The sequence below is a fragment of the Nesterenkonia alkaliphila genome (assembly GCF_009758175.1).
Lineage (GTDB): Bacteria > Actinomycetota > Actinomycetes > Actinomycetales > Micrococcaceae > Nesterenkonia > Nesterenkonia alkaliphila.
In genome coordinates, this window is sequence record NZ_WRPM01000072.1 from 1 (window position 1) to 55097 (window position 55097).

The 55097-nt window shown below is 65.5% G+C and carries 57 protein-coding genes and 2 tRNA genes (1 of these 59 running past the window's edge); 15 read left to right on the forward strand and 44 right to left on the reverse strand.

Annotated elements, in window-relative coordinates; translation table 11 throughout:
- The 4 genes from GNZ21_RS10535 to GNZ21_RS10550 form a co-directional block, all read right to left on the reverse strand.
- The coding region (locus tag GNZ21_RS10535) for a translation initiation factor IF-2 N-terminal domain-containing protein (protein ID WP_331250824.1) at positions 1–479 on the reverse strand (479 nt) is incomplete at its 3' end.
- A gap of 129 nt (positions 480–608) precedes the next feature.
- On the reverse strand, positions 609–902 hold the full coding sequence (locus tag GNZ21_RS10540; RefSeq protein WP_157324111.1) for a YlxR family protein: 294 nt from the start codon (positions 900–902) through the stop codon (positions 609–611).
- A gap of 18 nt (positions 903–920) precedes the next feature.
- The gene (gene nusA, locus GNZ21_RS10545) at positions 921–1898 is read right to left on the reverse strand and encodes a transcription termination factor NusA (protein ID WP_188503475.1); all 978 of its coding nucleotides are present in this window, start codon (positions 1896–1898) and stop codon (positions 921–923) included.
- A 22-nt stretch (positions 1899–1920) separates the two neighbouring features.
- Entirely contained in the window at positions 1921–2568 is a 648-nt protein-coding gene (locus GNZ21_RS10550) for a ribosome maturation factor RimP (RefSeq protein WP_157324115.1), read from the reverse strand.
- An 89-nt stretch (positions 2569–2657) separates the two neighbouring features.
- On the opposite strand from GNZ21_RS10550, the gene GNZ21_RS10555 reads away from it, so the two are divergent.
- On the forward strand, positions 2658–4514 hold the full coding sequence (locus tag GNZ21_RS10555) for a proline--tRNA ligase (protein ID WP_157324117.1): 1857 nt from the start codon (positions 2658–2660) through the stop codon (positions 4512–4514).
- Positions 4515–4519: 5 nt separating this feature from the next.
- Here GNZ21_RS10555 and GNZ21_RS10560 read toward each other — a convergent pair whose 3' ends face one another.
- From GNZ21_RS10560 to GNZ21_RS10585, 6 genes are all read right to left on the reverse strand, one after another.
- Positions 4520–5392, reverse strand: coding sequence for a hypothetical protein (locus GNZ21_RS10560; protein ID WP_157324119.1), 873 nt, complete (start codon positions 5390–5392; stop codon positions 4520–4522).
- 74 nt (positions 5393–5466) lie between these two features.
- Positions 5467–6069, reverse strand: coding sequence for an OmpA family protein (locus tag GNZ21_RS10565; protein ID WP_157324120.1), 603 nt, complete (start codon positions 6067–6069; stop codon positions 5467–5469).
- Positions 6062–6856: a hypothetical protein gene (locus GNZ21_RS10570; RefSeq protein ID WP_157324122.1), complete on the reverse strand. Its 795-nt coding sequence runs from the start codon at positions 6854–6856 to the stop codon at positions 6062–6064. The genes GNZ21_RS10565 and GNZ21_RS10570 overlap by 8 nt, the downstream gene beginning before the upstream one ends.
- A 262-nt stretch (positions 6857–7118) precedes the next feature.
- The gene (locus GNZ21_RS10575; RefSeq protein WP_188503476.1) at positions 7119–8030 is read right to left on the reverse strand and encodes a GNAT family N-acetyltransferase; all 912 of its coding nucleotides are present in this window, start codon (positions 8028–8030) and stop codon (positions 7119–7121) included.
- Positions 8005–9189: a flavodoxin-dependent (E)-4-hydroxy-3-methylbut-2-enyl-diphosphate synthase gene (gene ispG, locus GNZ21_RS10580; protein ID WP_157324124.1), complete on the reverse strand. Its 1185-nt coding sequence runs from the start codon at positions 9187–9189 to the stop codon at positions 8005–8007. Before ispG ends, GNZ21_RS10575 begins: the two co-directional genes overlap by 26 nt.
- A gap of 62 nt (positions 9190–9251) precedes the next feature.
- The gene (locus GNZ21_RS10585) at positions 9252–9722 is read right to left on the reverse strand and encodes a GNAT family N-acetyltransferase (RefSeq protein WP_157324125.1); all 471 of its coding nucleotides are present in this window, start codon (positions 9720–9722) and stop codon (positions 9252–9254) included.
- Positions 9723–9860: 138 nt separating this feature from the next.
- Between GNZ21_RS10585 and dxr the strand changes: the two genes are divergently transcribed.
- Both dxr and GNZ21_RS10595 read left to right on the forward strand, forming a co-directional pair.
- Positions 9861–11075, forward strand: coding sequence for a 1-deoxy-D-xylulose-5-phosphate reductoisomerase (dxr, locus tag GNZ21_RS10590; protein WP_157324127.1), 1215 nt, complete (start codon positions 9861–9863; stop codon positions 11073–11075).
- Positions 11072–12580 carry a M50 family metallopeptidase gene (locus tag GNZ21_RS10595; protein WP_157324129.1) on the forward strand — a complete coding sequence of 503 codons (1509 nt, stop codon included), beginning with the start codon at positions 11072–11074 and terminating at the stop codon, positions 12578–12580. Before dxr ends, GNZ21_RS10595 begins: the two co-directional genes overlap by 4 nt.
- Positions 12581–12612: 32 nt before the next feature.
- Here the strand turns inward: GNZ21_RS10595 and GNZ21_RS10600 are convergent, their stop codons facing one another.
- Entirely contained in the window at positions 12613–13191 is a 579-nt protein-coding gene (locus GNZ21_RS10600) for a DUF1648 domain-containing protein (protein ID WP_157324131.1), read from the reverse strand.
- An 11-nt stretch (positions 13192–13202) separates the two neighbouring features.
- A complete protein-coding gene (locus tag GNZ21_RS10605; protein WP_157324133.1) occupies positions 13203–13832 on the reverse strand; it encodes a winged helix-turn-helix domain-containing protein in 630 nt (209 codons plus the stop codon).
- 98 nt (positions 13833–13930) lie between these two features.
- Between GNZ21_RS10605 and GNZ21_RS10610 the strand changes: the two genes are divergently transcribed.
- The gene (locus tag GNZ21_RS10610; protein WP_157324135.1) at positions 13931–15280 is read left to right on the forward strand and encodes an MFS transporter; all 1350 of its coding nucleotides are present in this window, start codon (positions 13931–13933) and stop codon (positions 15278–15280) included.
- On the opposite strand, the gene GNZ21_RS16200 is transcribed toward GNZ21_RS10610, so the two are convergent.
- From GNZ21_RS16200 to rpsB, 8 genes are all read right to left on the reverse strand, one after another.
- Positions 15223–15642, reverse strand: coding sequence for a hypothetical protein (locus tag GNZ21_RS16200; protein ID WP_308805448.1), 420 nt, complete (start codon positions 15640–15642; stop codon positions 15223–15225). The genes GNZ21_RS10610 and GNZ21_RS16200 overlap by 58 nt on opposite strands.
- On the reverse strand, positions 15557–16306 hold the full coding sequence (locus GNZ21_RS10615; RefSeq protein WP_308805450.1) for a Gfo/Idh/MocA family protein: 750 nt from the start codon (positions 16304–16306) through the stop codon (positions 15557–15559). The genes GNZ21_RS16200 and GNZ21_RS10615 overlap by 86 nt, the downstream gene beginning before the upstream one ends.
- A complete protein-coding gene (locus GNZ21_RS10620; RefSeq protein WP_157324137.1) occupies positions 16303–16863 on the reverse strand; it encodes a DivIVA domain-containing protein in 561 nt (186 codons plus the stop codon). The genes GNZ21_RS10615 and GNZ21_RS10620 overlap by 4 nt, the downstream gene beginning before the upstream one ends.
- Before the next feature lie 5 nt (positions 16864–16868).
- Positions 16869–17747, reverse strand: a complete 879-nt coding sequence (locus GNZ21_RS10625; protein ID WP_157324139.1) for a phosphatidate cytidylyltransferase — start codon at positions 17745–17747, stop codon at positions 16869–16871.
- A gap of 5 nt (positions 17748–17752) precedes the next feature.
- On the reverse strand, positions 17753–18310 hold the full coding sequence (frr, locus tag GNZ21_RS10630) for a ribosome recycling factor (protein WP_188503478.1): 558 nt from the start codon (positions 18308–18310) through the stop codon (positions 17753–17755).
- 106 nt (positions 18311–18416) lie between these two features.
- Entirely contained in the window at positions 18417–19148 is a 732-nt protein-coding gene (gene pyrH / locus GNZ21_RS10635; RefSeq protein ID WP_157324141.1) for a UMP kinase, read from the reverse strand.
- A gap of 104 nt (positions 19149–19252) precedes the next feature.
- Complete coding sequence (tsf, locus tag GNZ21_RS10640) at positions 19253–20095, reverse strand: translation elongation factor Ts (RefSeq protein WP_157324143.1); 843 nt, start codon at positions 20093–20095, stop codon at positions 19253–19255.
- Between the two features lie 46 nt (positions 20096–20141).
- On the reverse strand, positions 20142–21050 hold the full coding sequence (gene rpsB / locus GNZ21_RS10645; RefSeq protein WP_157324144.1) for a 30S ribosomal protein S2: 909 nt from the start codon (positions 21048–21050) through the stop codon (positions 20142–20144).
- A gap of 410 nt (positions 21051–21460) precedes the next feature.
- On the opposite strand from rpsB, the gene GNZ21_RS10650 reads away from it, so the two are divergent.
- On the forward strand, positions 21461–22042 hold the full coding sequence (locus GNZ21_RS10650; RefSeq protein ID WP_229659389.1) for a M23 family metallopeptidase: 582 nt from the start codon (positions 21461–21463) through the stop codon (positions 22040–22042).
- A 160-nt stretch (positions 22043–22202) separates the two neighbouring features.
- Here the strand turns inward: GNZ21_RS10650 and GNZ21_RS10655 are convergent, their stop codons facing one another.
- From GNZ21_RS10655 to GNZ21_RS10675, 5 genes are all read right to left on the reverse strand, one after another.
- Complete coding sequence (locus GNZ21_RS10655; protein ID WP_157324145.1) at positions 22203–22751, reverse strand: SRPBCC family protein; 549 nt, start codon at positions 22749–22751, stop codon at positions 22203–22205.
- Between the two features lie 170 nt (positions 22752–22921).
- Positions 22922–22998, reverse strand: a tRNA-Ile gene (locus GNZ21_RS10660).
- Positions 22999–23037: 39 nt separating this feature from the next.
- On the reverse strand, positions 23038–24069 hold the full coding sequence (locus tag GNZ21_RS10665; RefSeq protein WP_157324146.1) for a glycosyltransferase family 4 protein: 1032 nt from the start codon (positions 24067–24069) through the stop codon (positions 23038–23040).
- Positions 24066–24470, reverse strand: coding sequence for a 6-pyruvoyl trahydropterin synthase family protein (locus GNZ21_RS10670; protein ID WP_229659390.1), 405 nt, complete (start codon positions 24468–24470; stop codon positions 24066–24068). Before GNZ21_RS10670 ends, GNZ21_RS10665 begins: the two co-directional genes overlap by 4 nt.
- Positions 24471–24496: 26 nt before the next feature.
- On the reverse strand, positions 24497–25480 hold the full coding sequence (locus tag GNZ21_RS10675; RefSeq protein WP_157324147.1) for a dehydrogenase: 984 nt from the start codon (positions 25478–25480) through the stop codon (positions 24497–24499).
- Between the two features lie 56 nt (positions 25481–25536).
- On the opposite strand from GNZ21_RS10675, the gene GNZ21_RS10680 reads away from it, so the two are divergent.
- A complete protein-coding gene (locus GNZ21_RS10680) occupies positions 25537–26622 on the forward strand; it encodes a glycosyltransferase (RefSeq protein ID WP_157324148.1) in 1086 nt (361 codons plus the stop codon).
- Here GNZ21_RS10680 and GNZ21_RS10685 read toward each other — a convergent pair.
- The 3 genes from GNZ21_RS10685 to GNZ21_RS10695 are packed head-to-tail and all read right to left on the reverse strand — an operon-like array spanning position 26607 to position 29452.
- Positions 26607–27803, reverse strand: coding sequence for a glycosyltransferase (locus GNZ21_RS10685; RefSeq protein ID WP_188503479.1), 1197 nt, complete (start codon positions 27801–27803; stop codon positions 26607–26609). The two genes, GNZ21_RS10680 and GNZ21_RS10685, sit on opposite strands and share 16 nt — an antisense overlap.
- Complete coding sequence (locus GNZ21_RS10690; protein ID WP_188503480.1) at positions 27800–28603, reverse strand: CDP-alcohol phosphatidyltransferase family protein; 804 nt, start codon at positions 28601–28603, stop codon at positions 27800–27802. The genes GNZ21_RS10685 and GNZ21_RS10690 overlap by 4 nt, the downstream gene beginning before the upstream one ends.
- Positions 28604–28612: 9 nt before the next feature.
- Positions 28613–29452, reverse strand: coding sequence for a phage holin family protein (locus GNZ21_RS10695; RefSeq protein ID WP_157324149.1), 840 nt, complete (start codon positions 29450–29452; stop codon positions 28613–28615).
- Between the two features lie 111 nt (positions 29453–29563).
- On the opposite strand from GNZ21_RS10695, the gene GNZ21_RS10700 reads away from it, so the two are divergent.
- The gene (locus GNZ21_RS10700) at positions 29564–30010 is read left to right on the forward strand and encodes an NINE protein (RefSeq protein WP_157324150.1); all 447 of its coding nucleotides are present in this window, start codon (positions 29564–29566) and stop codon (positions 30008–30010) included.
- On the opposite strand, the gene GNZ21_RS10705 is transcribed toward GNZ21_RS10700, so the two are convergent.
- Positions 30007–30882 (reverse strand): siderophore-interacting protein, encoded by an 876-nt coding sequence (locus tag GNZ21_RS10705; protein WP_157324151.1) that lies wholly within the window; start codon positions 30880–30882, stop codon positions 30007–30009. The genes GNZ21_RS10700 and GNZ21_RS10705 overlap by 4 nt on opposite strands.
- 223 nt (positions 30883–31105) lie before the next feature.
- Between GNZ21_RS10705 and GNZ21_RS10710 the strand changes: the two genes are divergently transcribed.
- Positions 31106–31585 (forward strand): Hsp20/alpha crystallin family protein, encoded by a 480-nt coding sequence (locus GNZ21_RS10710; RefSeq protein ID WP_157324153.1) that lies wholly within the window; start codon positions 31106–31108, stop codon positions 31583–31585.
- 58 nt (positions 31586–31643) lie between these two features.
- On the opposite strand, the gene GNZ21_RS10715 is transcribed toward GNZ21_RS10710, so the two are convergent.
- Positions 31644–32216, reverse strand: a complete 573-nt coding sequence (locus tag GNZ21_RS10715) for an LOG family protein (protein ID WP_188503481.1) — start codon at positions 32214–32216, stop codon at positions 31644–31646.
- Between the two features lie 59 nt (positions 32217–32275).
- Positions 32276–32347: transfer RNA gene (locus GNZ21_RS10720), tRNA-Asn, on the reverse strand.
- Between the two features lie 51 nt (positions 32348–32398).
- Between GNZ21_RS10720 and purU the strand changes: the two genes are divergently transcribed.
- Positions 32399–33271 carry a formyltetrahydrofolate deformylase gene (gene purU, locus GNZ21_RS10725; RefSeq protein WP_157324205.1) on the forward strand — a complete coding sequence of 291 codons (873 nt, stop codon included), beginning with the start codon at positions 32399–32401 and terminating at the stop codon, positions 33269–33271.
- 10 nt (positions 33272–33281) lie between these two features.
- Positions 33282–33698, forward strand: a complete 417-nt coding sequence (locus GNZ21_RS10730) for a GNAT family N-acetyltransferase (RefSeq protein WP_157324155.1) — start codon at positions 33282–33284, stop codon at positions 33696–33698.
- A gap of 18 nt (positions 33699–33716) precedes the next feature.
- Here GNZ21_RS10730 and GNZ21_RS10735 read toward each other — a convergent pair whose 3' ends face one another.
- On the reverse strand, positions 33717–34406 hold the full coding sequence (locus tag GNZ21_RS10735) for an SDR family oxidoreductase (RefSeq protein WP_157324157.1): 690 nt from the start codon (positions 34404–34406) through the stop codon (positions 33717–33719).
- Between the two features lie 152 nt (positions 34407–34558).
- Between GNZ21_RS10735 and GNZ21_RS10740 the strand changes: the two genes are divergently transcribed.
- Both GNZ21_RS10740 and menC read left to right on the forward strand, forming a co-directional pair.
- A complete protein-coding gene (locus tag GNZ21_RS10740) occupies positions 34559–35326 on the forward strand; it encodes a GNAT family N-acetyltransferase (protein WP_157324159.1) in 768 nt (255 codons plus the stop codon).
- Between the two features lie 4 nt (positions 35327–35330).
- Positions 35331–36479: an o-succinylbenzoate synthase gene (gene menC / locus GNZ21_RS10745; protein WP_157324161.1), complete on the forward strand. Its 1149-nt coding sequence runs from the start codon at positions 35331–35333 to the stop codon at positions 36477–36479.
- Between the two features lie 7 nt (positions 36480–36486).
- Here menC and GNZ21_RS10750 read toward each other — a convergent pair whose 3' ends face one another.
- Both GNZ21_RS10750 and GNZ21_RS10755 read right to left on the reverse strand, forming a co-directional pair.
- Positions 36487–38673 carry a TRAP transporter permease gene (locus GNZ21_RS10750; RefSeq protein WP_188503482.1) on the reverse strand — a complete coding sequence of 729 codons (2187 nt, stop codon included), beginning with the start codon at positions 38671–38673 and terminating at the stop codon, positions 36487–36489.
- A complete protein-coding gene (locus GNZ21_RS10755) occupies positions 38670–39689 on the reverse strand; it encodes a TAXI family TRAP transporter solute-binding subunit (RefSeq protein ID WP_157324163.1) in 1020 nt (339 codons plus the stop codon). Before GNZ21_RS10755 ends, GNZ21_RS10750 begins: the two co-directional genes overlap by 4 nt.
- Before the next feature lie 224 nt (positions 39690–39913).
- Between GNZ21_RS10755 and dapD the strand changes: the two genes are divergently transcribed.
- Positions 39914–40867 (forward strand): 2,3,4,5-tetrahydropyridine-2,6-dicarboxylate N-succinyltransferase, encoded by a 954-nt coding sequence (gene dapD / locus GNZ21_RS10760; protein WP_157324165.1) that lies wholly within the window; start codon positions 39914–39916, stop codon positions 40865–40867.
- 8 nt (positions 40868–40875) lie between these two features.
- On the forward strand, positions 40876–41976 hold the full coding sequence (locus tag GNZ21_RS10765) for a hypothetical protein (RefSeq protein ID WP_157324167.1): 1101 nt from the start codon (positions 40876–40878) through the stop codon (positions 41974–41976).
- Positions 41977–42076: 100 nt separating this feature from the next.
- Here the strand turns inward: GNZ21_RS10765 and GNZ21_RS10770 are convergent, their stop codons facing one another.
- The 7 genes from GNZ21_RS10770 to GNZ21_RS10800 form a co-directional block, all read right to left on the reverse strand.
- The gene (locus GNZ21_RS10770; protein ID WP_188503483.1) at positions 42077–43360 is read right to left on the reverse strand and encodes a citrate synthase; all 1284 of its coding nucleotides are present in this window, start codon (positions 43358–43360) and stop codon (positions 42077–42079) included.
- Between the two features lie 68 nt (positions 43361–43428).
- The gene (gene dapC, locus GNZ21_RS10775) at positions 43429–44544 is read right to left on the reverse strand and encodes a succinyldiaminopimelate transaminase (protein ID WP_188503484.1); all 1116 of its coding nucleotides are present in this window, start codon (positions 44542–44544) and stop codon (positions 43429–43431) included.
- A gap of 106 nt (positions 44545–44650) precedes the next feature.
- Complete coding sequence (gene fdxA / locus GNZ21_RS10780) at positions 44651–44974, reverse strand: ferredoxin (protein ID WP_157324170.1); 324 nt, start codon at positions 44972–44974, stop codon at positions 44651–44653.
- 8 nt (positions 44975–44982) lie between these two features.
- The gene (locus GNZ21_RS10785; RefSeq protein ID WP_157324172.1) at positions 44983–45552 is read right to left on the reverse strand and encodes a hypothetical protein; all 570 of its coding nucleotides are present in this window, start codon (positions 45550–45552) and stop codon (positions 44983–44985) included.
- A 2-nt stretch (positions 45553–45554) separates the two neighbouring features.
- Entirely contained in the window at positions 45555–47477 is a 1923-nt protein-coding gene (gene typA / locus GNZ21_RS10790; protein WP_157324175.1) for a translational GTPase TypA, read from the reverse strand.
- 92 nt (positions 47478–47569) lie between these two features.
- On the reverse strand, positions 47570–47989 hold the full coding sequence (locus GNZ21_RS10795) for a PIN domain-containing protein (protein ID WP_157324178.1): 420 nt from the start codon (positions 47987–47989) through the stop codon (positions 47570–47572).
- Positions 47990–47994: 5 nt separating this feature from the next.
- Positions 47995–48273, reverse strand: a complete 279-nt coding sequence (locus GNZ21_RS10800; RefSeq protein WP_157324181.1) for an AbrB/MazE/SpoVT family DNA-binding domain-containing protein — start codon at positions 48271–48273, stop codon at positions 47995–47997.
- A gap of 232 nt (positions 48274–48505) precedes the next feature.
- Between GNZ21_RS10800 and GNZ21_RS10805 the strand changes: the two genes are divergently transcribed.
- Entirely contained in the window at positions 48506–51445 is a 2940-nt protein-coding gene (locus tag GNZ21_RS10805; protein WP_157324183.1) for an ABC transporter permease family protein, read from the forward strand.
- Positions 51446–51464: 19 nt separating this feature from the next.
- Here GNZ21_RS10805 and GNZ21_RS10810 read toward each other — a convergent pair whose 3' ends face one another.
- The 3 genes in view from GNZ21_RS10810 to GNZ21_RS10820 are tightly spaced (at most 15 nt apart) and all read right to left on the reverse strand, a layout consistent with a single transcriptional unit that may run on beyond the window.
- Complete coding sequence (locus GNZ21_RS10810) at positions 51465–52541, reverse strand: hypothetical protein (RefSeq protein ID WP_157324185.1); 1077 nt, start codon at positions 52539–52541, stop codon at positions 51465–51467.
- A gap of 15 nt (positions 52542–52556) precedes the next feature.
- Positions 52557–54464, reverse strand: coding sequence for a dipeptide ABC transporter ATP-binding protein (locus GNZ21_RS10815; RefSeq protein ID WP_157324187.1), 1908 nt, complete (start codon positions 54462–54464; stop codon positions 52557–52559).
- Positions 54461–55097, reverse strand: the 3' portion of a protein-coding gene (locus GNZ21_RS10820) for an ABC transporter permease (RefSeq protein WP_157324189.1). 521 nt of this gene lie beyond the right edge of the window; the window shows 637 of its 1158 coding nt (coding positions 522–1158); its start codon lies off the right edge, out of view; its stop codon occupies positions 54461–54463. The genes GNZ21_RS10815 and GNZ21_RS10820 overlap by 4 nt, the downstream gene beginning before the upstream one ends.

Genomic DNA, 55097 nt, shown 5'->3' on the forward strand with positions numbered 1-55097 from the left:
GGAGCCTCCCGGTCCGAGGCCAGACCGAAGGGATTGTTGCCGCCGCTGCGGGGCTTGGGGGCACCAGGCTTCGGGCCAGGAGCGGGGGGCTTAGGTGCACCGGGCTTGGGCGCCGGGGCATCCGATTTGGACTCGGGCGCTTCCTGCGACTTGGCCGGGGGCTTCGGCGCTGCCTGAGACTCAGCCGCCGGGGGCTGCTCAGCCGGAGCGGCGGGCTTCTCCTTGGCCGGCTGCTCAGCAGCTGGCTTGGGAGCGGCCGGCTTCTTGGGTGCAGGCTTGGGGGCCGGCTTCTTCTCAGCCGGAGCCGGAGCAGGCTTCTCCGCCTGGGGGAAGGCTGCCCGGAGCTTCTTGGCCACCGGGGGCTCTACCGTTGAAGAGGGGGATTTGACGAATTCGCCCAGCTCCTGGAGCTTAGCGAGTGCTTCTTTGGATGAGACGCCGATCTCTTTGGCGATCTCGTGTACGCGGGCCTTGGCCACTGTTCTCCTTCTCTGGCCCGCGCAATGCCCCGCCGACCAAGCGGGGCTCGGTATCAGCGGATCATCAGGAGCAGGCCGTTTAGCGTGCTTGATTCCGTGACGGTATGAATGGGGCTCATCACTGGGCGCTCATCCGTCGGTACTCATCGGGTGTTCATCTCTTTCCAACCCGCTTCCGATAGTGGTGGTCATCTGGTCAAAATCCAGCTGTGCCGTCTGGACCGGCCGGCGGAAAGCCCGGTTGAAGGCTCTGCGCTTGAGCGCGGTCTCAAAGCACTCGCGATTCCGGTGGAGCCAGGCGCCGCGGCCAGGCATCCGCCGCCGAGCATCCAGAACAACCTGGTCACCCACAAGTGCGAATCTGACGACACTGTCCTGCTCAGTGCGCTGCCGGCAGCCGACACACGTCCTGAATGGGACCATTCGAGTCTACCAGGGCGGTCAAGCCGCAGCCGGGGCGGCGTCAGAGACGATGTCGATCCGCCAGCCGGTGAGCTTGGCGGCCAGGCGGGCGTTCTGCCCCTCTTTACCGATGGCCAGCGACAGCTGATACTCCGGCACCACAGCCCGGGCCGACCGGGTGGCCTCATCCAGGATGGTGACTGAACTCACTTTGGCCGGGGAGAGGGCGTTGGCGATGAACTGGGCGGGGTCCTCGGCATAGTCGATGATGTCGATCTTCTCGTCATTGAGCTCGGTCATCACCGCCCGGACCCGCGAGCCCATCGCCCCGATGCAGGCACCCTTGGCGTTGATCCCGGACTGGGTGGGGCGCACGGCGATCTTGGTGCGGTGCCCAGCCTCACGGGCGATCGAGGTGATCTCCACGGTGCCGTCGGCGATCTCGGGCACCTCATGGGCGAAGAGCTTCTTCACCAGGCCCGGGTGCGATCGGGAGAGGGTGATCTGCGGACCCTTGAACCCCCGGTGCACGTCCACTACAAAGGCGCGCAGCCGGGAACCATGCGTATAGGACTCCCCGGGGGCGTGTTCCTGGGCCGGCAGGTCAGCCTCGGTGCCGCCGATGTCCACCTTGACCGTATGCGGGCTGCGGTCCTGCTGGACGATCCCGGAGACCAGCTCGCCCTGCTTGGACTTGAACTCCCCGAGCACACTCTCATCCTCGGCGTCGCGGATCCGCTGCATGATGACCTGGCGTGCCGTGGCGGCAGCTACCCGGCCGAAGTTCTTGGGCGTGTCGTCGAACTCGCCGACCACAGTTCCGTCCTCTTCAAGCTCCTTGGCCCAGATGGTGACATGCCCGGTCTGGGGGTCCACCTCGGCGCGGGCCTGCTGCAGGGCGCCGGGAGTCTTGTGGTAGGCAAGGACCAGCGCCTGCTCAATGGCAGGCATCAGCCGCTCGAGAGGAATGTCACGCTCTTGGACGAGCATGCGCAGGGCGCTCATATCGATATCCACTTGTGCCTCCGGTCGACCACGTTCAATCAGTGTGTGAAAACTCTACCTGGACGCGGGCCCGGGCGATGGATTCAAAGGGTATATGTTTCTCCGGGCCCGTTTTGGGCTTCATGCCCTTTTTGGGCGCGGGGATGATTTCCTGAACGACGACGCCGCCCTGCTGCACCTGTTTCAGCCGGGCAGTGAGTGCCCCAGCCCCCTTGGCATCCTGCTCCGGTGCATCGGCGCGCAGGTCGATCTCCAGCAGCCTGCCGGTATTGCGCCGGAAGTGTCTGGGTTCGGTCAGCGGCCGGGTGGCACCCGGGGTGGAGACCTCCAGCTCATAGGTGCTCAGGGCTGCCAGCGGCTCCGCTGCAGCGGCCTCAGCCCCTGCTCCTTCCGCTGCGCCATCTGCCGCAGCGCTGTCCTCGGCGCTGTCCTTCTCGGCGCTGTCCAGCACCAGCGAGACTGCCTCGGAGAGCGCGGCAAGGGTGTCCAGGTCCACACTGTCTGTGCCCTCGGGGTAGTCAACCACCAGCTGCAGCACAGTGCGCTCCCCCTGGCCGGTGAGTGTCAGCTCCTCCAGGTAGAGCCCGTGGGCGTTGACCGTGGGTTCGAGCAGGCCGGCCAGCCGCTCCGCCCGGGGGCCTTTGAACCGGTTGGTCTGAGTTGCGCGCGGTGGGACTGCCATAGCTGCCATTGTGCCAAACTCCTGTCACCTGCAGGGAACCCCGCTTGGAGCACAGCACTGAGCGGCCCGGCCCGACTAGACTGACGGCCATGACCACACGCCTGTCCCATCTTTTCCTGCGCACTCTGCGCGATAACCCCGTCGGTGCCGAGGTGGCCAGCCACCAGCTGCTGGTCCGTGCTGGATATATCCGCCAGGCCGGTGCCGGCATCTACTCCTGGCTGCCGCTCGGACTGGCCGTGCTGCGCCGGATCGAGGCGATCGTGCGCGAGGAGATGCATGCCATCGGTGCCCAGGAGGTGCACTTCCCGGCACTGCTGCCCAAGGAGCCCTATGAGGCCACCGGCCGCTGGGCCGAGTACGGCGACGGAATCTTCCGGGTGCCTGACCGCAAGGCTGAGGCGATCACCTACACCGATGAGGAGGGCGAGACCCAGCAGGTGCGGCTGCCCAATCATCTCTTGGCACCCACCCATGAGGAGGTGTTCACCCAGCTGGTCAAGGACATCGCTGGCAGCTATAAGGACCTGCCGCTGAACCTCTATCAGATCCAGACCAAGTACCGGGATGAGGCCCGTCCCCGCGCCGGGCTGCTGCGCGGGCGTGAGTTCATCATGAAGGACGCCTACTCCTTCTGCCTCACCGAGGAGGACCAGCAGGCCGCCTATGACGCCTACCGCGCCGCCTACCTGCGGATCTTCGAGCGCCTCGGCCTGCCCGTGGTGCCGGTGAGCGCGCAGTCAGGAGCCATGGGGGGCTCGGCCTCTGAGGAGTTCCTGCACCCCAATCCGGTGGGCGAGGACACCTTCGTGGAGTCACCGGGGGGCTACCGGGCCAATGTGGAGGCAGTCACCACTGCGGCCCCAGAGCCCATTGACTACGACGACGCCCCACCCGCCCAGGTCCACCACACCCCGGGTACGGACACCATCGCCACCCTGGTGGAGGCCGCCAATGCCGACCATCCCCGCGCGGACCGCCCGTGGACCGCAGCGGACACCCTGAAGAACGTGGTGGTGGCCGTGATCACTCCCGAGGGAGACCGCCAGCTGGCCGTGATCGGTGTTCCTGGGGACCGCGAGGTGGACCTCAAGCGGGCCGAGGCCACCCTCGGGGCAGAGCTGGGGATCGAGGGCGAAGTGCAGCTGGAGGCAGCCACAGAGGCTGATCTGAAGGCCAATCCGGGCCTGGTCCGCGGCTATATCGGCCCCGGTCTCTCCCTGGATGCTCCGGTGCTGGGCCGGCAGGGCGCCACCGGGATTCCCTATCTGGTGGACCCCCGGATCGTGGCCGGCACCCGGTGGATCACCGGGGCCAATGCTGCCGATCAGCATGTGTTCGGACTGGTCGCCGGCCGTGACTTCGGCTGGGACGGCACTATCGAGTCAGTCGTGGTGCGCGACGGCGACCCAGCCCCTGACGGCTCCGGGCCGCTGACCACCCGGCGCGGTATCGAGATGGGGCACATCTTCATGCTCGGCACCAAATACGCCGAGGCCCTGGGACTGCAGCTGCTCGGCGCCGACGGCAAGCTGAGCACTGTGACCATGGGCTCCTACGGGTTCGGGGTGACCCGGGCCATGGCCGCTCTGGTGGAGGACAACCATGATGACAAAGGCATCATCTGGCCGGCCGCAGTAGCACCGGCTGATGTGCACCTGGTGGCCACCGGCAAAGGCGCAGAGATCTTCGAGGCCGCCGAGAAGCTCTCCGCGGAGCTGGAGTCGGCCGGGCTGAGCGTGATCTACGATGACCGGCCCAAAGTCTCCCCCGGGGTGAAGTTCGGCGATGCCGAGCTGCTGGGAGTGCCTACCATTGTGGTGGTGGGCCGTGGACTAGCCGAGGGTCTGGTGGAGGTCAAGGACCGGCGCAGCGGGGAGGCTGTGAACGTGGCACTGGATGGGGCCGTGGCGCATCTGGTCCAGCGAGCACAATCACTGGCATAGGGCGCTCACTCGTCTGAGGTCTCATCCTGCGAGCCACCATCGGGGTCTTCGGCTGAGTCCTCCGCCGCGGAGTCTTCCTCCTCGTCCTCTTCGTCCTCCTGGTCCTCCTCGGGCTCCGGCTCGGGCGCGGTGATCTCCTCACCCACCAGCTCGGAGAGAACTGCGGCGCTCTGGGCCTCCAAGGTGACCAGGGCGGCGTCGACTGCTGTCTCCTCATCCTCGGGCTGGGTGCTGAGCACGATCACTGCACCATGGCGCAGCAGCACTGCGAGCTGGCGCTGGTGGGTATCATCAGTGGTCATCACCCGGCGCACGGCCAGGGCATCCTCGGCGCCGCTGAGCAGCTCGAGCTCGGTGAGCTCGGTCCGGGCCTCTGCGGTGCTCTCACCCAGATCGCGGATCACGGTGTGCTCAGCGCAGCGACTGACTCCGGTGCGCTCGGAGGAGAGGTATTCCTCGGCGGCGGCGGTCTCGGCAAAGCTGTAGATGACAGTCTGGGTGTCCCCGTCCTCGGCGAGCGCGCCCAGTGCCCCGGTGGGCACCGGCAGCGCAGATGCGGTGACATAGGGCTTGCAGTCGGTAGGGTCCACCTGCAGGCGCTGCAGTTCCCGGTTGAGATCGCGCAGATGCGGCCACCAGTCATCAGTGTCGCTGATATGTGCTGCTCCGGTGCGTTCCTCAAGCGCCTGGCGCATCTGCTCATGATCCAGCTGCTCTCCCGCAGGCTCCGGGGCTGAGGCCTGAGCCTCATCCACGGAGCTGTCCAGGGAGCCGCCGCCGAGCGGGCCCTCATCCTGCTGCGGGTCAGCCTCACAGCTGCTGAGCATCAGCAGCGCGAGGGCCAGGCAGAGGACAGCGGTGCGGCGGTCAATTTTCATCGCTTCTCAGTATCCCCGCGGAGCAGGTCCCCGGCAGGATGCACGCGCCGGGGACCAGAACCTCTTCGGATCAATCAGTCGTTAGCGCGGATCTCCACCCGGCGATTGGCCGCGAAAGTGGCGGGATCGTCGTCGTCCTCCGCCACCGCAGGCTCGGAGTCGCCGAAGCCCTCCACGGTGAGCTGAAGGTCGGGGCGCTTCTCTGCCAGCGCCTCCGCCACGGCCTGAGCCCGGTTCTCCGAAAGCTCCAGGTTGTCGAACTCGTAGAGCTCCTCATTGACCGGCCGGGAATCGGTGTGACCGTGGACGGTCACCGAGGCCCCCTCCGGAATGTCCGAGACCAGTTCTGCAATATGATCCCCAGCGCTGGGCGGCAGCTCCCACTCATTGGAGTTGAAGAGAATATCGGTCTCCAGGATGATCAGGTCCTGCTCCTCCGGGTCGCTGGCGCCGAGGCGGTCCACGAACTCCGCTCCGTCATAGCGGCGAATGAACTCTGCGCCGTCATGTCGGGCCACGAAGCTGCCCAGCTCACTGAGACCGTCCGGGGCCTCCGGGGGTGCAGTGTTCTGCTCCTCCTCGGCGGCCGCAGTGCCGGCCGTTCCCAGCAGCAGTCCGGCGCAGAGCAGCACCGCGGTGAGCCCCGGGGTCAGGCTGCGCCCTGATGGCTCACTCATCGTCATCCTCCCCCGCTGCATCCCCGTAGTCTGCTGGGCCGTAGCTGCCCCAGTCGATCTCCACCTCTCGGAAGTCCTGGACCCCGTCCATCACCGCGATGTCCACTGTGTCAATGTCATCCTCAGGCACCGGGTAATAGGCCCAGAAGGCCACTGTTTCACCGGAACGCGGGCGGATGTTGAGTTCTGAGGCCCAGGCCTCCCTGTTGCCGGGCACCCAGCCCGAGAGCTGGTCCCCGGCCTCATTGGGCACATAGTAGGCCTTGAGGTTCGCCCGGTCATTGACCACCGGCAACAGATGGGAGTCGATGTTCCGGGCCGTGTGCAGTTCGTCATGGAAACGTGCCGGGCCTTCCGAGTCGTCATAGTCCGGCACAAAGGTCATGGTCAGCAGCATCCCCTGGTCGGTGACCTCTAGGGAGTGCAGGCCCATGGAGATCTCCCCCTCCATCCCGGATTGGGTGGAGATCGGATAGGTGATGGTATCTGCTGCATCCTCATGGTCGAGTGTGGAATCAGCACCAGATTCAGGCGTTTCGGCCTCGCCCTCCTCGGGCTCGCCTTCCTCCTCGGCCTCACTCTGCTCTTCGGTGAGCTCCTGATCTTCCTCCTGCTCGGGATCCTCCTCCTCAGCCTCCTCGGTCTCACCGGCAGGCTCCACCTGCGAGGAGGTCTCGGCCTCATCCTGGAACTCTGCGGGGTTTTCATCCTCAGGGCCGCAGCCGGCCAGTGTCAGGGCGGCGACGGTGAGCAGTCCCGGGACGGTGTAGCGGTTTTCGGGTTTCATCGGTCTTCTCCTTTGTGCTTGGTGGTTCACATCGGTCAGCTGGGTGCTGACATCAGTGAGTCGAAGAGAGCCTCAAAAAAGTTGCAGAGTTTGCATCAAATGTTCGCCTGAGATGATTCTCAGTCCTCATCCTCAGCCCGAACAGCGGCACCAGTGCTGCGGCACGCCGAATCTGCTGCTGGTCAATCAGCCCGAAGATGGGCATGTTCAGGCATCCCCTGTTGTCAGCGCATACTCCAGCTCCCCATACATGCTTAGGAGTCTAAAACAGGACCGTGGAGAAGCTGCCGGCGCGGCTGAAGCCTACACGTTCGTAGGCCCGCAGCGCCGGCGTGTTGTAGGCGTTGACGTAGAGGCTGACCTTCGGTGCCAGTTTCAGCCCGTGGCGCACCACTGCCGCCATCCCAGGGGCGGCCAGGCCACGGCCCCGCCACTGCGGGTGCACCCAGACACCTTGGACCTGCACCGCCTGGGAGGTGACGGCCCCGAACTCGGCCTTGAACATGATCTTCCGGGTCTCCGGGTCCACCGCGATCAGCGAATGCCCGTCCTGGATGAGCCCCCGGACCCGGTCACGGTACTGGCTGGTGCCCTGGGTATAGGGCGAAAAGCCGAGCTCCTCGGTGAACATCGCCGCGCAGGCCCGCTCCACAGCCGCGAACTCCTCGATCCGGGACTTCCGCACCCCGGGAAGCGGTTCCAGCTGTGGCTCCTCGGTCATTACCATCAGCGGCTGCTCAGCTCGGATTTCACGGTGGTTGCCCCATCCGGTGGTGCCGAAGAGCTCCAGCACCGGTTCGGAGCGGCCGTAGATGGAGGAGACGCGGCGGCGCAGGGCGGCGAGCACCCTCCCGAAGGCCTCGGCCTGCTGGGCACCGGCGCAGACCGGGATGATATTGGCGCCCAGCCAGCAGGCGGCAGCCAGCTCAGGTTGATCGTTGGCTTCGGCGTTCTCCTGGTCTATGCCCAGAACCAGTGCACCGGTGCGCCCCCTGCCGGGGGCGGCTGTACCTCGACTCGACACTGCCGCGGCCACAGAGACGGTGCCCACCGGGTCGGCGGCCAGCAGCGTGTTGAGTGCGGCGGTGTCGGCGTCCTCCAGAACCCGGACCTGTCCCCCGCTGGCGCGGGCGACCCTGACCTGAAGGTTAGCTGACGGAGACCACAGGGGCACCAGAGGGGGCTTCCTCTCCCTCAGAGTCCAGACCCATCTCCTCGGCGAGGCGGTTGGCCTCCTCGATGAGGGTCTCCACGATCTGGTCCTCAGGCACGGTCTTGATGACCTCACCCTTGACGAAGATCTGGCCCTTGCCATTGCCGGAGGCCACGCCCAGATCGGCGTCGCGGGCCTCGCCGGGACCGTTGACCACACAGCCCATTACGGCCACGCGCAGCGGAACCTCCATGCCTTCGAGCCCAGCAGTGACCTCATCGGCCAGGGTGTAGACATCCACCTGGGCGCGTCCGCAGGAGGGGCAGGAGACGATCTCCAGCTTGCGGGGCCGCAGGTTCAGCGACTCCAGGATCTGGTTGCCCACCTTGACCTCTTCCGCAGGCGGGGCGGATAGCGAGACTCGGATAGTGTCACCGATGCCCTTGGCAAGCAGTGCACCGAAGGCGGTGGCTGACTTGATGGTGCCCTGGAAGGCCGGTCCGGCCTCGGTCACGCCTAGGTGTAGGGGCCAGTCTCCGCGTTCGGCGAGCATCTCGTAGGCCTGGACCATAATCACCGGATCGTGGTGCTTCACGCTGATCTTGAAGTCGTGGAAATCGTGCTCCTCGAACAGGCTTGCCTCCCAGACCGCTGACTCCACCAGCGCCTCGGGGGTGGCCTTGCCGTATTTGTCCATCAGCCGCTTGTCCAGGGAGCCGGCGTTGACCCCGATCCGCAGCGAGACCCCATGGTCTTTGGCCATCTTGGAGATCTCGCCCACCTGGTCGTCGAACTTGCGGATGTTGCCGGGGTTGACCCGCACCGCACCGCAGCCGGCCTCGATGGCGGCGTAGACATACTTGGGCTGGAAGTGGATATCCGCGATCACCGGGATCTGGGACTTCTTGGCGATGATCGGCAGCGCCGCGGCATCCTTGTCCGTGGGGCAGGCCACCCGGACAATATCGCAGCCGGAGGCGGTCAGCTCTGCGATCTGCTGCAGGGTGGCGTTGATGTCGTGGGTCTTAGTGGTGGTCATTGACTGCACCGAGATCTGGTGGTCGCTGCCTACGCCCACGTCTCCCACCATGAAATTCCGGGTCTTCCGCCGGGGTGCCAGGACAGGAGGTTCTTCCTTCACCGTGGGGATGCCCAAGTTAATTGTGCTCACGTGTTCCATCGTACCGAGTACCGCGCTGCCTGATCACCTCAGCGGCCTCCGGCCGCGCTGTGGGCGGGGCCTCAGCGCAGTTCCAGGAGTTTCTCGGTGACCACCTCTGCGCGGGCATTGGAGAAAACCTGCTCCTCACCGATCTCGGTGAACCCGCGGGACTCCAGGATCTTCAGCGAGCCCACGTTGTCCACCACCACCCGGGCCCGCAACGGCCGCTTCTGGAATTCCTCGAGGAAGAGGTCGAAGGCCGTGGTGGTGACTCCCTTGTCCCAGAACCGCTTATCAGTCCAGAACATGACCTCATGGGTGTCCCCGTCCCGGAAGACTGCGATGGACCCTGCCGCCTGACCGTCCACATCGATGGTGCGCACCAGGGACTTCTCATCGTTGAGCAGTTCCCCCCAGTGGTGGTCGAAGATGCTGCGGTCCTTGGGGTTGGTAGGGGCGAAGCCCGCCATATGCGCGGCATCGGCATCCTGCTGGAAGCGGAAGAACTCGTCCAGGTCAGCGGACTCAACATCGCGCAGGGTGATCTCCATGGAAAGCTCCTTCACAGCGGCTTGGGGCCGAAACGTCTAAGACTTGATTGCATCCAGCCTACCTGCTCCCCGTGTCCGGGCTCACGGCCAGGAACAGCGGAGTTTGGCGGCGGTGGTTCAGCCGGGATAATGGGGCGCATGTCCCAACCCCGTCGCATCGCGATCCTGGGCTCCACCGGCTCTGTCGGCACCCAGGCGCTGGAGATCATTGCCGAGCATCCGGAGCGATTTGCGGCGGTGAGTCTCTCGGCCGGCACGAATACCCGGCTGCTGGCCGCCCAGGTCAAGGCCACCGGGGCGTCCCTGGCGGGGATCGCGGCCGACGGCGGCACGTCTGAGAATCCGGCGAATCCGCCGCTGGCCGATGCCCTGGCCCAGGCAGGGGTCACCCATGAGGTAGAGGTGCTCACCGGCCAGGAGGCCGCAGTGAGCATTGCCGGCGATGAGCGCGCCGATATGGTGCTCAACGCAATGACCGGCTCGATCGGCCTGCGGCCGACTCTGGCGGTGGTGAAGCGCGGGGCGCTGCTGGCACTGGCGAATAAGGAGTCGCTGATCGTGGGCGGCAGTCTGCTCGGCGATGCGGTTCGCTCCGGGAGGATTCTGCCGGTGGACTCCGAGCATTCGGCCCTCTGGCAGGCGCTGACCGCCGGATCGGCCGCCGAGGTGGCCAAGCTGATCCTCACTGCCTCGGGCGGGCCGTTCCGGGGGTGGAGCGCGCAGCAGCTGGCTGATGTGACACCAGCTCAGGCTTTGGCGCATCCGACCTGGAATATGGGCCGGGTGGTCACCACCAACTCGGCCACGATGGTCAATAAGGCTCTAGAGGTCATCGAGGCGCATCTGTTGTTCGAGGTGCCGCTGGAGCACATTGATGTGGTGGTCCACCCGCAGTCGGTGGTCCATTCGATGGTGCAGTACGTGGACGGTTCGATCATGGCTCAGGCCTCTCCGCCGGATATGCGCCTACCGATCGCCCTGGCTTTGGGACATCCCCATCGAGTGCCGTCAGCTGCGGCGGCCTGTGACTTCTCTGCAGCGGCGCAGTGGCAGTTCGAGCCACTGGATGAGCAAGCCTTCCCAGCGGTGCAGCTGGCCAAGCAGGCAGCCGGTGCCTCGGGTACCCATATGGCGGTCTATAACGCCGCGAATGAGCAGGCGGTGGAGGCCTTTCATACCGAGCAGCTGAGCTTCGGGCGGATCGTACCCACAGTGGAGGCGGTGCTGGCTCAGCACAGTGCTCCCACCGGTGATGTGACCCTGGAGGATGTGCTGGGCGCCGAGGCCTGGGCCCGCAGGATGGCCGATGACCTCATCGGCACCGCTGTGGCAGCCCCGGGAGCTGCCCGATGACCGCCCTGCTCATGCTGGCTGGGATCCTCATCATGGTGATCGGCATCATCGCCTCGATCGCCCTGCATGAGATCGGCCACCTGCTGCCAGCCAAACTCTTCAAAGTCCGGGTCACCCAGTACATGGTGGGCTTCGGCCCCACCCTCTGGTCCAAGACCAAAGGCGAGACCGAGTACGGGGTCAAAGCTGTGCCCCTGGGCGGCTATGTGGCGATGATCGGCATGTACCCCCCGCCCGAGGCGATTGAGAGCAAAGCGAGCCGGGGGCTCGCGGACGACGACGCCCCGGCTGAATCTGCGGAGCCAGCAGAGCCTCGGGACACCTACCTCCAGCAGGTGGGCGCCCAATATGCGGCTCCGCCGATCGAGCGGTCCTCCGCCGCCGAGCGGGTGCCGGAGGAGAAGCAGACGGTGATCTCGCACTCCACCGGCATCTTCCAACAGATGTCCCAGGAGGCTCGGGAGGTTGCGGCTGAGGAGCTCAAGCCCGGGGATGAGACCCGGATGTTCTACCGGCTGGCCACCTGGAAGAAAGTCATCATCATGCTCGGCGGCCCGGCGATGAATGGGCTGATCGCGCTGCTGCTGACCGCCGGGACCATCTCCACCCACGGGATGAACACCACAACCACCCAGGTGGCCGATGTCTTTGAGTGCATCACCACCGTGGAGGCCGAGGATGCCGGGGAGTCCCTGGCTGAGCGTGAGTGTACCGCTGATGATCCGCCGGGGCCCGCCTATGAAGCGGGTCTGCAGCCCGGGGATCAGATTCTCGCTTTCGGCGGCACAGAGGTTCAGGAGTGGGATGAGCTGACCCCACTGATCCGCGATGCGGCCGGCCAGCAGAGTCAGCTGGTCTATCTGCGCGATGGCGAGCAGCACGCCACCCAGGTCACTCCGATCCTCACCGAACGCCCCGTGGAGGGCGCCATGGGCCGGGCAGAACGTGACGCAGATGGCGCCCTGGTCACCGAACCTGCCGGGTTCATCGGTGTTGTCAGCCAGACCGAGGTGCAGCGGCAACCACCTTGGGAGGCCGGTCCCATGGTGTATGAACAGACCCGGGCGGTGGGCGGCGTCGTACTTACCCTGCCGGCGCGGATGTATGACGTGGCGGTCTCCACCTTCACCTCAGCCGAGCGCGATCCGGACGGGCCGATGTCTGTGGTGGGTGTGGGCCGGGTGGCCGGGGAGATCTCGGCCCAGGACCAGATCCCCTGGGAGTCCAGGTTCGCCACTCTGATTTCCCTGGTGGCCGCGGTGAACGTTGCGCTGATGGTGTTCAACCTGATCCCGCTGCTGCCCCTTGACGGTGGTCATGTGGCCGGGGCGCTCTATGAGTCGCTGCGGCGGCTGTGGGCCAGGCTGCGCGGCAAGCCTGACCCGGGCCCCTTCGACATCTCCAAGCTGCTGCCGCTGACCTATGTGGTGGCGGTGCTGATGATCGGTATGGGCGCGCTGCTGATCCTGGCCGATATCGTCAACCCGATCAGATTCTTCGAATGACCGGGGAAGATCTCCAGCATTTCCGCGCAGGCTCAGCGGGCGCGGAAGGTGCGGATGATGTGGATCACCGTCAGGGCCAGCAGCACGGCCACGGACATCGGCACCAGCCAGAACAAGCCCCAGCCCAGCCAGCTGGCAGCTGAACCGAAGGTGGCGGCCGCCATCAGCGCTGCGATCTGGACCGTGAGCTGCTGCCCGATGCGGTAGACCCGCTGGGCGTTGGCCGGCTCAATCCTGTAGGGGTAGTTGAACCAGTGCGGTTTGAAGGAGATCCAGGCCGTGCCCAGCACCAACACGGCCAGACCAGCAGTCACCCACAGCGATGTCCAGGGTGAGCCGTAACGGTTGACCTCGCCGCTGATGCTCAAGTGCACCGGGATCTGCTCCGGCATCTCAGGCACTCGCAGGGCGACCAATGCTGTCATCACCAGCACCGTCACCGCGCTGAGCAGCACCAGGCCCCGGTGCAGCGGATCCATGGTGAAGTCCGGCTTGGGCCGGGGATCACCATGGGCCAGACGGTAGAACCGGTCCGATTTGCTCACCGGCGCTTGCTGTTCCTGCTCTGGGCTGTGCTCGCTCATCGTACCCCCGCTCGTCTGCTCTCTCATCCGATTAGTGCCTACTGCTCTTCCGGGTGTTCATCCTCGTCCAGGGCCAGGGGGAAGGCGTCAAAGTGGATGCGCGCTCGGCGCCTGCCCGCGGTCTCCCCTGCGTTCCGCCGAGCTTTGGCGGCATCAGTATGCTTGTCGAGCACATCCCAGACCTCCTCCCTCAGGGCCAGCATCTCCTGGGCAGTGAGCGTGGCGACCACAGTGCTGTTTGCGGAGGCCTCCACCCATTCAGGGGCCTCCTGGGCAATCCGGCGTGTGAACTGCAGCATCTTCTCAGTGCGTGTATGCGCCTGCTGTTCGGCCAGGGTCTGCATCAGCGGAGTCTGCCGGGCAAGTGTCTGCACCTCTGCGGCGGGGATGTTCAACCCGCCGGAGCGCCACCATCGCTCGCGCGCGGTTCCCTTGCCCTCCACCTCCTTGACGAAGCCGTATCTGGCCAACTGCCGCAGGTGGTATGAGGTCTGCCCGGTGGACTCGCCCAGATGCTTGGCCAGGGTGGTCGAGGTGGCTTCTTCATGGTCGCTCAGATACTCCAGGATCCGCATCCGCAAGGGGTGGGCGAATGCCTTCAGCGACTGGACGTTGGTGATCTGGGCTTCTGCCGCAAAACGGTCCGGGGTGGCTTGTTCCTCAGACATGTTGCAAAACTTCCTTTGCAGTCATATAGTTGCAGGTATCCACTTGCATAGAAAACTTTGCAAGTGTTTCTTGGCACTAGTCTACGGAGAAGAGCACCATGTCGCACGCCAACGCGCAGGCCACCGGAAACCACGACCCCCTCGGCTCACCCACCGACCCCCTGGTGGCACCGCCCGCCACACCTGCTCCACAGACTGAGAAGCTGGGCCGGGACTTTCACATCCACCTGGGCACCGTGGCGGCCAACGCCATTGCCGGGGGCATTCTGGTAGCCGGGGTCCCCCTGGTGGCCGCCACGCTCACGGACTCCCCGCAGGAGATCTCGATCATCTCCGCCGCCCTCCAGCTCCCCGCGCTGATCGGCATTCTGGCCGGACTGGTGGTGGACCGCACCGACCGGCGGCGGCTGCGCCTGATCATGATGGGCGCCCGCGCTGGGCTGGTCTTCGGTGCCGCGGCGGTGGCGCTGACCGGCAATCTCAGCGTCTGGGCACTGGCCGCACTGATGTTCCTCTACGCATTGGGCGGTGTGTTCATCGGAGCTGCCAACACTGCAATGGTGCCTCAAGTGGCACCGCGGTCCCAGCTGGCCGCAGCGAACAGCCGGATTCAGGGCGCAATGTTCGTCTTCGAGGACATTATCGGAGCACCCATCGCCGCAGTGCTGGTGCTGGCTGGGTCCTTCTGGCTGCTCGGGGTGCCCGGACTGATCGGCGTATTGGGCATGATCGTACTCTGGGCCGGAATGCGCGGCCGCAGCTTCCGCGCACCGCAGTCGGAGCCTCAGCAGCATACCGAGGGAGCCTCGGGAGGGGTGGCGAAAGCTCTCCGCGATATCCGTGAGGGCCTGGTCTTCATCCTCACCCACCGTGTGCTGCGCCCGGTGTTCACCATGTCCATGGTGGCCAACTTCGCCTCCGCCGCCTATTTCGCGGTCTTCGTGCTCTGGATGACCGGACCGCAGTCCCCGGTCGGGGTACCGGCGGAGCTGTTCCCGCTGTACTTCACCGTGATGGCGGTCGGGGCTGTGGCTGCGACCCTGACCGTAAGCCTGCTGCTGAAAGTGGTCGCGGAGTTCCCGCTGATGATGGCGGGATTCTGGTGCATGCCCTTTCTGCTGGTCATTCAGGTCATCAGGCCCTCCCCCTGGGTGATGGCGGTGGTGATGCTGCTGCTGGGCTACTCGCTGACCGTGGGCAATGTGATCGCTATGACGATGGCTCAGAAGCTGGTCCCCGGCCGGATGCTGGGCCGCTTCGGCGGCACCGCGCAGACCGCCTCCTCCGGACTGGCACCCCTCGGCGCCCTGCTGGGCGGGTTCGTGGCCGAGCAGTTCGGCTTCAGCGTGCTCCACATCAGCGTAGCCGCCATCCTCGCAGTAGCTTTTGTCTACCCGATGCTCGTTGTCCGCCAGCGAGACGTGGCGGAGCTGGAGGTCACAGAATGACGCCGTCTGCTACAGTCACTGCCCCCACCGGGGTAGCTGACACCGATCTGGCGGCGGACCTCATCGAGAGTGCCCATGATCTCCACCGAATCGTCCAGGGTGATCAGCTCGCCGTCGAAGTTCCCGGCTGCCACATACTGTTCCGCGGCGATCGCCTGGAACTGCATACCGTGCCCGGCAGCATCTGGTGTGTAGCGCTCCACCACTGCCCCGGCGGCGTCGTACTGGGTGAACCCGGCGGAGGTGAACCAGAGCCGGTGGATGTCGATCCGGCCCCTAGAGCCCAGAATATGTGCGGTATTGGACCCGGCCGCCCGAGAGGAGCTCAGGCAGGTGGAGATCGCCCCGGATGCGTGGGTCATCACCACCCCGACCTCCGTGTCGGCACCGGTATCGCCGAGTCGCCCGGAGGCCTGCACACTGGTTGGGGGCACCGAGGACGTCCCAGGCGAAGGAGACCGGGTAGACGCCAAGGTCCAGCAGAGCACCGCCGCCGAGCTCAAGTGCGTTGATCCGGTGCGTGGGATCAGAGCCGAAGGACTGGGCGTGGTCTGCGAAGAGCGCCCGGACCTCGCCGATGGCCCCGGAGGCTATGAGCTGCCGGATCCGGACCATATGCGGCAGATAGCGGGTCCACATGGCCTCGGTGACCAGCAGGTTCTTGGCACGGGCGGCCTCACGGACCTGCTCCGCCTGGGTCCGGTTGAGCATGAAGGGCTTCTCCACCAGCACATGCTTTCCGGCCGCAATGGCCAGCATGGTCGGCTCGTAGTGCATCGGATGCGGTGTGGCCACATAGACGATGTCCACTGCATCGTTCTCCACCAGCTCCTGGTAGGAGCCGTGGGCCTGTGCAATGCCGAACTCAGCGGCGAACTGCTGGGCCGATTGCTGTGAACGGGAGCCCACAGCAACCACCTGGAGGCCGGCGGAGAGGGCATCTCCAGTGAACTTGCGGGCTATTCCGCCGGTGGCGAGGAGGCCCCAGCGCAGCGCAGGGTGCTCAGTCAGGTCTGCTCCGTTCAGCCTACCGAGGCCATGATCTCGGTCATCCGGTCCAGGAAGGCATCCACCTGGGCCTCATCATAGGCTTCATTGCCGCGGCTGACCCCGAAGGTCACAGTGCGGATCTCGTCCACGCTCATCGGATTCTCACCGTTGAGATACTGCTCCAGCTGCTGAGTGAGCTGGTCGACTAGATCCTTGCGGTAGCCGATGCCCACCTCGGCTGTGGGTTCGCGGAACCGCTGCCCCTGGGGCCGCGCCATCCGGGCACGCAGCGGCTCGGAGCGCTGATAGAGCTCCTCGTACCAGGCGTCCTCACCGTACTGTGCGATGTAGCGGTCACGCTCGGCGCCGGCGAAGGCGTCCTCAAGGCGGTCCAGTGCTGAGTCCACCTCGGCGGGATCGTAGCCGCCGGGACCCATGGTGAAGCTGACCTCACGGATCTCCGAGAGCGGCATACCGCGCCCGGAGTCGTAGGCTTCGCGGGCGCGCGCCATGAACTGGTCGACCTCGGCGCGGTCATAGCCCTGCTCGTTATCGTCCAGCAGGGTAAACAGCGGTGCGGAAGTGGTTGCCATGGGTATTAGCCTAACGGCAGGGAGGCGGTGTCCCCGGTCAACGCCACGATCACGAAGTACGCGGTGGGCATCGCGAAGACTAAGGAGTCCAGCCGGTCCATCACTCCGCCATGGCCGGGCAGCGCCTGGGACATGTCCTTGAGGCCGAGTTCCCGTTTGACCATCGATTCGCTGAAATCCCCGGCGGTGGCCGCCACCACCACAGCGGCCGCGAGCAGGGCACCGATGAACAGCGGCTCATCGAAGATCAGCCAAGAGGCGAGAACGCCTACTGCCCCCGCACCTGTCAGGGAGCCGGCAAAACCCTCCCAGGACTTCTTGGGCGAGACCTTGGGCGCCATCGGGTGCCGGCCGAAGAAGACCCCGGCGATGTAGCCGAAAAGATCGTTGGCGACCACTAACAGCACCACCACGGCCAGCCGCCACTGACCCTGCTCCACCTGGAGCAGCAGCAGCGCGAAGGAGATCAGGTACGGCACCCAGCAGGCCACGAACAGGGAAGCCACGATACTGCGGCCCGGATCCGGGACCCGCCAGACCACTGCGCCCACCAGGACCGCCACCCCGGTGATCATCAGCCCCAGGGTCAGTGCCTCCACCCCGCCCCAGTAGGCAGCCACCGGCATGGCGGCAGCACCCAGGTAGAGGGGGATCTTTGGTATCCGAAGCCTCGGAGCACTCTCAAAGTCATGGGCTTCCAGGGCCCGGGCCACTTCCCAGACACCCAGGCAGAGCACCACGATCCAGACCGCGATGAGCAAGGGCGGAACGAAGAAGATCCCAAAGACCGCCGGTACCAGCAGCAGCAGGCCGGTGGTGATTGCCGCCGGCAGATTGCGACCGGCCGAGACCTTGCGTTTGGGTGGGGAGGCCGCCTCAGGCATCAAGCTCAGACCTCGAGGAGCTCAGCTTCCTTGCGTTTGGCCATCTCGTCGATGCGCTCGGTGTACTGCTTGGTGAGCCCGTCGAGCTCCTTGAGGGCGCGGTCGCCATCGTCCTCACCGATCTCGCCGTCCTTGACGGCTTTGTCGATGGCCTCCTTGGCCTTGCGGCGCACGTTGCGCACCGAGACCTTGTGGTCCTCAGCCTTGGACTTGACCAGCTTCACGTACTCTCTGCGGCGCTCCTCGGTCAGGTCCGGCATGGTGATGCGGATCTGCTTGCCATCATTGGAGGGATTGGCGCCGATCTCGGAGTCGGAGAGCGCCTTCTCGATATCCCGCATAGCTCCCGTGTCATAGGGAGTGATGAGGATAGTGCGAGCATCCGGGGTGGTGAAGGAGGCCAGCTGCTGCAGCGGGGTCGGTGCGCCGTAGTAGTCCACCAGCACCTTGGAGTACAGGGCGGGGTTGGCGCGGCCGGTGCGCACAGTGCCGAAGTCCTCCGAGGTGGCTTCCACAGAGCGCTGCATCATTTCCTCGGCTTCGAGCAGGGTCTCATCAGTCACGGGTGTCTCCTTGATCAGTTTGGCGTTGCCCCACAGTCTATCTGGCGGGACCACAACGACGGCGCGGGCACGGCCTCAGTGGGTGGGCGTCGTCGTTCTGGGTGCCTTATGGGGTGACCAGGGTGCCGATGGTCTCGCCGAGCAGGGCCTGCGTAACGTTGCCGGCGGCTTCCATGCCGAAGACCCGCATGTTCAGCCCGTTGTCGTTGCACATGGTCATGGCGGTCTGGTCCATCACCCGGATATCGCGGTGGAGGGCCTCGGTATAGGTCAGATGGTCCAGTTTCTGGGCGGTGCTGTCCTTGCGCGGATCGGCAGTGTAGACACCGTCCACTCCGGACTTGCCCATGAGCACCATCTCGGCGCCGACCTCCAGGGCCCGCTGGGCGCAGACGGTGTCGGTGGAGAAGTAGGGCATGCCGGCACCGGCGCCGAATATCACTACCCGGCCCTTCTCCATGTGCCGGATGGCGCGAAGCGGGATATAGGGCTCGGCGACCTGGGCCATGCCGATGGCCGTCTGGACTCGGGTGGGCTGTCCGGCCTGCTCCAGGAAGTCTTGAAGGGCCAGGGCGTTCATCACCGTGCCCAGCATGCCGATGTAGTCGGCGCGGGCACGGTCCATCCCTGCCGCAGAGAGTTCGGCCCCGCGGAAGAAGTTGCCGCCGCCGACCACCACTGCCACTTCTACCTGGTCACGGACGGCGGCAATCTGTTCGGCGATCCCGCGCACAGTGGCGGGATCCACGCCCACCGCCCCTCCGCCGAAAACCTCTCCGGAGAGTTTGAGCAGTACGCGGCGGCGGATTGAGGATCCGGGGGCGATGGTTTCAGTCATGGGGCTCCTTCATCAGACATGCGAAAAGGGGGTGACCATCTTTGAGATGGTCACCCCCTTTATCAGCGTTCAGGCGTTGCCGGTAATCCTACCCTGCTGCTGCGTCAGTTTCCTACGCGGAACCGCGCGAAGGCCACAGCCTTGGTCCCGGCTGCCTCGAGCACCTTGGCCACGGACTGCTTGGGGTCCTTGGCGAAAGGCTGGTCCACCAGCACATGCTCCTTGAAGTAGGCGTTGGTGCGGCCCTCCACGATCTTGGGGATCGCCTGCTCGGGCTTGTTCTCAGCCTTGGCAGTCTCCTCAGCGATGCGGCGTTCGTTCTCCACGGTCTCGGCCGGGACCTCATCCCGGGTGAGGTAGGTGGGAACAATGGCGGCAGCGTGCACGGCCACATCGTGAGCAGCGGTCTGGGCGTCCTCAGTGTCAGCGTCCACTGCCACAAGCACCCCCACCTGAGCCGGGAGGTCCTTGGAGGTCTTGTGCAGATAGGCGTCCACATAGGCGCCGGTGACCTTGGCCAGGCGGCGCACCACGATCTTCTCGCCGAGGATCGCACCACCCTCCTCAGTCACGAAGTCGCTGACCTTGCGGCCATCGACCTGAGCCTCCAGCAGAGCCTCTACGTTGTCCAGCTCATTGGCCACTGCGGTCTCGAGGACCTTCTCGGCCAGGGAGACAAACTTGTCAGACTTTGCCACGAAGTCGGTCTCTGCGTTGACCTCCAGCAGGTAGCCGGTGGTGCCGCCGACCACCTGGGCCAACACAATGCCCTCGGCAGCTGAGCGGCCCTCACGCTTGGCAGCGCCTTTGAGGCCCTTGATGCGGATGGCCTCAATGGCCTTCTCCACATCGCCGTCAGCCTCGTCGAGCGCCTTCTTCACGTCCATCATGCCGGCGCCAGTCTTCTCACGCAGCGCCTTGATGTCAGCAGCAGTGTAGTTCGCCATGGGGTTCTACGGTCCTCTCGGTTAAGGATCAGTCGGAAAGTAGTGGTCAGCTTTCGGTCTTCTCTGCGGCCTCGCCGGCCTCAGCGTTGGTGGGGACCTCTGCCTCACCGGTCTCAGCCTCAGCTGCAGCGTCGTCCGCAGTGGTCGGGGAAGCCTGGGCGGGGGCCTCAGCGGACTTCTGCTCGGCAGCGTGCTGCTCCAGCAGTTCGCGCTCCCATTCGGCCATCGGCTCTGCTGCGGCACCGGAGCCGCCGCCGCGCTTCTCGTCGCGGGCAATCAGGCCATCGGCCACGGCGTCGGCCACTACTCGGGTGAGCAGGTCCACGGACCGGATGGCGTCGTCATTGCCCGGGATCGGGTAGTTGACCTCATCAGGGTCGCAGTTGGTGTCCAGGATGCCGATCACCGGGATGCCGAGCTTCTTGGCCTCGTCTACGGCCAGGTGCTCCTTATTGGTGTCCACCACCCAGATGGCGGAGGGGGTCTTGGACATATTGCGGATACCGCCGAGGTTGGCATGCAGCTTCTCCAGCTCGCGGGAGAGCAGCAGCAGCTCCTTCTTGGTGTATCCAGAGCCGGCGACGTCCTCGTAGTCGATCTCTTCCAGTTCCTTCATGCGCTGCACGCGCTTGGAGACGGTCTGGAAGTTGGTGAGCATACCGCCGAGCCAGCGGTGGTTGACGTAGGGCTGTCCCACGCGGGTGGCCTGCTCCTGGATGGCTTCCTGAGCCTGCTTCTTGGTGCCGACGAAGAGGATGGAGCCGCCGTGGGCGACAGTCTGCTTGATGAACTCGTAGGCGCGGTCGATGTAGGTCAGCGACTGCTGGAGGTCCACGATGTAGATGCCGTTGCGCTCGGTGAAGATGTAGCGCTTCATCTTGGGGTTCCAGCGGCGGGTCTGGTGGCCGAAGTGCACACCGGAGTCGAGCAGCTGACGCATAGTGACGACAGGCATGATGTCCTTTCAGTGCCGGGCTTTGAACGTGGCGCGGCCACGCAGCTCCGGCTTGTTGTTTATCGGTTGCTGTTTGTCCCGGACTGCTCCGGGTGCCCGGTTCTCCCGGGCTCCTAGCGTGGTGCTGAGGCGGGTGCCTAACGTTCCCTGACATGCAAAAAGCTCCTGGTTCAGGAGCGTTCTGGATGGACCGAAGGGAGTGTTCCCATCTGGGGTCAGATGGACTTTCCACGCGCGTAGTCAGCTCTGCGGTGGGCACCGTGAAGTGCGCACAGTCAAGCTGCTGGTGCTCAGTCTAGCGCGCCCCAGAGTTTTCCCCAACTCAGCTCCTGCTACATCGGCGCGCCGGCCTCCCCACGGCTGGGCGGGCGCTTCCTGCCGCTGCTCACTCCTGCAGCGATTCTGGTGCCATGTCCAGCGCACCGGTGATGACGACGACGCCCCCGGCGCCTGTGCCCCTGGTGGCCGGTGACCGGCCGCTGTTCTGGGGGCCGCGGCCGCGCAGTGCCCTGCTGGCGCTGCTGATGCTGCTGGCCCTGCTCGGCATGCCCCCGGCAGCTGCTGAGCACCCCCAATGGCAGCGCCCTGTCCCGGGCGGGCTGGTCCAGGAGTACCAGGCGCCACCGGCTCCGTGGGCGGCCGGGCACCGGGGCGTGGACCTGGCGGTGCCGGCCGGCGGGGAGGTCCGGTCCCCCGCCGATGGGGTGGTGAGCTTCTCCGGTGCCGTGGTCAACCGTGAGGTGCTCTCCATCAACCATGGTGCCGGGTATGTGAGCTCCTTTGAGCCAGTGGAGTCCGAACTCGAGGTCGGGGAGGCGGTGGCTCAGGGGGAGGTGGTGGCAGCCCTGAGCACCTACGACGACAGCTCCAACCACTGCGACCAACCCTGCCTCCACTGGGGCGTGCGCCTGCACGGGAACTACATCAACCCGCTGCTGATGCTCGGCGAACTCGAACCCTCGGTCCTGCTTCCCCTAGCAGGCGGAGATTGATCCGGATCAAACTCGGGAGAGCTTTCACCGGCGCTCACGCAGCCAGCAGACCCGAACAGAAAGACGCCGCCCTCCACTCGCCTGCAGCGGCGAGGAAGAGCGGCGCATCAGAGACTGCCTCCGCAGAATCAGCCAGTATTCGGATGGACCTTCAGGTCCCTCAGGGAAGGCGGGTTGTGCCTGCTCCGGGATCCTCCGGGTTTCCCGGGGCGCCCGCGGCCGGTCCGGCTGCACCGGAGGCCCCAGATCCGGGGCCGTCGTGGATCTCACCCCGCCAGGCTCCGGTGGAGTGGCCCTTGGACTCGATGAACTCCTTGAACCGCTCCAAGTCCTTCTCAGCGCGGTTTTCCACGACATTGAGCTTGTCACCGATCTTCTCGAGCCAGTCCTCGGGCTCATACTCCAGCACCAGGTGCACTTCGGTGCGGTCCGGGCCGGCAGCCTTGAAGGTGACTACCCCGGAATTTGTGGCCCCCTCCGTGGCGGCCCAGGCGACCTTCTGGTCCGGGACCTGTTCCAGGATGTCGGCCTCCCAGGTACGCTTTACGCCGCCGATCTCAGCGACCCACTCGAGCTTCTTATCGCTCAGCTGGTTGACGGCGGATACGCCGTCCATGAAATGGGGGAATTCTTCAAACTGGGTCCACTGGTTATAGGCGGTGGACAGCGGGACATCTACCACAACAGACTGCTCAACTTTGCTCGTCATGACTTCTCCTCGTCTAGGGGTCGTCCGTCGTCGCGGAGCTACTGATGGGCCGCGATACCGGCCATGATAGATACGTGCACCTGGAACTGACCTGGGCCAACACTGAGCATCTGCTGGGCCGCCCGCTGGCTCGCGATCCCGGCCGGGGACAGGACCCGAAACAGGGAGTGTGGTCCGGGGTGTGGGACTTGAACCCACGACCAAAGGATTATGAGTCCTCTGCTCTAACCAACTGAGCTAACCCCGGTGGCTGCATCACCGCTGCCGCTGAGGCAGCTGCTCCATCCTAACCGAGCCCAGCCAGCACCTGGGCCGCCTCGTCCCAGGTGGGCAGACTACGGCGACGCCGCAACGCCGCCTCCCGCAGCTGGGCCCGGTCCTCGCCGCTCACCAAGAAACGGCGAAGCCGGTCCGACCAGATGCCCGGAGACTGAGGATCCAGCGGGACTCCCGCCTGCCCGGCGGCCTCCTCCGCCCCAGTTCCGGCCGAGACGAAGGCCGGCACCCCGTGCGCACAGGCCTCGGTGACCACCATCCCGTAGGTCTCCACCAGAGAAGGCAGCAGAAGCAGCTGCGCACCGGCCCAGAGCTCACCTAACTGTTCAGACTCCAGTACCCCGCGGTAGGCCAGGCGGCCAGGCAGCCGCTGATCAAGCTCGAGGAGCAGCTGCTGACCGAACGGCTCATCAGCCCCCGGACCGGCCAGCACCAGCTGCCAGTCCAGATCCAAGAGAGGCTGAAGCGCCCGGCTCAGCAGCGCATGGTTCTTCAACGGGTTCAGGGCCCCCACACTGACCAGCTGCGGCACCTGGCTTCGGCTGTCTGGGACTGGAGCCGGCTGAGGGACCTTCACTCCCGGCACAGCAACCCGAATATCTTGGCGCCGGTAGCGGCGCCGCAGCTCGGCGGCACTCCACCGGCTGACGGTCAGCACATGGTCTGCCTCCAGAACGGCCCACTTCTCACGGCTCACCGCCTCCGGATCGCCTCTGCCCTCGGCGGCGAGCGCTGCGGCAGCCGAGAGGTGCACCAGCAGCACCGTCCTGCCCGGAAGTGCAGAATCCTCGGCAAAGAGCTCAGGATGGGCGGAGCCGATCAGTCCGTCGATCACCACCAGCTGAGGACGGAGCTGCTGGCGGGCCTGAGCCAGCTGTTCGGCCCCTGCGCCCTCGGCAAAGCTCGGCACCGGCAGGCGCAGCGTCTCCACCGGCACCCCGGCGCCAGCCAGTGCCTGGCGCAGCTGCTGGTTATAGCGCAGCCCTCCGCTGACAGCCCCCAGCTCAGGCTCCAGCCACAGCACAGGCTGCGCGGCGCTCATGGCTGAAGGTCTATCCTCACCGAGGCCCGCGCCCGCGGATGCTCCTCCGCGGAGACCTCCAGGGCGTTCAGCCCGTGTCCCTGCGGCAACGCCTCAGCCAGCTGCAGCCCCACATACTGACAGACCACCTCAGTGGTGGTGATTTTCCCCGCAAAGTCCGGGTGCTCGTCCAAGTTCTGGTAGCGCAGCGGCTCCAGCACACCGGAGAGCAGCTCAGCGGCCAATCCGATGTCCATCACCACTGCGTGCTCGTTCAGCCCGCGGCGCTCGAAGGTCGCTGAGATCGCCAGTGTTGCCCCGTGCAGCTGCTGGGCGGGGCCGAAGAACTCCCCGGGCAGGGAGTGGGCGATCATCACGTGGTCATCCACGCTCAGCCGGAACAGCGGGGTGCGTTCAGTCATCATGGCAGGCTCCGATCTCGACTGGCTCAGTGATAGGTGACAACATGCAGGATCTCATCCCGGGTCCAGTCCTGGCCACGGGCAAAGGCGTCCATGACCTGCGGCAGCTGCTCCAGCGGCGAGCTGCCGGTCACCAAGGCGTCGAATCGCTCATCAAGCAGGTTCAGCGCTGCTGCCAACCGCGAGCTGCGGCTGCGGCGCAGCCTCCTCGGTGCGGCCACCTGCCCCACTTGGCTGGAGATCAGGCGCAGTCGCCGGGCGTGGAAGTCCGCGCCCAGCGGCACCTGCGGCTCTGCCGCCCCGTACCAGGACATCTCCACCAGCACAGCATCGTCCCCGGTGATCTCCAGAGCCCGGGCCAGTCCTAAGGCGGTGGCCGAGGTGTGCAGCACGGCATCGTTGTCAGCCTCGGCAGCCTCCGGGCTGACCGCGTCCAATCCAAGCTGCTGTGCCCGGCGGCGCCGGCCGGGGGCAGTCTCCAGCACCTGCAGCCGCGCAGGAGAAAGCCGCTGCAGCAGCAGGGCGGTCACCAACCCCACCAGCCCGGCTCCGACCACCGCTACCCGGTCACCCAGGGTCACCTGAGACTCCCAGACCGCGTTGAGGCCGACCTCAGCGATCCCGGCCAGCAAGGCGCGCTCACTGGGCATCCCCTCCGGCACCGGGTGACAGTCCGCGCCCGGCACCACCACATGGCTGCGGTGCCCGGCGAGGGTGAACACCCGCTGGCCCAGCAGCTCCTGCGGCCCCCGGCTCACCCTGCCCACATTGAGATACCCGTGGCTGACCGGGCAGGGCAGCTCACCGAGCTGCTGCGGGGCAGCCATCAGTGCGGTCACCGTCTCCGGGACCTCGCCACGGTAGATCAGGGTCTCGGTACCCGGGGAGAGCGCCGAGAACTCGGTCTCGATCAGTACCTCTTCAGCGCCCGGCTCAGGTAGGGCCGTCTCACGCACCCGGGCAGAATAGGGTGCCTCAATCCAGAACTCGTGGGCAGGCGTCGTCGTCATCTTCTCTATCGTCCCAAGTGGGGCAGGACAGAAGCTGAGAATGACAGACTGTGTCCATGAGGCTCTTCATGGACTGCCGTTATGTGCGCACCCGGGTGCATGACGGGATCTCGCGGTACACGGCCTCGTTGGTGGCCGCTGCAGCGGATAAGGCCCAGATCACTATGCTGATCAGCGATCCGGCGCAGCTGAGACTGCTGCCGGATCTGCCGCACCTGCAGATCAGCTCGCCCACCGGGCCGCAGGAGCCGTTTGTGGCCGCCCAGCTCAACCGCCACTGCCCCGATGTGGTCTTCTCCCCCATGCAGACCATGGGCAGCCTGGGCCGGAGGTATCCGCTGATCCTGACCCTGCACGATCTCATCTACTACCAGCACCGCACCCCACCGCGGAATCTCCCCGCTCCGGTACGGGTGGGCTGGCGGGCCTACCACCTCAGCTATGCCCCGCAGCGGCTGTTCCTGAACCGAGCCGATGCCGTGGCCACAGTCTCGCAGACCACCGCCGATCTGATGGCCGCCCACCGGCTCACCAAACGTCAGGTGCATCTGATCCCCAACGCCCCCCAGCCCGTAGACTCCCCGCGCGATCCTGGTCAGACGCCGGCCAAAGAGCTGGTGTACATGGGTTCGTTCATGGACTACAAGAACGTCCCGGCCCTGATCGCCGGGATGAACCTGCTCCCCGAGTACCGGCTGCACCTGTGCTCCCCCATCGATCCCGCGCAGCGGGCCCAGCTCAGCGCACTGGCGCAGCGTCCCGGCCAGCTGGTGTTCCACAACAGTGTCAGTGAGGAGCACTACCACCGGCTGCTGCGGCGGGCCACCGCCCTGGTCACTCTCTCCCGGGCCGAAGGCTTCTGCCTGCCGGTGGTCGAGGCGCTGCGCCACGGCACCCCGGTGATCACCAGCGATCTGCCCATCTTCCGGGAGGTCGCAGGGGAGCTCGCCGGCACCCCGGCTGCCCAGACGGTGAGGGACGACGACGCCGCCGGGCTGGCAGCAGCTGTGGCTCGCCTGGAGAGCCGGGAGACTTTCAGTGCGGCCAGCAGAGCCGCGCACCGGCGCAGCATGGCCTATTCCTGGGAGGAATCGGCCCGGCGGCTGATCAGCCTGGCATCCTCACTTCACCAGTCGAACTGATAAGTATCCACCCAGTCGTTTCCGTAGTAGAGCGCCTCATAGGAGGCCATAGTCTTGCCGATGGCGTGCTGATTGGCCTTCTCCCGGCTGACCGCGCCCATCGCCGCCCGCTCCACGGGGGATGCGCTGAAGATCTTGTTCAGCTGCTGGGCCAAATGATCGCTGTTATAGGGCTCGAACAGGTACCCGTTCTCCCCCTCCACCACCAGATGCGGCAGGGCCAGGGCGTCGGCGAGCACCACCGGCTTGCCTGCGCTCATCGCCTCCAGTGAGACCAGCGACTGCAGTTCGGCGGTGCCGGGCTGGCAGAACACGTCCGCTGCCAGATAGGCCTCACGGAGGGCGGCGTCGTCGATGTGGCCACGGAAGAGGATCCGCCCCTCCAGCCCCAGATCGGCGGCCTGCTGGCGCAGCCGGTCCCGCTGCTCGCCATCGCCCACGATCTCCGCGGTGATCTGCAGGGCCGGATCAGTCTTGGCCACCGCATCAATGAGCACATCCACGTTCTTCTCCACCGCCAGCCGGCCCACGAACAGCACTGTGGGCTTCTCCCGGGCGGGGATGGCCTCCCCCGGTCGGGGACTGTAGTAGTTCACGTCGATCCCGTTGGACAGCGGCAGCACCTGGTCGAATCCGCCCTTGGCCTTCATGGTCTCCGCTGCCAGCGGGGTGGGGGTGGTGACCACCGAGGCTTTGCCCATCAGCCGGCCCATATCCCGCCAGGAGTTGCGGGAGACGATGTTCTTGAACCATTGCGGGAACGGCAGGAAAGGGTCCAGGTTCTCTGGCATGAAGTGGTTGGTGGCGATCAGGCGCACCCGGGCGGCTTCAGCTGCCAGGATCGCTGCCTTGCCGATCATGTAGTGGCACTGTACATGGATCACATCGGGCTGGACCTGGCTCACCAACCGGCGCATGGCCGGTTCCACCAGCTGCGGCAGGCACAGCCGGAAGTACTCGTGGGTGGGGGCCTTGAAGGAGCGGAACCGGTGGATGGTGGCCTCCTCCCGGTGCTCCACGGTGTCCGGACCCGGCCCGGGGCGGGCAGCGGCGATGTGGACCTGATGCCCGCGGGCGCTCATATGCTTGGCCAGCCGGTAGCCGAACACGGCTGCCCCGTTGACATCGGGGGGGTAGGTGTCGGCGGCGATGAGTACGGTCAGCGGCTTGAGCTCGCTCACTGGACGCGGGCCCTCCTCGGTGCACTACCGGCGCCGGATCCACTGCCCGAGGCGCCCTCAGTGACCAGGGCATCCTGCTCCTGCTGCTCTGCGGGGATGCGCGGGACAGCGCCGGTCAGCAGCGGGTCCTGCTGCTCAGCGCTGATGCCGATCCGCGCCCAGGTGCTGCGTTTCCAGGTGTTGATCCCGGCACGGCGCAGCCGCCAGAACTTGGCCTGGGCCTGGAAGAGATAGTCGATGGAGGCGATGACATGCATGACCACCCCTGCGATCAGCAGCGACTCTGCCACCAGGGGGAAGAGCCCGTTCAGCCGTTCCTGGAACTCGGGCAGCTGGGCCAGCAGCAGCATCGGCAGGCTGATCATCAGGCAGGCGGTACGCACTTTGCCCATTCCGGAGACCGAGAGGTGCGGGGTGCCGGCAAAGAACAGCGCAGCATGGGCGAAGAGCACCAGATCAGGGATCAGGATGGCCCAGATGAGCCAATCGGGGGCGATCTCGTAGTGCACCAGCGCCAGGGTGACAATGATCATCGCCACTCGGTCCGCCAGTGGGTCCAGCCAGCGGCCCACTGTGGACATCTGGTTGAAGAACCGCGCGATGAACCCGTCGATCCAGTCGGTGGCGGCGAGCACCACCAACACCCAGAAAGCGGTCATGTACTGGTCTTCGCGCACAAAGTAGACGAAAACGGGGACCAGCAGAAACCGCAGCACCGTCACGACGTTCGGCACGGTCCAGAACGTCTGATGCACGGTGTACTCGAAACCCTGACGGGTTCCGGCACCAATGATTCTCACCCGGTTAGTCTATTTCTTGATCAGCTCACGCAGAAAGGCCCCGGCTGCCGCAGTGGCTCCGCCAGCCACCGCCAGCGGCTTCCAGCGCTGGGCGAGGAAGCTCTTGGCGTCCTGGGCCCTCTCCGCGCCCTGCCGCTGGGGTCCGGACCCGCTGGGCTGGGGCGCGGCAGGCTCCTTGGCGGCAGATAGCGGTTCACTGGCCAGCTCATCATCCGCCGGCTTCTTCTTGGGGAACCGGCTGCGCAGCTGGTCCTGCAGCCCGGCGATGTGATCGCGGCGCAGCGCGGTGCGGCGCAGCAGCTCCGAGTAACTGGGCTGCTGGGGCTGCCCTGCACCGGGGGTCTTGGCCTCGCGCTTCTTCTGCTCGGCTACCTGGCGCTTGGCCTCAGCCTTGGCTCGGCGCTTCGCCTCGTCCTCACGGTCCAGGGAGCGGGGGTCAAAATCGGTGCCTTCCCGCGCCACGCCGAGGTCCAGACGGAAGCCGCGGATCGCATCCTCAGGCTTCAGCGGCATGGCTTTTTTGAGCTTGAGCATCCCGATCAGCGCGAAGAGCGCAGCGATCAGCAGAAAGGCCCCAGCTACGGTGAGCGCAGCGAGCCAGAGGGCCAGTCCTGCGGCGTGCAGACCTGCGATGGCCGCCACGATCAGTGCCACCACCAGGAAGGTGAGGAACACCAGGCCCACCACCATCAGCGCAGCGGCGATACCGGCTGCGATCCCCTTGGCCTTCATCTGGGCCACGGCCAGGGTGATCTCGTCGTTGATCTGTTTCGGTCCCAGTCGCACCAGAACCTTGGCGATCTCGAACAGCGAAGGTTTCGGTGCCGTGCCCTTGGTGTGCTGCGCCAAGACAGCGCCTCCATCCATAGTTGAGAAGCGGTTAATCACGTCCCAAACTACCACCTACTGCCTAGCATAGGGTCCCCCGCGGGCTCAGCACGGCACAGTAGAATCTTAGGTATGGCCGGTGTCTATGATCTCGACGAGCTCTACGCCAACACCTATACCGAGGAGGACCGGCGGGCTTTCGAGAACCAGCCTGAGTCGGCCAAGAAGTTTCTGATCGCCTGGGCTCTGGCGCTGTTCCTGGGGCCGGTGGGTGCCCAGCGCTACTATCTGGGCTATATCCCCACCGCGGTGCTGAAGACCGCACTGTGCTGTGGCGGAGCGGTGTTTATGGCTCTGGGACTGGCCAATATCGGCTTGGCACTACTCGCAGTAGTGGGCGCTTGGACCGTGATTGACCTGTTCCTGCTGCTCTCCGGGACTATGCGGGATCAGGCGGACCACCGGCTGTCCGGCTATACCCGCTACGGCGGGATCTGCGCCGCCCTGACTGTGCTGGTCCTGGTGGGCTGGTTGGTCCTCGCCCTGGTCATCGGCACCAGCGCCGGCGTGGCGGGCTAAGCCTCCGGGTCGATCCTGCCCAGGGGTGTGCGTTTCTCAGCCTGGAACTGGTCCTCCACTCGACCATAGGCCCAGTAGGCCGACAGCGACATGCCCTTGCGGGGAAGGCCGCGCTGCTCCACCAGCAGCCTGCGGATCAGTTTCATCTGCTCCCGCTCGCCGTGGATGAAAACCTGCACATCACCGGCAGGGATCTCCAGGGCCTGCAGGTACTCTGCCAGCGCAGCGGATTCTGGAGTGAACTCCCCCCGGTGCAGCCAGGTCAGCTCCACTCCCGGGGGAACGCTCAGCGGCACCTCCTCACTGCTGTCCCGCACTTCCAGTACCACGGCGCCGCGGGCCTGCTCCCCCAGCCCCTCCAATGCAGCTGAGATGGCAGGAAGAGCCGACTCATCCCCAGCGATGAGGTGGAAGTCGGCCTCGGGGCGCGGAGAGTAGCCGGAGCCGGGGCCGAAGAAGCTGATGACGTCTCCCGGCTGGGCATGGGCCGCCCAGGGGCCGGCAATGCCCTGGTCTCCGTGGATCACGAAGTCCACCCAGATCTGCCGGTTCTCCCAATCGATGTGGCGGATGGTGTAGGTCCTGGTCACCGGCATCAGCTCAGGGGCCAACTGTTCGCGCAGTGTTTCCATGTCATAAGGCCGGGACAGCTCCAGCGCTGGGTCGGCGAAGAGCAGCTTGATGTACTGGTCGGTATCAGCCTTGAACTCGATATCGCCGAACTGTTCCCCGCCGAGCACCACTCGCACCATATGCGGGGTCAGCTGTTCGGTGCGCACCACCTTCAGCATTCGTTGGACCCGGGGTTTCCGGGCGGGCCTGGGGGCCGCAGGCGGTGTGGTTTCAGAGGTGGTGGTGGGATCAGCAGTCATGCCTCACACCCTACAAGATAGGTCCACCTTAGTCCGTTACGTGAGAGAAAGGCACCATAAACCGCATCGGTGAGTACCCGAGGAAATAACTTGAGCGGAGTTGACTCAAGTTGTGGGAATAGCTGGGCCGGCGTCGTCGTTCTCAATCAGTGACAGTGCTGAGGTGGCACTGATCTCACCGTTGTAGGTGATGAGTTGCTTTTGCGAAAGGAGCTGATTACTGATGATCAACACCCCTCTGACCCGCTTGGATCCCTTCTCCGTGTTTGACGACATGGTGCGCTCGATCCGCAGCCCGCTGGCCCAGGAGGTCCAGCGCAACTCCGGGTTCGTACCTGCGGTGGACGCTCACCGGGACGGCGAGAACCTGGTGCTGCAGGCCGATCTGCCCGGCATCGACCCGGAGAACGATGTCTCGGTGGAGCTGACTGGCCGCACACTGACCATCTCCGGGGAACGGCGCAGCCAGACCGAGGCGGAGGGACTGCGCGAGGTGCGCTACGGCAGCTTCTCCCGCACCGTGACTCTGCCCGCGGATGTGGACGAGAACTCCATCACCGCCGAGTACACCCATGGTGTGCTGAAGGTCGTGGTGCCCGGTGTCTACGCCGAGGAGAAGCCGCACCGGATCAGGATCTCCTCCAGCGGCGCCGAGGCCACCGAAGTCTCCGGCCAGGAGGAGAAGAAGGAGATCGACGCCTGAGCCTGCTCCACCCCCAGCTCAGGCACACTACGGGGTCGCCCTCTGGCGGCCCCGTTTCCTATGCCGGCTCGAAGTGCCTGATCTCCCAGCCGCGCAGCTTGCCGATGAGCTCCTCAGGCTCCTCCGCGATGACCAGGGCGTCCCGGCGCCAGGCGGCGATGAAGCCTTCGCTGACCTGGTGATCAATCATCTCCAGCAGCGGGTCCCAGAACCCTTTGGTGTTGTAGAGCGCCACCGGCTTGCTGTGGATGCCCAGGTACTGCCAGGTCCAGACCTCAAAGAGCTCTTCTAGGGTCCCCATCCCGCCGGGCAGGGCCACGAAGGCATCGCCCAGTTCCCCGAGCCGGGCTTTGCGCACATGCATATCAGGCACCACATGCAGATCGGTGACTCCGCGGTGGGCCACCTCGCGCTCCACCAGCACCTCGGGGATCACCCCGGTGACTTCTCCCCCAGCCTCCAGCGCGGAGTCCGCGATCTGGCCCATCAGCCCGACTTTGCCGCCGCCGTAGACCACCCCTATGCCCGCACGGGCCAGGGCTGCGCCCAGCTCCCGGACCTCCTGCTGATAGGTGAGGTCATGTCCAGAAGCCCCGCCGGTGAACACCGTAATCCGCTTGAGCTCAGTCACGCCACCATCCTAATAAAAAGAACAGAGGCCCCAGTCGCGATGACTGAGGCCTCCGGCTGCTCCCCCGGCTGGACTCGAACCAGCAACCACTCGATTAACAGTCGAGTGCTCTGCCATTGAGCTACGGAGGAATGGACCTAGAAATCTTAGCAGGGAACATGCCCAGGAGAAAAATCCGTAAGATGTGGCGGGTGAGCCAACGCCCTGACATCGCCCGCCTGATCATCTCCTGCCCCGACCAGCACGGCATCGTCGCTGCAGTCTCCGAGCTGATCGCAGAGCTCGGCGGGAACATCATCGCCCTGGACCAGTATTCCACCGGCTTGGAGGGCGGGCGGTTCTTCCAGCGCACGGTATTCCATCTGCCGGGGTTCGCCCAGCGACGCAATGAGATCGAACAGACCGTCCGCGAGCGCCTGGCGGGGCCCTTCGCTATGGAGTTCAAGCTCACTGACGCCGCTGCGCCCAAGCGGGTGGCGATCTTCGCCTCCAAGACCGACCACTGCCTGCTGGACCTGCTCTGGCGCCACCGCCGCGGGGAGCTGCCGATGGAGATCCCGGTGGTGATCTCCAACCATCCGGACCTGGAGGAGGACGTCCGCCGGTTCGGCATCGACTACGTCCACGTTCCGGTGCAGAAGGACAACAAATCAGCCGCAGAGGCCCAGCATCTGGAGATCCTGCGCGGCCGGGTGGATCTGGTGGTGCTGGCTCGCTATATGCAGATCCTCTCCCCTGAGTTCCTGGAGGAGGTCGCAGTGCCGGTGATCAATATCCACCACAGCTTCCTGCCTGCCTTCATCGGCGCCGGCCCCTACCAGAAGGCCAAGGACCGCGGGGTCAAGCTGATCGGGGCCACGGCACATTACGTCACCGAGGACCTGGACGAGGGTCCGATCATCGAACAGGATGTCATCCGGGTCTCCCACGCCGACGACGTCGCCCAGTTGACCCGCTACGGTGCCGATGTGGAGCGCGCGGTGCTCTCCCGTGCCGTGAAATGGCACTGTGAGGACCGGGTCATCCGCGATAACAACACCACGATTGTCTTCTGAGGCCTAAGGTATGGCTATTTTTCGTAAGGGCACAGTTCCCTCAGCGGCTCAGCTGGCCGGCCTCTACAATGCGGTGGGGTGGAGCACCTACACCAAGGATCCCGCCCAGTTGGAGCGGGCCGTATCGGGTTCAGCCCTGGTCATCACCGCCTGGGAGAAAAAGGAGCTGCTGGGGCTGGCCCGGGTGATCTCCGACGGCGAGACTATCGCCTATCTGCAGGACATCCTGGTCCACCCTGAGCACCAGCGCCGCGGAATCGGTCGCGAGCTGTTCATCCGCGCCATCACCCCCTTCGCCCACGTGCGCCAGAAGGTGCTGATCACCGATGATGAACCGGGCCAGCGAGCATTCTATGAATCGCTGGGGTTCACCGAGACCCGTGACGTCCGCGGGGCGGGGCTGCGCACCTTCATCCGCTTCGACTGATCAGCAACTGGGCGCGTTTCAGGGGTTGACCGGGCGGATGGTCAGCTCCTGGATCATGGAGGCTGCCTCATTGTCCACTGCCAGCCTGGCAGTCTTGGCGACTGCTTCCGGGGAGATGTAGCGGGCGCCGTCGTACTCTGTGTTGCCGTACTGCGCCTGCAGGGCCTCCTGCATTTCAGTATCCACCTGACCGGGGTGCAGCGAGGTGACCCGCACGCTGCCGCGTTCCTCCTCGCGCAGCGCATCGGTGAAGGCGCGCAGGGCGAATTTAGACCCGGAGTACAGGGCGGAACCGGCCCGTGAGCTGTACCCGGAGCCGGAGTTGATCGTGATGACCTGCCCGCCCGCCTGGCGTAAGGCGGGTAGGGTGAGCCGGGTCAGTTCAGCCACCGCAAAGACGTTGATCTCAAACATCTGCCGCCATTCCGCCAGCGGGGCCTCAGCCACCGGCCGCATCCAGGCCAGGCCCGCGGAGTGGACCAGCACATCGAGTCTCTCTGGGCCAGCCTGGACCCAGGCGCGCTCCACCGCCTCCGCATCTGCCAGATCAGCCAGGAAGGGCTCCGCGCTGGGGAGGGCAGCCACCACCTCATTGACCCGGTCCGGGTTGGTACCGCCCACCAACACATGGTGGTCGGTGCCCAGCTCCCGTGCGATGGCCTCGCCGATGCCGCGTGATGCTCCGGTGATCAATGCTGTCTTCTGCATAGCTTCCACCTTAGTTCTCAGGATTCTGTAGGGAAACTGTGGATAGTCCGCCGCCGAGGGACGCAGTACCCACAGTTTCGCTGCAGGATCTGTGTGGGATGGGCCCTCGCACCGCCACTTGGCCGCACCGTCGGGCGGATAAGGTGGGAGGCATGAGCGCCACCGCCAACTCCCCCGCCGAGCAGCTGAGCCTGAGCTCCGGGCTGGTCGTGCGCGAACTTACCAACTACGGCGAGCTCAAGCAGGCCTGCCAGCTCTACCGAGGAGTCTTCGGCTACACCGGGGAGGACGAGTCGCTGAACCCCCGGCTGTTGAGTTCGCTGCGGATCCACTCCGGATCGGTGGTCGGCGCCGTGGACCCCTCCGGCACGGTACTGGCCTTCGCATACGGTTGGACAGCAGTGGACACCACCGGCGACGACGCCCACACCTACCACTTCTCCCAAGCCGCAGTGGTCTCCTCCACCCTGCAGGGCCAGGGGGTGGGCCGCTCGCTGAAACGGGTCCAGGCTGCTGTGGCGGCCCGCTCCGGGGCGACCCGGATGCGCTGGACCTATGACCCGCTGCTGGCCCGCAATGCCCACTTCAACCTGGATGTGCTGGGTGCCGCGGGCCGCTGGTACACCCCGGATGCCCAGGGCCTGCCGGGTACCGACCGGATCACTGTGGAGTGGAACTTCACCGAGGACACCGCCCCCTCCCCCTCCCCCGCCGCCGCCGCGCCCCGATTGGCCGTGGGCGAGCTGCATGAGGAGCCGAACACCACGTATCTGGGCCTGCCTGCGGCCAAACCGGTGGACCCGGACCTGGCCGCCGGTCTGCGCCAGACCATCCGCGGGCTCTTCGAGCGGGGCCTCACCGCAGTCTCCTGCACCCGCACCGACCCCCATACCGCTGTCTACACTTTCACCAAGGACTGAATCCATGCGCATCGTTGAAGCCGTGATCCATGATGTGGAGCTGCCGCTGGTGCACTCCTTCGAGACCTCCAGCCACCGGAAGTCTTCACTGCGCCACCTGCTGGTGCAGCTCACCGACGAGTCCGGGACCACCGGCTGGGGTGAGATCGCCTCCCCGGCCGGGCCCTATTACGCCGCCGAGACCACCACCATGGCCTGGCACACTGCCACCGAGTACCTGCTCCCGGCGGTGCTCGGCAAGGAGTGGGAGCACCCGGAGCAGATCAACGGCTTCTTTGCCGCAGTCCGCGGCCACTGGTTCGCCAAGGCTGGCGTGGATATGGCTGCCTGGACGCTGTTTGCCGCCCGGTCCGGTCAACCGCTGGCCCAGACACTGGGCGGGACCCGGCAGAGTGTCGTCGCCGGGGTCTCACTGGGGATCGAGCCCAGTATCGACGAGCTGCTGGAACAGGTGGCCAAGCATGTGGACTCCGGCTATCCGCGGGTGAAGCTCAAGATCGCGCCTTCGGGACCCAATGGGCGCAGCTGGGATGTGGAGCCGGTGAAGGCGGTCCGGGATGCCTATCCGGACCTGGACGTGCATGTGGACGCCAATGGTGCCTATCCGGGGCGGGACCAGGCTGGGTACGACGACGCCCTGGCCGCCCTCCGTGCCCTGGACCAATACGGGCTCACCATGATCGAGCAACCCTTCGCTCCGCGGAACTTCCTGGACTCCGCACGTCTGCAGGCGGAGCTGGACACCCCAGTCTGTCTCGATGAGTCGGTGGAAACCCTGGACGATCTGCGCACTGCCCTGGAACTGGCCGCCGGCGGGGTGCTGAATATCAAGGTCTCCCGGATGGGCGGGCTCTCCGCCGCCCGGGCGGCTCACGACCTCGCGCAGCAGGCCGGCTGGCCGGTCTGGTGCGGCGGGATGCATGAGTTCGGCATCGGCCGGCTGGCCAACGTGGCGATCAGCTCCCTGCCGGGGTTCACCCTGCCCTCAGACGTCTCGGCCAGCAATAAGTACTACGCCCAGGACGTGATCACCCCGCCCGTGACTGCTGAGAACGGCGTAGTTCAGGTGCCCGAGGCCCCCGGGCTGGGCGCCGAGGTGCGCACGGAGCTCATCGCCGCCCACGCCACTCAGGTCCGGACGTTCACGGCCTAGTGACTGGTTACTTGGTGGCTTCGGGGGCCTCCGGGATCTCCAGATTCAGAGCCTCCCCGGAATCCATATCTGCCTTATGACCGCGGGCCCGCAGGCCCACCTGGATGGCGATGCCTGCAGCCACAACACCCAGGCCGATGCCGGAGATCATGACATCCGGATAGATGAGCATCACCCCGCCCACCACCAGCAGCACCCGGTCCACCGCGGTGCCGTGGGCGATCAGATAGCCGGCCAGGCCGGAGGAGACCGCGATCATCCCCAGGATCACCGTCAGCAGCGGCAGCAGCATCTCGGTGAATGTGCCCTGGAGCAGCAGCGAGGGTTCCAGGATGAACGCATAGGGAATCAGGAATCCGGCAATGGCGATACGCAGGGCGGTAACCCCTGCCCGCATCGGATTGGCCCCGGCGATGCCTGCCCCGGCGAAGGCCGCCAGACACACAGGCGGGGTGACATCGGCCAGGATGCCGAAGAAGAACACGAACATATGGGCGGCGATCGGCTCAACCTCAAAGTGCGTGATCAGAATCGGAGCTGCCACGGTGGCGGTGACCACATAGTTGGCAGTGGTCGGCAGGCCCATGCCCAGGATGATGCAGGCGATCATCACCATGACCAGCACCAGCAGGAAGTTGCCGCCGGCGAGGTCCACCAGCCCGCGGCCCAGCTGACCGCCCAGTCCAGTGGTGGTCACCGTACCGGCCACGATCCCGGCAGCGGCGCAGGCTGCCACGACTGGCAGCGCAGTGCGGGCACCAGCGATCAGCATCTGGATGACCACGTAGAAGAGGGCGAGCACCATTTTGCCGGTTTCGGTAACGGGGCTCTTACCCTCCTTGGTGGCTGAGGCGATCACCGGGACCATGTGTTGGACGATGGCGCGCAGCAGGCTGATCGCCAGCGCGGTGCCGATGCCGTACAGCGCGGCCCGCATGGCGCTGGAACCTCCCAGAAGGGTGCTGATGATCACCACCAGGGGCAGCAGCATATCGATCCGGGTCAGGATGGACTTCCAGCCGGGCAGCTGATCCGGAGCAATACCTTTGAGCTCATTGCGCTTGGCTTCGAAGTGCACCGAGAGGAAGGCGCCGGTGAAGTACAGTGCGGCCGGAATGATCGCGATGACCACCAGTTCGTTGTACTCGATGCCGGAGACGTTCTGGGCCATGATGAAAGCAGCTGCGCCCATAATCGGCGGAACCATCTGACCACCGGTGGAGGCGGTGGCCTCAGTGGCCGCAGCCACATGCGGCTTGAAGCCGGCCTTCTTCATGATCGGGATGGTGAAGGAGCCGGAGGCCACGGTATTGGCCACTGAGGACCCAGAGACCATGCCCTGAAGGCCGGAGGCGGCAACTGCTGCCTTGGCCGGGCCGCCGCTGAACCGGCCGGCCGCCCGGAAGGCGAGGTCGTTGAAGAACTGACCGATATTGGTGCGCAGCAGCACCACAGCGAAGAAGAGGAACAGGAAGATGAACTCGGAAGACACCCGAATCGGCGTCCCCCACACGCCCTGGCCGGAATTGAGGAACATACCGGTGGCGAACTCGCTCCAGTCCTGACCTCGGTGCCCCCAATCACCGGGCATCACGTCATTGGTGGCAAAGAGCGCATAGGCGATGGCCGCACCGGCCACCACAACGATCGGGATACCCACGCAGCGTCGGGTCGCTTCCAGCACCAGCAGCAGGCCGATGGAGGCCACCGCGATGTCCCAGTCGCTGTAGATTCCGAAAGAGGGCGGCCCCTCACGGAGGTTCTGGTTGGTCCAGAAGACGTAGAGACAGCAGTACAGCGAGGCACCGGCCAGCAGCACGTCGTACCACGGCACCCCGCGGTGCCTGCCGGCCAGAATCGTCAGCGCATTGGGCCGGCCCTCGGGCACCCGCAGCAGGCGCTTCGAGGCCGGGTAGAGCAGGAACACTAGAGCGAGAGCACCGGCCACATGAAGGGTCATGTGCTCCCAGAAGTTGAACGGGCGGGTGAACGCCGCGAAGAGGTGATAGGCCGTGAAGACGATCGAGATGCCTCCCACGAGCCAACCCCACCAGCCCAGCTCCGTGCGGAACCGGCTGGAGATGTCATGCTCGCGGAGGACGTCTTCGGCTTTCTCCTCAGCCGCAGCCCCGGGCGCGGCATCCGGTGGGAATGCCGAGGCCCGGGGCTGATCGGCTGTGGAGCGTGATGTCACGGCAGGTCGATGTCGTTCTCTTCGTAGTACCGCTCAGCACCGGGGTGCAGCGGGATGTCGCCGATGCCGAAGAGGGCTTCCTCGACGTCGAGGTTGTCTGCCACATCCAGAGTCACTGTGTCACCGTGCTCGAAGAGGGCAGCAGTGATGTCGTATGCCAGATCCTCACTGACCTGAGTGGTGGAGGCTACCAGTGCGGCGAACACTGACAGGGTGGTGACGTCCTCGTCCAGGAAGTCGTAGCTGTCGGCGGAGATGTCGTAGGTATCGAAGAGGTGGTCCTCTGCGATGGCCTCGGCGTCCTCAGCGGGCAGCGAGATCAGCTGAGCATCGTTGCTGGCAGCCAGCTGTGTCAGGGCACCCACCGGCGGGCCTGCCACGAACATCGAGGCGTCGATCTGACCATCTGCCAGCATGTCGGTGGAGGTTCCGAAGTCAGTCACCTCGGGGGTGTAGTCGATTTCGTAGTACTCCAGGATGGCGTCGGAGATGGCGCGAGTTCCGGAGCCGGCGTCGCCGACAGCGATGGTAGCGCCCTCGAGGTCCTCGATGGACTCGTAGCCTGAGTCTGCCAGCACCACAATGTGCATGGCCTCGGGGTAGAGGTTGGCGATCCAGCCGACGTTCTCCACGGCCTCGCCGCCAAGCGCCTCCAGCTCTCCGGCCACAGCATCAGCTGTGGTGTCGTTCTGCACCAGGGCCAGCTGTGACTGCTCCTGCATAATACGGCCGAGGTTCTCACCTGAGCCGCCTGACTCCACGTAGTTGACGTTGGCATCGGTGTGCTCGGAGAAGATCTCGGAGAGTTCACCGCCGAGCGGGAAGTAGGTACCGCCGGTGCCGCCAGTGGTGAATTCCAGGTCGGTGACGAAGTCTTCCTCGCTGCCGATCTCCGGCTCCGGTGCCTCGGCGCCGTTGCCTTCGCCGTTCTCGTCTCCGTTGTCATCGCCGCAGGCGGCCAGCGCGGTCAGCGCAGCCACAGCAGTCATTGCTGTGAGTGTTCTACGGATAGTCATAGGATTCCTCCTGGTCGAGTGCGATTCCGGGTCAGCCGGCAAGGTTTTCTTGGCACAGGCTTGTGACAAGCGTCTCCCCAGCTGAACCTATAGTGTGATCACAGTAAAGCAGGTCAGCACAATTCGGCCACCCCAGGGTTGCACCGAAACACAAACGTAACCTTCTTCCGCCCCTGACGGCCTGCCACTGAACACAGCCCGGGCAGAACCGTAGGATGGAGACCATGACTTCGCAGCCTCGTATTGCTTCTGGACATGGACTGGCCACCATTGCCGCTGACGGCACCGTCCTGGACACCTGGTTCCCCTCCCCCGCACTGGCCCCGCTGAACGAGAACGACGACGCCCCACTGATCTCCCAGCTCAAGGCCGCTGAGGGTGAGGACCCCGACCGCGGCGTCGTACTCAAGGCCGTCTCAGTGGAGAGCAACCTGGATGAGCAGGCCACCAGCACCGAGGACGTCTGGCTGCGCCTGCACCTGCTCAGCCACCGGCTGGCCACACCGAACACCATCAACCTGGACGGTATCTTCGGGCATCTGGCCAATGTGGTGTGGACCAATTTTGGGCCGGCCCCAGTGGCCGGGTTCGAACAGACCCGCCTGAAGCTGCGCTCCCGGGGGCATGTGACCGTATACGGAATCGATAAGTTCCCCCGCCTGGTGGACTATGTGACCCCCAGCGGGGTGCGGATCGCCGATGCTGACCGGGTGCGCCTGGGCGCCCATCTGGCCGAGGGCACCACAGTGATGCACGAGGGCTTCATCAACTTCAACGCCGGCACCCTGGGCACCTCGATGGTCGAGGGTCGGATCTCGGCCGGGGTAGTGGTGGGCGATGGCACCGATGTGGGCGGAGGCGCCTCCATCATGGGCACCCTCTCCGGCGGCGGCAAGGAGAAGATCACCCTGGGTAAGCGGGTGCTGCTGGGTGCCAACTCCGGGGTGGGCATCAGCCTGGGTGACGACTGTGTGGTGGAGGCAGGGCTCTACATCACCGCCGGCACCAAGGTCACCGTGCTGAATCGCGAGGGCCAGGTGCGCGGCACTGCCAAGGGTGCCGAACTCTCCGGCTCCACCGGGCTGCTGTTCCTGCGCGACTCGGTGACCGGCACTGTGCAGGCCCGGCCTCGGGAGAACCAGAAAGTTGAGCTCAACGCCGCCCTGCACGCCAACTGAGGCCTGAGATGAGCCCCTTCCGCAGATCTCGCCGTCATCAGGTGATCACCCGGCCGATGGCCCGCCGCCGGCGTCAGCGCCGGGCTGTGACCGCCCTGGGTGTCACTTGCGCTCTGGTGGCAGGGGCCTCCTACGGCACCTGGCAGTACATCGAACAGAACGAGTTCCTGCTCGAGGAGCGCTGCGAGGTCACAGTGGGAGATTCCGAGCAGGAACTCAGCCAGCAGCAGACGCATAATGCCGCACTGCTGGCCGCCACTGCTGCCGATCGGGGCCTTCCCCCGGAGGCGGCGATTCACGCGGTGGCGGTCTCCCTGCAGGAGACTGAGCTGAATATGCGCGAGGGCGACGAGGACCCCGGCTCCCGGGTGCTGTTCGCCCGTGGGGCCCCGGACTGGACTGCTGAAGGCGATGTAGTCCCGGTGGAGATCACCGTCTCCGGATTCTTCGATGTGCTTCAGGCCTCCTGGGAGCAGGGCCTGGCGGCTGAGAGTGACGCAGAAGAAGAAGGGGACGACGACGCTGAGGATACTGAGCAGCCTGAGCCCCACTGGGAGCCGGAGATGCACCTGGATGAGGCCGCGGAGGTCCTGGACCGTCCGCATAACGCCCAGTTCTATCCGCGGCATGCTGCCCTGGCACGGGCCTTCGCCTGGCCCCTGGCCGGCCAGCAGCCGGTGGGCATGACCTGCCACCTCTCCCAGCTTGAGGTGCCTGCCGCCGATCCTGAGGGGGTGGCCGAAGAGGTCGTGGCCGTCATGCCCAATGCGTTGGGCATCCCCTTCACCCAGCCTCCGGAGGACGAGGAGAGCAGCGAGGATGAGGAGGCTGAGGAGTTTGTTCCCGAACCTTTGCTGGACGGGATCATCGAGATCAGCGGGGAGGGTGAGGAGTCCGTGGTCTCAGTCCGTGTGCCCCCGCCTGACGGCAGCTACGACTACCAGTGGCTGGTGGCGCACTGGGCGGTGGCCAGCGCCCATGACTACGGCATCCAGACGGTGACTGCAGCCCCCTATCGCTGGGACCGGGATTCCGCCCGTTGGCAGAGACTCGATGAAGACGACGCCACCACCACCGAAACTGTCCTCATCGGGTTCAGTCGAGACTGAGGCACAAGCGGAGCAAGTGCCGACTTCAGGTGCGTAGGCCGGCGCCGCTGCAGCCGAGCGAGAGACCTGCGGGCCACGTCAGGCAGACGCGCCCCCGGGACTAACTCGGGTAGTGGCGCTCTGAGTAGCCGGTGTAGATCTGGCGGGGACGGCCGATCTTGGTGTTCCCGTCCTCCATCATCTCCCGCCACTGGGCGATCCAACCGGGCAGCCGGCCCAGGGCGAAGAGCACGGTGAACATCTTCTCCGGGAAACCCATGGCCTTATAGATCAGCCCGGTGTAGAAGTCCACATTGGGGTAGAGCTTGCGCTCCACGAAGTAATCGTCCTCCAGGGCCACTGCCTCCAGGCGCTGAGCGATGTCAAAGAGCTCATCATCGCCGCCCAGCTTGGCCAGCAGGTCATCGGCAAGGCCCTTGACGATGCGGGCGCGCGGATCGTAGTTCTTGTACACCCGGTGGCCGAAGCCCATCAGCCGGATCCCTGCCTCCTTGTTCTTGACCTTGGTCATGAACTCCTCGGGCTTCATATCCGAGGCCTGGATCTCGCGCAGCATCTTCAGCACCGCCTCGTTGGCGCCGCCGTGGGCCGGGCCGTAGAGGGCGTTGACCCCGGCGGAGACCGAGGCGAAGAGGTTGGCCTGGGCAGAGCCGACCAGCCGCACTGTGGAGGTGGAGCAGTTCTGCTCATGGTCGGCGTGCAGGATCAGCAGGATGTCCAGTGCCTTAGCAATGTCCGGATCCACCTCAAAGGGCTCTGCCGGAACTCCGAAGCAGCCGCGCAGGAAGTTCTCCACCAGGTTCAAGCTGTTATCCGGGTAGAGCATCGGCTGGCCCACGGACTTCTTGAACGCATAGGCGGCAATCGTGGGCAGCTTTGCCAGCAGCCGGTAGGTGGAGCGCTCCACCTGGGCCGGGTCAAAGGGGTCCAGCGAATCCGGGTAGTAGGTGGAGAGCGCGGAGACCGCAGAGGAGAGCACCGGCATCGGATGCGCATCGCGCGGGAATCCGGAGAAGAAGTTCTTCAGCTCCTCATGCAGCAGAGTGTGCCGCCGGGTGAGGCTGTCGAACTCCTCCAGCTGCTGCTGGGTGGGCAGCTCGCCGTAGATCAGCAGGTAGCTGACCTCCAGGAAGCTGGACTTCTCAGCCAGCTGCTCGATCGGGTAGCCGCGGTAGCGCAGGATCCCCTCAGCGCCGTCGATATAGGTGACCGCCGATTTGGTGTTGGCGGTGTTCATGAACCCGGGGTCGTAGGTGACCGCACCGGTGGTCTTCAGCAGCGGAGCGATGCTCAGCCCGTGGTTTCCTTCAACGGCGGACTCCACCGGAAGCTCAAGGTCATGGCCCTGGTACTCCAGACGCGCTGGGGTGGTCTGCTCGCTCACTGGTTCTCCTTCACTCTTCAGGACATACACATGTCACAACACCCGTAAACCTACCTTGTCGGATGCCTCTAAGTTAAACGCTGCGCTGCGGAGGTGATGCGCTCATCACTGGCGGTGAGCGCCACCCGGATGTACCCCTGGCCGGCCTCACCGTAGAAAACACCGGGGCCCACCAGGATGCCGCGCTCGGCCATGCCGCTCACCAGCTCCCAGGTGCCCACAGGATGTTCATCTGCCCCTGATGCGGCCCGGCACCAGAGGTAGAGCCCAGCCTGGGAGTGCTCCACGGCAAACCCTGCGGCCTCCAGGGCAGGTTTCAGCACGGCACGACGCCGCCGGTACAGCTCACGCTGGGCACTCACATGCACGTCATCACTGACTGCCGCTGCCAGAGCCGCCTGGACCGGGGCAGGCATGATCATTCCCGCGTGCTTGCGGGTGTTCACCAGATTGCCGATCAGCTCCGGACAGCCAGCGGCAAAGGCAGCCCGGTAGCCGGCCAGATTGGACTGCTTGGAGACGCTGTAGACCGCCAGGAGGCCCTGGTGGGAGCTGCCGGCGACCTGCGGGTCGAGGATGGAGGGCACCTGCTGCACCTCCCAGGGCAGTTCCGCATAGCACTCATCGGAGGCCACCACGGCCCCGATCCGGCGGGCCAGCTGAACTGCAGAGGCGAGCCGGGCGGCGTCGTCGACTCTTCCGGTGGGATTTCCCGGTGAGTTCAGCCAGATCAGCTTCACCCGGCTCAGCGTCTGTTCATCGAGACTGTGCAGGTCATCGGTGGCCAGGGACTGCGCCCCCGCGATCCGGGCGCCCATCTCATAGGTGGGATAGGCGATCCGCGGGTAGACCACGATGTCTTCAGGCCCCAGACCCAGCAGTGTGGGCAGCCAGGCCACCAGCTCCTTGGAGCCGATAGTGGGCAGGATATTGGCCGGATCCAGGCCCGGGACCCCGCGGCGCCGGGCGAACCAGTCCGCGATCGCCTCGCGCAGCCGTGCCGTGCCGTGGGTGGTGGGGTAGCCGGGCGCATCTGCGGCGGAGCTCAGAGCCCGCTGGATCACCTCAGGGGTGGGGTCCACCGGGGTGCCGATGGAGAGGTTCACCACGCCCTGGGGATGCTGCTCAGCGAGCTCCCGGTATGGGGCCATCGCCTCCCAGGGATATTCAGGCAGGGTCAACACCTAGGTTCCTCCTCATCCCTGAGTCGAGTGCGCACTCTGTGCAGTATTCTCCCGGGCAGCCCGCCCGAACTGCTGCCCAATCTGCGCAGTCAGGGCAGCCGGGTCATCAGTTCTGCTCTTGGGGCGGCAGTGCCTGGATGACCTCGTGGTCCTTTTCGATCAGACCGAGCTTGGCGGCGCCGCCGGGTGAGCCGATGTCGTCGAAGAACTCCACATTGGCCCGATAGTACTCGTTCCACTCCTGGGGCAGGTCATCCTCGTAGTAGATTGCCTCCACGGGGCAGACCGGCTCACAGGCGCCGCAGTCCACGCATTCGTCCGGGTGGATGTAGAGCATCCGGTCGCCCTCGTAGATGCAGTCCACGGGGCATTCGTCGATGCAGGCCTTGTCCTTGAGGTCCACACAGGGCAGCGCGATCACATAGGTCATAGTGCTCTTCAGTCTACCGGCCCGGCGGGGTGCTGTGGGCCGCGCGAACCGGCGGCGTCTGCCACCAGGACCCATTTGACCAGCAGCATTGCGGCGATGGTCACCCCCGCGCAGCCCAACCACCAGACCAGGGAGGCGATCACCGGCCCGGGAAGGGTCTCGAAGGCCAGCGGGGAGTAGGGCACCACCAGCTGGTCGGGACCGGGCCACAGGTAGGCGGCGGTGGCCACAGTGAAGGCGGCCACGCCCATCAGGGTGGGATCGGCCAGGGAGCGGGCCGTGGTGCCGGCCCAGACCATGCCCAGCAGCAGGATCAGCAGCCCCAGGGCAGCGCCCCAGGGCAGGACCACCCCGGAGTCCACCTCGCCGAGCATCCAGATATTCCCATGCAGCAGGGTGCCCAGGATTCCCAGTACGACGCCGCAGAGCAGGCTGATGCCCAGCATCACCGGGCGCGGCAGCACCGGCCCTTCGGGGCGCTGCCGCTGCTGCTGGAGCCCCGGCAGGTAGGCCGCGTTGGGCTCACCGGTGGGAGCCTCCGGCGGGAGTGCGGGTTCGGGGCGCTGCTGGCTGGTCATGCTCAGGCTGCTGATGCCTGCTTCTTGCGGCGGCCGGCCTTCATCCGCTCAGAGCTGTCCAGGATGACTTTGCGGATGCGGATGGATTCGGGGGTGACCTCCACGCATTCGTCATCGTTGGCGAATTCCAGGGACTCCTCCAGCGTCAGCTTCAGCGGTGGGGTGAGCCCCTCGAAGCTGTCAGCGGAGGCGGCGCGCATATTGGTGAGCTTCTTCTCCTTGGTGATGTTGACTTCCATATCCTCGTTGCGGGAGTTGATGCCCACCACCTGACCCTCGTAGACCTCGGAGGTGGCCTCGACGAAGAACGTGCCGCGCTCCTGGAGGTTGATCATGGCGAATGGGGTGGCCACACCGGCCCGGTCGGCCACCAGGGAGCCGGAGCTGCGGTATTCGATCTCGCCCTTCCACGGCTCGTAGCCGGCGGCGTAGCTGGAGGCGATGCCTGCTCCGCGGGTGATGGTCAGGAAGGTGGTGCGGAAACCGATCAGGCCGCGGGCAGGGACGCTGAACTCCATGCGGACCCAGCCTGAGCCGGAGTTGGACATGGTGGTCATAGTGCCCTTGCGGGCGGCCAGCAGCTGAGTGATCGCGCCCATGTACTCCTCGGGGGCGTCGATGGTCATGGCTTCCATGGGCTCATGCAGCTTGCCGTCGATCTCCTTGGTGACCACCTGGGGCTTGCCCACGGTGAGCTCGAAGCCTTCGCGGCGCATCTGCTCCACCAGGATGGCCAGGGCCAGCTCGCCGCGGCCCTGCACCTCCCAGGTGTCGGGCCGCTCAGTGGGCAGCACCTTGATGGAGACGTTGCCGATGAGTTCCTTGTCCAGGCGGTCCTTGACCTGGCGGGCGGTGACCTTAGCGCCCTTGACCCGGCCGGCCATGGGTGAGGTGTTGATACCGATGGTCATGGAGATGGCTGGATCGTCCACCACGATGTTCGGCAGCGGCTTGGGGTTCTCCAGGTCGGTCAGAGTCTCGCCGATCATGATGTCGGAGATGCCGGCCACTGCCACGATCTCGCCGGGGCCTGCGGACTCGGCGGGCACCCGCTCCAGGCCCTTGGTGGCCAGCAGCTCGGTGATCTTTACGGTCTTGGTGGTGCCGTCCTTGCGGGCCCAGGCCACCTGCTGGTTCTTGCGCAGGGTGCCGTTGAACACGCGCAGCAGCGCCAGCCGGCCCAGGAATGGGGAGGCATCCAGGTTTGTGACGTGGGCCTGGAGGACCTCGGCGTCGTCGTAGGTGGGAGCCGGGACGTGTTCCAGGATGGTCTCGAAGAGCGGCTCGAGATCCTCGTTCGCCGGCAGACCGCCGTCTGCGGGCTGCTCAGCGGAGGCGCGGCCCGCTTTGCCCGAGGCGTAGACAATGGGCAGATCAAGCACGGCGTCCACGTCCAGCTCCGGGTTCTCCTCGGCCACATCAGAGGCCAGGCCCAGCAGCAGGTCCATCGTGTCAGAGACCACCCCGTCGATGCGGGCATCGGGCCGGTCAGTTTTGTTGACCACCAGGATCACCGGAAGCGAGGCCTGCAGGGCCTTGCGCAGCACAAAGCGGGTCTGCGGCAGGGGCCCCTCGGAGGCGTCCACCAGCAGCACCACACCGTCCACCATGGACAGGCCGCGCTCGACCTCACCGCCGAAGTCGGCGTGGCCGGGGGTGTCGATGATGTTCATGGTCACCGACTCGGCTTGGGCGATCCGGGTGGCGGCCGGGCCGTTGTAGAACACGGTGGTGTTCTTGGCCAGGATGGTGATGCCCTTCTCCTTCTCCAGGTCACCGGAGTCCATCACCCGGTCTTCGAGGTCGCCGTGGCCGCCGACTGCTTTGGTCTGGCGGAGCATGGCGTCGACCAGGGTCGTCTTGCCGTGGTCGACGTGGGCGACGATCGCGACATTGCGCAGATCATTGCGTGACACAGTGCTCATGGGTGAAGAAGGACCTTCCAAAATCTAGGGATTGCTGAGCGCAGACATAACATGCTCAACCCCACCAGTGTACGCGCCTCGGGGCTGTGGGATTATTCCAGCAGCTCCCAGCCGAGCCGGTCGGCCGCCTTCTGGTCGAAAGTGACAGTCTTATGCGCCCCGAGGAGCCGGTGGGTCTGGTCGATGAGCGCATCCTGGAAGTCCGCACCTTCGTAGGCCCGGTCCAGCGCGTACTCTACCGACTCGCCGTCCTCGAACTCGAACACAGGGGTCTTGAGCAGGCGGGCGATCAGGTCGAGGCACGCGAGGCGTGGGAGCTTGTAGGTGCGCCTGAGGACAAAGTAGAACTCTGTGAGCGTCAGCTGCGTGACAAGTCCGGGTTTCTGGGGGCTGAGACGCAAGATGAACCGACGCGCGGTCTCTTTCTGCGGGTCAGCCCCCGGCACATAGGCGCGCAGCAGTACGTTGGTGTCAACCCCAACAACCTCCTGAACAAGGGGAAAAGCCGGCACTGCGGCTACACCTCCTCGGAGTCGTCAGGCTCGCCCAGGGCCCATGCCTGAGCAGCCGCGTCGTTCAACTCCTCGATGGTGAGGGGCCGCGTCACAGGTGATCGCAGGTTCTCATCCGCCCACCGGAAGGTCTCCTCAACCCTCACGGTCATCGGTGTGACCATCAGCTCTCCCTGCGAGTTCTCCCAGAACCGGAGCTTGCTCCCGGGGGTGATGTTGTAGCGCTCGCGAATCTCTTTTGGAATGGTGATCTGCGCTTTGCTCGTGACTGTCGCAATCGACATGTCATTACTCCTGTCGTCGTCTCCTTACAAAAGGATACCCAAGGTAAGGCAGGCAGTGGAAGGGCTGGGCACGGGGCCCTAGACATCACCGACGACGCCATGAACGCTGCCCTCCTAGGTGCCTATCAGGCCGGTGCACGCGACACTGTCCGACGGAGGAACCTGCCGCGCCGGCCACCCAGCCCCAGCAAAAGCTTGATAGAAGCTGAACAGCTGAGTAACGTGACGGGGGATGCTCTCCCGCTATGCCAACCGTGTGACCCGCACTATTGCGGTCCTGCTCACCTGCCTGCTGCTGGGCGTCACCATGATCGCAGCCTCTCAGATCTCCGAGCATTCTGAGACAGTAGTCGGCACCGCGGTGGATGAGAACTGGCGTGGGCACTACGACCTGCTGGTCACCGCGGAAGGCGGGCTCTCCGAGGCTGCCGAGGAGACGGACGGGCTCATCGAGCAGAACTTCTCCACCATCCGCGCCGGTGAGAGTATCAGTGAGGATCAGCTCACCGCGGTGGCGGAGATGGCCGAGGTGGAGGTCTCCGCTCCCCTGGCGTTCGTGGGCCAGTTCGCCAACCCCTCTTACAGCGTTCCAGTCGGTGTGAGCGTGGACGAGGACTGGTCCACCAGTGAGTTCTTCAGCACTCCCCGCGCTTTCGAGGGCACCATCACTACCTACTATCACGATGAGTTGGGGCGGCATCAGCTGGGTCAACGGCCCGACGGGCATTTCATGATCACCGGCATTGGGGATGAGGAGATCGTGCTGCAGTGGTGGGACGATGAGCAGGGCACCGGCATCTCCGAACGGCACTCCCGCACCGCGCCTGGCATACAGGTGATCGACGTTCCTGAGAGCGAGCTCTGTGAATGCCTCGCGCTGGTGCCCGTGCATTCCCTCACCGAGGATGAGGGAGCCCAGGTGGGCAGCCTGGTCAACGAGGGCCATACCACCACCTATCTCGCCCTGGAGGATCCCGCCGATCTCGAGCAGGCCCTCGCAGCGGTACCCGGGCCTGCCACGGTCTACACCACCTATGAGGTAGTCCCAGAGCTGCACAGCAATATGGTGGCGGTAGATCCAGTGGCCGAGCGAGCACTGCTCGACCAGAGCGGGGCATTCTTGGATTCGCTCATCGAGTTTGAACAGCTGCAGGAGACCCTCGGCGATGGACCCTGCCAGGGGAACCCGGCGGATGAGCGAGCCCCCGGTGAGTGCCTGGCTGACCTGGTGGACCCCGAGCGGTACGAGCAGATCCACACCCGAGTCTTCCATGGGAACCCGGCCCAGGAGGGTGGCTCCACGGAGTACGACGACGCAGCCAACGCCGTCGGAGCCCCCGGCGGACCGATCATCCCGATCATCTACTCGGAGACCGAATACCCCGAGATGACCGCAGAGGCCAGCTTCCCTGAGTTGGCCGCGTTCGAGGGGCTCAGCTACCAGGAGGCCACCAGCTTTCAGTTCTACCAACAGGTGCTGCAGGGCGAGCGCCCGCAAGAGCCCGCGGTGCAGGAGGTGAACCTCACCGAGGAGCTGACTCCTTTTGTCTACGAGGGTTTCGACATCACCTTCGGCCTGGGCGACTGGGATGCCCCGGAGATCTCCGGCTCCGCCGATAGCAGCGCCGGGACCTCCACCTCTCTTCCCGGGCGGGCTGACCGGAGCCGCCCTAGTCCCGAACAGCAGGCCCAGGCCCCAGACGGGGTGCAGACCGCCCTGGTCAATGAGCCGCAGGGGCGCTACTTCCTGGATACTGCGATGACCTCAAGCGAGCAGCGGTACCGCCCCTGGAGTGCCAACTACAATATGAACCCGCCCAGTGGTGCCCTGCTCGCCCCGGTCGGAAGCTACACCCCCGGGCTTGAGGGAGCCTCGGATGAGGCCTCCTACGTACCCCTGGGCATGTACGCCGAGGCAGAGGCGGAGATCGCCCAGCCCGGTGACTTCCAGGGCATGCCGCTTCCGCCGTCCTTCAGCGGGCGCGGCGCACTGCTCAGCTCTCCGGGAGTGATCACCACCATGCGTGGGTTCGAGCAGTACCGCGGGGAGGTCGAGGCTGATGTGCTGCGGGTCAGGGTCGCAGATGTGGAGGGCTACTCCGCGGAGAACCTCGGCTATATCGAGGATGTGGCCGAGCAGATCCGGGAGCTGGGACTCGACGTCCAGGTAGTAGCCGGGTCATCCCTGGCACCGGTGGCCATCTATCTCCCTGAGTTTCACGAAGATGGTACAGACCTGGGCTGGACCATCGAGGAATGGACCTCCCTGGGGGCAGCGGTTCAGGCGGAGCAGGCGCAGATGTCCGCCTCCTGGCTGCTGCTGGTGGTGGCACTGGCAGGCGTGACGGTCCTGGCCTGCGCCGTGCAGCTGGCCGGCACCCGGCCCAGGCGCAGGGAGGCCGCCATGCTGATCTCCCTGGGCTGGACCCGCAACCGGGTGCGCCGGTGGTTCCTGGCCGAGGACCTGCCCGCCGTGCTGCTGGTGGGAGCCGCTGCAGCTGCAGCTGTTGCGCTGTCCACCTCCGCCGCGGCTCGGCTCGGCGGACTGGCAGCCTCGGCAGCCTTCTTTGTGGCGGTACTGGCCGGTGTGGTCGCTGCAGCCTCCCCGGCAAGTCAGCACCGCAGGCTCTCCCAGGGTTCGGCCCAACCTGCCACGAAGCCCGCAGTGATCGGCCGGAGACTGGCCTGGTCCTCCCCCGGCTCCGTGGCTATGACCGCACTGGCACTGCTGGTACTGGTCACCACGGCAGTGACGTTCGTTCTGGTGATCGTCACTGCTCGCAGCCAAGCCGGAGTGACCCGGATCGCCGGCCTGGTCAACGCCGAGGTGCTGCTGCCGCAGACAGTATTGGCAGCCGGTGCCGTCACAGCGGGTGTGGTGATGTTTGTAATGGCGATCAGACAGACCCTGCGCCAGGCCAGGAAGCAGCACCGGATGCTGCTGACCACCGGTTGGCCACTGGCCTGCCTGGCCTCCTCCATCCGCGCCCAGCTGCTGACCGCCCTGGCACCCGGGGCGGTGCTGGCGGTGCTGGTGGGTGCCGCTGCCATCGCAGCGTTGGATCACGATGCCCCCGCGCTGCTGGCCGGCGTGGTGCTCGGCGTCCCGGCCGCCGCAGCGGTGCTGGCCCTGGCCTGGTCGCACCGCTATGTGAGCCGGCAGGCCGGGTGAAAGCGACGCTAGGCCAACCTCACTGCCGCTCAAAGATGATGTAGCCGTAGTCCCAGTCCAGGAAGAAATGGCTCTCGCCGAGCTCACTGAGCTCACCTTCGAACTCGCCCAGCTGCAGACTCTCCGCCGCCTCCGCCCAATCCAAGTCGGCGCGGAAGGGCTCCAGCTCCGCGGTCTCCAGGTTCACCGCGCTGATCCGATGAGGGCTGCCCGGAGTGTCCATCTCCCGACCGTGGACCACCAGCAGTTCGTTCTCGCCCCGGTTCTGCACCGCGCTGAGGTTCATCACCGAGCGCCATGCATTGGGGTAGTCCTCCTGGTACCGGGAAGGCTGGAAGCCGCCCTCCAGGCGGATGCACTCCGGGTCCACCTCGGGGTCCTGCTCCACGATCACCAGGTCAGTGTCGCCGCGCACGGTGGGAGTCTGCAGGATCATCCGGCCCTCATGGGCTCCCACGCCCCGGAGCACCGGCTCCCGGTCCTCCCACGCCTCTCGATCCGGATGCTCCACTGCCGCGCTGATCGCCACCTGCCCGGAGGCCGGGTCCACCAGTGAGACCCGGTCTGTACTGGTCCAGTCCTCGAGATGCTCCCCCACGAGCACTGCATCACCGGCGGGCACTGCGGAGAACTGTGCGCGATTGTGCATCCAGCCCCCGAAGGCGCCGTAGGTGGGCTCAGCCCCATGCTCCTGGCCCAGTTCTGCGACTTCCTCGAAGAAGGTCTCCACTGCGGCGTCGTCGTAGTCTCCATGCTGGGCAGCAGCGGCAGTTACAGTTTCTGTGAACCCTGCCCAGTCCTCGAAAACCTCCTGCGGGACACCGGTACCGCGCCAGACCTGCTCGGAGGCCTCCGGTGGGTGCTCGCCTGGGTGGACGTACTCCCCGCAGGTCCACCCCAGAGCGTCGGTGAGACCACTCTGGCGTGGACCGTCCGAGATGATGAACGCGGTGCTGATCACAGCAGCACTGACCAGGATCACTGCAGCGGTCCGCTTGCGGCCCCACCGCTTGCGCTTCTCCTGGGCTGGAGCCATCCAGTCACGGCTGCCTATGCGCTGCGCAGCGTCAGCTGGGCTGCTGTGCTCCTGACTCATAGACCGGTACGTATCTCAGTCAGTGGCCAGGCCCTGAGCGGCCAGCAGCTCACGCCGCGCATCACGGCGCTGCTTCTGTGCCACGGGATCCGGCACCGGTGCCGCGGCGAGCAGCCGCTTGGTGTAGTCCTCCTGCGGTGCTCGCAGGATCTGGTCCTTGCGGCCGTACTCGACCACCCGGCCCTTCTCCAGCACCATGATCTGATCGGCCAACTGGTCCACCACCGCCAGGTCATGGGTGACGAAGAGGCAGGCGAACTCGAACTGCTCCTGCAGTTCGGCGAACATCTCCAGCACGCGGGCCTGGACTGAGACATCCAGGGCGGAGGTTGGCTCATCGGCGATCAGAATCGAGGGGCTCAGACTGAGCGCCCGGGCAATCGAGATACGCTGCCGCTGACCCCCGGAGAGCTCATGCGGGTAACGGTTGATGACATCCTTGGGCAGCTTGACCGCATCGAGCAGCTCCTTGGCCCGGGCAATCCGTTCCTTGGCGGTGCCGACTTTGTGCACCAGCATCGGCTCGGTGATCACATCACCGATCGGGAACCGCGGGTCCAGTGAGGCGGCTGGGTCCTGGAACACCACGCCGATCTCTCGGCGCAGGGCCTTCTTCTCAGCTCGGGGCAGGGTAGGCAGGTTCTTGCCGCGAATCAGCAGCTCCCCCTCCTCCACCTCCAGCAGCCCCAGCACTGCCTTGGCGATAGTTGACTTGCCGGAACCCGATTCGCCTACCAGGCCCAGGATCTCCCCGGGCTTGACCCCGAAGTTCACGCCTTCTACCACCCGGTTGGACTTGCCGCGGAACTTATAGGCCAGCGCGAGGTCCTTGCCCTGCAGGGCGTATTCGCTCTCCTGCGCGCTGAGGCTCTCCTGTTCGGACTTGGCCTTCTGCAGGATTTCGCGCTGCTCCTCCTGGCTGGTCTCCGAGCGCAGCTCCGGCATCGCATCGAGCAGACGCCGGGTGTAGGGGTGTTCCGGTTCGCGGAGGATCTTCTTCACCGGCCCTTGTTCCACGACTTCACCCTGGAACATTACGACGACGCGGTCGGCCATATCTGCCACCACACCCATATTGTGGGTGATCAGCAGGACCGCAGTGTTTGACTCATCCTTCAGCCGGCGCAGCAGGTCGAGAATCTCCGCCTGCACTGTGACATCCAGTGCAGTGGTGGGCTCATCGGCGATGATCACCTTGGGGTTATTTGCCACGGCCAAAGCGATCACGATGCGCTGGCGCTGACCGCCGGAGAACTGGTGAGGGTACTCATGGATCCGGTTCTCGGCATCGGGGATGCCCACCGCTCGCAGCAGCTCGATGGATTTGGCCAGGGCATCGGTGCCGAAGGCCTTCCCGTGGATCTGAAGGACCTCGGTGAGCTGGTCGGAGACCTTCAGCACCGGGTTCAGTGCTGTCATCGGCTCCTGGAACACCATCGAGATTTCATCACCGCGCAGACTGCGCAGCGTGCCCGGGGCCATGCTGGTGACGTTCTTGCCGTCCAGGAACACATCGCCGCTGATGCTGGCGTTCTCTGCGGTCAATCCCATCGCTGTGGAGCTGGTGACCGATTTTCCGGAGCCGGATTCGCCGACCACGGCGACCACCTCACCGGGTCCCACATCGAAGCTCACGCCCTTGACTGCGTCCACAGAGCCGAACTCTGTGGCGAAGCTGACCCGCACATCCCTGAACTCCAGGGCCTTGTCCGTGTCGAACTCGGCCCGCTGCAGCTCAAAGACGCTGGTTCTGAGGTCTTTCTTGGCGCGGATGAAGCGTGACGCCACCAGATAGGCGATGACCAGGGCCACCGCGATGCCGAGGATAATCAGCGGCTCCCAGGTGAACTCGAACTCCTGGGCCTCTGCGTCCTCGAGTAGCTCATCGTAGTCAATCTCGGCATTGAGGATGCTGGTGATCATTTCTTCCTCCTGAACCGCAGCGGGTTGCTCTTAGGCTCGGCCGCGGAGACCATATGGGTGGCCTGCCCCGGCTGGCCGGGCACGGAATCGGTCTCGGCACGTTCCTTCTGCGCGCGGTTGAGTCCGCGCAGCCCCAGCGACTGCAGCAGGCCTGGGCGCCGGTCACCCACCCGCTTCTGACGTGGGTCATAGGCATCGCGCAGCCCGTCACCGATGAAGTTCACCGACAGGGCAATGGCGATGATGAACAGACCCGGGAACCAGAACAGCCAGGGGCGGGTCTGGGAGGCGCCGTCATAGTAGTCGACCAGCGATCCCAGTGAGACCTCAGGCAGCTGGACGCCCATGCCCACCCAGGACAGGGTGGACTCCAGCAGAATGGCTGCGGCGATGGAGAACGTGGCGTTGACGATGATCACGCCCACACTGTTGGGCAGCATGTGCTTGAGGATGATCCGGACCGGTGAGGCCCCCATGGACACCGCGGCGGCCACGTACTCCTTCTCCCGGAGGGAGAGGATCTCGGCACGCACCAGACGGGCCAGTCCGGTCCAGGTCACGCACCCCAACGCAATGGCCAGCAGCCACACATTTCCTTGGGTCATCTGTCCCAGGATGGCTGCCAGCACCAGC

Coding starts and splice junctions, on each gene's coding strand:
- rpsB (WP_157324144.1), bottom strand. CDS start 21,050: ATGCCTGTCGTCACTATGCGTCAGCTGCTCGACTCCGGTGTGCACTTC.
- typA (WP_157324175.1), bottom strand. CDS start 47,477: ATGAGCACTGTGTCACGCAATGATCTGCGCAATGTCGCGATCGTCGCC.
- GNZ21_RS10540 (WP_157324111.1), bottom strand. CDS start 902: ATGGTCCCATTCAGGACGTGTGTCGGCTGCCGGCAGCGCACTGAGCAG.
- GNZ21_RS10655 (WP_157324145.1), bottom strand. CDS start 22,751: ATGACGAGCAAAGTTGAGCAGTCTGTTGTGGTAGATGTCCCGCTGTCC.
- GNZ21_RS10600 (WP_157324131.1), bottom strand. CDS start 13,191: ATGAGAGAGCAGACGAGCGGGGGTACGATGAGCGAGCACAGCCCAGAG.
- GNZ21_RS10740 (WP_157324159.1), top strand. CDS start 34,559: ATGAGCGCCACCGCCAACTCCCCCGCCGAGCAGCTGAGCCTGAGCTCC.
- menC (WP_157324161.1), top strand. CDS start 35,331: ATGCGCATCGTTGAAGCCGTGATCCATGATGTGGAGCTGCCGCTGGTG.
- GNZ21_RS10735 (WP_157324157.1), bottom strand. CDS start 34,406: ATGCAGAAGACAGCATTGATCACCGGAGCATCACGCGGCATCGGCGAG.
- GNZ21_RS10670 (WP_229659390.1), bottom strand. CDS start 24,470: ATGACTGAACGCACCCCGCTGTTCCGGCTGAGCGTGGATGACCACGTG.
- GNZ21_RS10585 (WP_157324125.1), bottom strand. CDS start 9,722: ATGGAGATCACCCTGCGCGATGTTGAGTCCGCTGACCTGGACGAGTTC.
- GNZ21_RS10730 (WP_157324155.1), top strand. CDS start 33,282: ATGGCTATTTTTCGTAAGGGCACAGTTCCCTCAGCGGCTCAGCTGGCC.
- GNZ21_RS10565 (WP_157324120.1), bottom strand. CDS start 6,069: ATGAGTGAGCCATCAGGGCGCAGCCTGACCCCGGGGCTCACCGCGGTG.
- GNZ21_RS10805 (WP_157324183.1), top strand. CDS start 48,506: ATGCTCTCCCGCTATGCCAACCGTGTGACCCGCACTATTGCGGTCCTG.
- GNZ21_RS10810 (WP_157324185.1), bottom strand. CDS start 52,541: ATGAGTCAGGAGCACAGCAGCCCAGCTGACGCTGCGCAGCGCATAGGC.
- dapD (WP_157324165.1), top strand. CDS start 39,914: ATGACTTCGCAGCCTCGTATTGCTTCTGGACATGGACTGGCCACCATT.
- GNZ21_RS10700 (WP_157324150.1), top strand. CDS start 29,564: ATGGCCGGTGTCTATGATCTCGACGAGCTCTACGCCAACACCTATACC.
- GNZ21_RS10705 (WP_157324151.1), bottom strand. CDS start 30,882: ATGACTGCTGATCCCACCACCACCTCTGAAACCACACCGCCTGCGGCC.
- purU (WP_157324205.1), top strand. CDS start 32,399: ATGTGGCGGGTGAGCCAACGCCCTGACATCGCCCGCCTGATCATCTCC.
- GNZ21_RS10595 (WP_157324129.1), top strand. CDS start 11,072: ATGACCGCCCTGCTCATGCTGGCTGGGATCCTCATCATGGTGATCGGC.
- GNZ21_RS10665 (WP_157324146.1), bottom strand. CDS start 24,069: ATGAGCGCCGCGCAGCCTGTGCTGTGGCTGGAGCCTGAGCTGGGGGCT.
- GNZ21_RS10620 (WP_157324137.1), bottom strand. CDS start 16,863: ATGGCAACCACTTCCGCACCGCTGTTTACCCTGCTGGACGATAACGAG.
- ispG (WP_157324124.1), bottom strand. CDS start 9,189: ATGGAACACGTGAGCACAATTAACTTGGGCATCCCCACGGTGAAGGAA.
- GNZ21_RS10785 (WP_157324172.1), bottom strand. CDS start 45,552: ATGACCAGCCAGCAGCGCCCCGAACCCGCACTCCCGCCGGAGGCTCCC.
- GNZ21_RS10570 (WP_157324122.1), bottom strand. CDS start 6,856: ATGAAACCCGAAAACCGCTACACCGTCCCGGGACTGCTCACCGTCGCC.
- GNZ21_RS10680 (WP_157324148.1), top strand. CDS start 25,537: ATGAGGCTCTTCATGGACTGCCGTTATGTGCGCACCCGGGTGCATGAC.
- GNZ21_RS10550 (WP_157324115.1), bottom strand. CDS start 2,568: ATGGCAGTCCCACCGCGCGCAACTCAGACCAACCGGTTCAAAGGCCCC.
- tsf (WP_157324143.1), bottom strand. CDS start 20,095: ATGGCGAACTACACTGCTGCTGACATCAAGGCGCTGCGTGAGAAGACT.
- fdxA (WP_157324170.1), bottom strand. CDS start 44,974: ATGACCTATGTGATCGCGCTGCCCTGTGTGGACCTCAAGGACAAGGCC.
- GNZ21_RS10605 (WP_157324133.1), bottom strand. CDS start 13,832: ATGTCTGAGGAACAAGCCACCCCGGACCGTTTTGCGGCAGAAGCCCAG.
- GNZ21_RS10800 (WP_157324181.1), bottom strand. CDS start 48,273: ATGTCGATTGCGACAGTCACGAGCAAAGCGCAGATCACCATTCCAAAA.
- pyrH (WP_157324141.1), bottom strand. CDS start 19,148: ATGACTGAAACCATCGCCCCCGGATCCTCAATCCGCCGCCGCGTACTG.
- GNZ21_RS10815 (WP_157324187.1), bottom strand. CDS start 54,464: ATGATCACCAGCATCCTCAATGCCGAGATTGACTACGATGAGCTACTC.
- GNZ21_RS10765 (WP_157324167.1), top strand. CDS start 40,876: ATGAGCCCCTTCCGCAGATCTCGCCGTCATCAGGTGATCACCCGGCCG.
- dxr (WP_157324127.1), top strand. CDS start 9,861: ATGTCCCAACCCCGTCGCATCGCGATCCTGGGCTCCACCGGCTCTGTC.
- GNZ21_RS10710 (WP_157324153.1), top strand. CDS start 31,106: ATGATCAACACCCCTCTGACCCGCTTGGATCCCTTCTCCGTGTTTGAC.
- GNZ21_RS10560 (WP_157324119.1), bottom strand. CDS start 5,392: ATGAAAATTGACCGCCGCACCGCTGTCCTCTGCCTGGCCCTCGCGCTG.
- GNZ21_RS10755 (WP_157324163.1), bottom strand. CDS start 39,689: ATGACTATCCGTAGAACACTCACAGCAATGACTGCTGTGGCTGCGCTG.
- GNZ21_RS10675 (WP_157324147.1), bottom strand. CDS start 25,480: ATGACGACGACGCCTGCCCACGAGTTCTGGATTGAGGCACCCTATTCT.
- GNZ21_RS10610 (WP_157324135.1), top strand. CDS start 13,931: ATGTCGCACGCCAACGCGCAGGCCACCGGAAACCACGACCCCCTCGGC.
- GNZ21_RS16200 (WP_308805448.1), bottom strand. CDS start 15,642: ATGACCCACGCATCCGGGGCGATCTCCACCTGCCTGAGCTCCTCTCGG.
- GNZ21_RS10555 (WP_157324117.1), top strand. CDS start 2,658: ATGACCACACGCCTGTCCCATCTTTTCCTGCGCACTCTGCGCGATAAC.
- GNZ21_RS10650 (WP_229659389.1), top strand. CDS start 21,461: ATGTCCAGCGCACCGGTGATGACGACGACGCCCCCGGCGCCTGTGCCC.
- GNZ21_RS10625 (WP_157324139.1), bottom strand. CDS start 17,747: ATGCCTGAGGCGGCCTCCCCACCCAAACGCAAGGTCTCGGCCGGTCGC.